54 protein-coding genes, 1 pseudogene and 1 riboswitch (1 of these 56 cut by a window edge) are annotated in these 56794 nt (G+C 70.4%); of the genes and pseudogenes, 32 read left to right on the forward strand and 23 right to left on the reverse strand.

Going from position 1 to position 56794, the window contains the following annotated elements:
- Positions 1-63 precede the first annotated feature (63 nt).
- Complete coding sequence (locus tag VH914_15970; GenBank protein ID HEX4492705.1) at positions 64-1230, forward strand: CaiB/BaiF CoA-transferase family protein; 1167 nt, start codon at positions 64-66, stop codon at positions 1228-1230.
- A 101-nt stretch (positions 1231-1331) separates the two neighbouring features.
- Here VH914_15970 and VH914_15975 read toward each other — a convergent pair whose 3' ends face one another.
- Positions 1332-2396, reverse strand: a complete 1065-nt coding sequence (locus VH914_15975; protein ID HEX4492706.1) for an adenylate cyclase regulatory domain-containing protein — start codon at positions 2394-2396, stop codon at positions 1332-1334.
- Between the two features lie 18 nt (positions 2397-2414).
- Between VH914_15975 and VH914_15980 the strand changes: the two genes are divergently transcribed.
- Both VH914_15980 and VH914_15985 read left to right on the forward strand, forming a co-directional pair.
- Positions 2415-2834, forward strand: a complete 420-nt coding sequence (locus tag VH914_15980) for a zinc ribbon domain-containing protein (GenBank protein ID HEX4492707.1) — start codon at positions 2415-2417, stop codon at positions 2832-2834.
- Positions 2835-2864: 30 nt separating this feature from the next.
- On the forward strand, positions 2865-3353 hold the full coding sequence (locus VH914_15985) for a hypothetical protein (protein HEX4492708.1): 489 nt from the start codon (positions 2865-2867) through the stop codon (positions 3351-3353).
- Here VH914_15985 and VH914_15990 read toward each other — a convergent pair.
- The 4 genes from VH914_15990 to VH914_16005 all read right to left on the reverse strand — a co-directional run bounded on the left by VH914_15990 (position 3350) and on the right by VH914_16005 (position 7423).
- Positions 3350-4054 carry an ABC transporter ATP-binding protein gene (locus VH914_15990; GenBank protein ID HEX4492709.1) on the reverse strand — a complete coding sequence of 235 codons (705 nt, stop codon included), beginning with the start codon at positions 4052-4054 and terminating at the stop codon, positions 3350-3352. The genes VH914_15985 and VH914_15990 overlap by 4 nt on opposite strands.
- Before the next feature lie 11 nt (positions 4055-4065).
- Positions 4066-5718: an iron ABC transporter permease gene (locus tag VH914_15995; protein ID HEX4492710.1), complete on the reverse strand. Its 1653-nt coding sequence runs from the start codon at positions 5716-5718 to the stop codon at positions 4066-4068.
- On the reverse strand, positions 5694-6752 hold the full coding sequence (locus tag VH914_16000) for a thiamine ABC transporter substrate-binding protein (GenBank protein ID HEX4492711.1): 1059 nt from the start codon (positions 6750-6752) through the stop codon (positions 5694-5696). The genes VH914_15995 and VH914_16000 overlap by 25 nt, the downstream gene beginning before the upstream one ends.
- 2 nt (positions 6753-6754) lie before the next feature.
- Complete coding sequence (locus VH914_16005) at positions 6755-7423, reverse strand: thiamine diphosphokinase (protein ID HEX4492712.1); 669 nt, start codon at positions 7421-7423, stop codon at positions 6755-6757.
- Positions 7412-7543, reverse strand: a riboswitch (TPP riboswitch). Its footprint overlaps the gene before it by 12 nt.
- Positions 7544-7656: 113 nt before the next feature.
- On the opposite strand from VH914_16005, the gene VH914_16010 reads away from it, so the two are divergent.
- A complete protein-coding gene (locus VH914_16010; GenBank protein HEX4492713.1) occupies positions 7657-8298 on the forward strand; it encodes a TetR family transcriptional regulator in 642 nt (213 codons plus the stop codon).
- Positions 8295-9239: an NAD(P)H-binding protein gene (locus VH914_16015; GenBank protein ID HEX4492714.1), complete on the forward strand. Its 945-nt coding sequence runs from the start codon at positions 8295-8297 to the stop codon at positions 9237-9239. Before VH914_16010 ends, VH914_16015 begins: the two co-directional genes overlap by 4 nt.
- Before the next feature lie 137 nt (positions 9240-9376).
- On the opposite strand, the gene VH914_16020 is transcribed toward VH914_16015, so the two are convergent.
- The 3 genes from VH914_16020 to VH914_16030 all read right to left on the reverse strand — a co-directional run bounded on the left by VH914_16020 (position 9377) and on the right by VH914_16030 (position 13382).
- On the reverse strand, positions 9377-10849 hold the full coding sequence (locus VH914_16020) for a glucosaminidase domain-containing protein (protein HEX4492715.1): 1473 nt from the start codon (positions 10847-10849) through the stop codon (positions 9377-9379).
- An 84-nt stretch (positions 10850-10933) separates the two neighbouring features.
- Complete coding sequence (locus VH914_16025; GenBank protein HEX4492716.1) at positions 10934-12565, reverse strand: acyl-CoA synthetase; 1632 nt, start codon at positions 12563-12565, stop codon at positions 10934-10936.
- A 190-nt stretch (positions 12566-12755) separates the two neighbouring features.
- The gene (locus tag VH914_16030; protein ID HEX4492717.1) at positions 12756-13382 is read right to left on the reverse strand and encodes a TetR family transcriptional regulator; all 627 of its coding nucleotides are present in this window, start codon (positions 13380-13382) and stop codon (positions 12756-12758) included.
- Between the two features lie 138 nt (positions 13383-13520).
- Here VH914_16030 and VH914_16035 point away from each other — a divergent pair, with 138 nt between their 5' ends.
- From VH914_16035 to VH914_16050, 4 genes are all read left to right on the forward strand, one after another.
- The gene (locus tag VH914_16035) at positions 13521-14777 is read left to right on the forward strand and encodes an alkyl sulfatase dimerization domain-containing protein (GenBank protein ID HEX4492718.1); all 1257 of its coding nucleotides are present in this window, start codon (positions 13521-13523) and stop codon (positions 14775-14777) included.
- Between the two features lie 136 nt (positions 14778-14913).
- Complete coding sequence (locus tag VH914_16040) at positions 14914-16026, forward strand: hypothetical protein (protein ID HEX4492719.1); 1113 nt, start codon at positions 14914-14916, stop codon at positions 16024-16026.
- The gene (locus VH914_16045; protein ID HEX4492720.1) at positions 16023-16823 is read left to right on the forward strand and encodes an SDR family NAD(P)-dependent oxidoreductase; all 801 of its coding nucleotides are present in this window, start codon (positions 16023-16025) and stop codon (positions 16821-16823) included. The genes VH914_16040 and VH914_16045 overlap by 4 nt, the downstream gene beginning before the upstream one ends.
- Positions 16824-16928: 105 nt before the next feature.
- The gene (locus VH914_16050; GenBank protein HEX4492721.1) at positions 16929-18347 is read left to right on the forward strand and encodes a hypothetical protein; all 1419 of its coding nucleotides are present in this window, start codon (positions 16929-16931) and stop codon (positions 18345-18347) included.
- Between the two features lie 24 nt (positions 18348-18371).
- On the opposite strand, the gene VH914_16055 is transcribed toward VH914_16050, so the two are convergent.
- Positions 18372-20606: a molybdopterin-dependent oxidoreductase gene (locus VH914_16055; GenBank protein HEX4492722.1), complete on the reverse strand. Its 2235-nt coding sequence runs from the start codon at positions 20604-20606 to the stop codon at positions 18372-18374.
- 43 nt (positions 20607-20649) lie between these two features.
- On the opposite strand from VH914_16055, the gene VH914_16060 reads away from it, so the two are divergent.
- On the forward strand, positions 20650-21189 hold the full coding sequence (locus VH914_16060; GenBank protein HEX4492723.1) for a DNA-3-methyladenine glycosylase I: 540 nt from the start codon (positions 20650-20652) through the stop codon (positions 21187-21189).
- Positions 21190-21271: 82 nt separating this feature from the next.
- Complete coding sequence (locus tag VH914_16065; protein ID HEX4492724.1) at positions 21272-21985, forward strand: MBL fold metallo-hydrolase; 714 nt, start codon at positions 21272-21274, stop codon at positions 21983-21985.
- A 454-nt stretch (positions 21986-22439) separates the two neighbouring features.
- Here VH914_16065 and VH914_16070 read toward each other — a convergent pair whose 3' ends face one another.
- Both VH914_16070 and VH914_16075 read right to left on the reverse strand, forming a co-directional pair.
- Positions 22440-23618 (reverse strand): cytochrome P450, encoded by a 1179-nt coding sequence (locus tag VH914_16070; GenBank protein ID HEX4492725.1) that lies wholly within the window; start codon positions 23616-23618, stop codon positions 22440-22442.
- Between the two features lie 168 nt (positions 23619-23786).
- On the reverse strand, positions 23787-25130 hold the full coding sequence (locus VH914_16075; GenBank protein ID HEX4492726.1) for a hypothetical protein: 1344 nt from the start codon (positions 25128-25130) through the stop codon (positions 23787-23789).
- 77 nt (positions 25131-25207) lie between these two features.
- On the opposite strand from VH914_16075, the gene VH914_16080 reads away from it, so the two are divergent.
- Both VH914_16080 and VH914_16085 read left to right on the forward strand, forming a co-directional pair.
- On the forward strand, positions 25208-26410 hold the full coding sequence (locus tag VH914_16080; protein ID HEX4492727.1) for an acyl-CoA dehydrogenase family protein: 1203 nt from the start codon (positions 25208-25210) through the stop codon (positions 26408-26410).
- Positions 26411-26472: 62 nt separating this feature from the next.
- Positions 26473-27957: an AMP-binding protein gene (locus VH914_16085; protein HEX4492728.1), complete on the forward strand. Its 1485-nt coding sequence runs from the start codon at positions 26473-26475 to the stop codon at positions 27955-27957.
- Here the strand turns inward: VH914_16085 and VH914_16090 are convergent.
- The 4 genes from VH914_16090 to VH914_16105 all read right to left on the reverse strand — a co-directional run bounded on the left by VH914_16090 (position 27939) and on the right by VH914_16105 (position 30805).
- Positions 27939-28613: an anti-sigma factor gene (locus VH914_16090; GenBank protein HEX4492729.1), complete on the reverse strand. Its 675-nt coding sequence runs from the start codon at positions 28611-28613 to the stop codon at positions 27939-27941. The two genes, VH914_16085 and VH914_16090, sit on opposite strands and share 19 nt — an antisense overlap.
- On the reverse strand, positions 28603-29145 hold the full coding sequence (locus VH914_16095) for a sigma-70 family RNA polymerase sigma factor (protein HEX4492730.1): 543 nt from the start codon (positions 29143-29145) through the stop codon (positions 28603-28605). The genes VH914_16090 and VH914_16095 overlap by 11 nt, the downstream gene beginning before the upstream one ends.
- A gap of 62 nt (positions 29146-29207) precedes the next feature.
- Positions 29208-29717, reverse strand: coding sequence for a MaoC family dehydratase N-terminal domain-containing protein (locus VH914_16100; GenBank protein ID HEX4492731.1), 510 nt, complete (start codon positions 29715-29717; stop codon positions 29208-29210).
- Positions 29717-30805, reverse strand: coding sequence for an acyl-CoA dehydrogenase family protein (locus tag VH914_16105; GenBank protein HEX4492732.1), 1089 nt, complete (start codon positions 30803-30805; stop codon positions 29717-29719). Before VH914_16105 ends, VH914_16100 begins: the two co-directional genes overlap by 1 nt.
- 134 nt (positions 30806-30939) lie before the next feature.
- Between VH914_16105 and VH914_16110 the strand changes: the two genes are divergently transcribed.
- From VH914_16110 to VH914_16140, 7 genes are all read left to right on the forward strand, one after another.
- The gene (locus tag VH914_16110; protein HEX4492733.1) at positions 30940-32235 is read left to right on the forward strand and encodes a citrate synthase; all 1296 of its coding nucleotides are present in this window, start codon (positions 30940-30942) and stop codon (positions 32233-32235) included.
- A gap of 9 nt (positions 32236-32244) precedes the next feature.
- The gene (locus tag VH914_16115) at positions 32245-33033 is read left to right on the forward strand and encodes a hypothetical protein (protein ID HEX4492734.1); all 789 of its coding nucleotides are present in this window, start codon (positions 32245-32247) and stop codon (positions 33031-33033) included.
- A 107-nt stretch (positions 33034-33140) separates the two neighbouring features.
- Complete coding sequence (locus tag VH914_16120) at positions 33141-34334, forward strand: acyl-CoA dehydrogenase family protein (GenBank protein ID HEX4492735.1); 1194 nt, start codon at positions 33141-33143, stop codon at positions 34332-34334.
- An 87-nt stretch (positions 34335-34421) separates the two neighbouring features.
- Entirely contained in the window at positions 34422-35237 is an 816-nt protein-coding gene (locus VH914_16125; GenBank protein ID HEX4492736.1) for an enoyl-CoA hydratase, read from the forward strand.
- Positions 35238-35242: 5 nt separating this feature from the next.
- A complete protein-coding gene (locus tag VH914_16130; protein HEX4492737.1) occupies positions 35243-36451 on the forward strand; it encodes a CaiB/BaiF CoA-transferase family protein in 1209 nt (402 codons plus the stop codon).
- Positions 36452-36525: 74 nt separating this feature from the next.
- The gene (locus VH914_16135; GenBank protein ID HEX4492738.1) at positions 36526-36945 is read left to right on the forward strand and encodes an OB-fold domain-containing protein; all 420 of its coding nucleotides are present in this window, start codon (positions 36526-36528) and stop codon (positions 36943-36945) included.
- A gap of 82 nt (positions 36946-37027) precedes the next feature.
- On the forward strand, positions 37028-38167 hold the full coding sequence (locus tag VH914_16140) for a thiolase family protein (GenBank protein ID HEX4492739.1): 1140 nt from the start codon (positions 37028-37030) through the stop codon (positions 38165-38167).
- Here the strand turns inward: VH914_16140 and VH914_16145 are convergent.
- Positions 38142-38792: a hypothetical protein gene (locus VH914_16145; GenBank protein ID HEX4492740.1), complete on the reverse strand. Its 651-nt coding sequence runs from the start codon at positions 38790-38792 to the stop codon at positions 38142-38144. The genes VH914_16140 and VH914_16145 overlap by 26 nt on opposite strands.
- A gap of 103 nt (positions 38793-38895) precedes the next feature.
- Between VH914_16145 and VH914_16150 the strand changes: the two genes are divergently transcribed.
- On the forward strand, positions 38896-40152 hold the full coding sequence (locus VH914_16150; GenBank protein HEX4492741.1) for an aminotransferase class III-fold pyridoxal phosphate-dependent enzyme: 1257 nt from the start codon (positions 38896-38898) through the stop codon (positions 40150-40152).
- 65 nt (positions 40153-40217) lie between these two features.
- Here VH914_16150 and VH914_16155 read toward each other — a convergent pair whose 3' ends face one another.
- The gene (locus VH914_16155) at positions 40218-41903 is read right to left on the reverse strand and encodes a CoA-transferase (protein HEX4492742.1); all 1686 of its coding nucleotides are present in this window, start codon (positions 41901-41903) and stop codon (positions 40218-40220) included.
- Between the two features lie 30 nt (positions 41904-41933).
- Here VH914_16155 and VH914_16160 point away from each other — a divergent pair, with 30 nt between their 5' ends.
- Entirely contained in the window at positions 41934-42788 is an 855-nt protein-coding gene (locus VH914_16160; protein HEX4492743.1) for a hypothetical protein, read from the forward strand.
- Between the two features lie 39 nt (positions 42789-42827).
- Here the strand turns inward: VH914_16160 and VH914_16165 are convergent, their stop codons facing one another.
- Positions 42828-43223: an excisionase gene (locus tag VH914_16165; protein ID HEX4492744.1), complete on the reverse strand. Its 396-nt coding sequence runs from the start codon at positions 43221-43223 to the stop codon at positions 42828-42830.
- Between the two features lie 59 nt (positions 43224-43282).
- Here VH914_16165 and VH914_16170 point away from each other — a divergent pair.
- Positions 43283-43657, forward strand: a pseudogene (locus VH914_16170) (Clp protease N-terminal domain-containing protein).
- Between the two features lie 36 nt (positions 43658-43693).
- A complete protein-coding gene (locus VH914_16175) occupies positions 43694-44257 on the forward strand; it encodes a Clp protease N-terminal domain-containing protein (protein HEX4492745.1) in 564 nt (187 codons plus the stop codon).
- On the opposite strand, the gene VH914_16180 is transcribed toward VH914_16175, so the two are convergent.
- Positions 44254-45339 (reverse strand): acyl-CoA dehydrogenase family protein, encoded by a 1086-nt coding sequence (locus VH914_16180; protein ID HEX4492746.1) that lies wholly within the window; start codon positions 45337-45339, stop codon positions 44254-44256. The two genes, VH914_16175 and VH914_16180, sit on opposite strands and share 4 nt — an antisense overlap.
- A gap of 57 nt (positions 45340-45396) precedes the next feature.
- On the opposite strand from VH914_16180, the gene VH914_16185 reads away from it, so the two are divergent.
- The 5 genes from VH914_16185 (at position 45397) to VH914_16205 (ending at position 49721) form a co-directional block, all read left to right on the forward strand.
- Positions 45397-45921, forward strand: a complete 525-nt coding sequence (locus VH914_16185; GenBank protein ID HEX4492747.1) for a sigma-70 family RNA polymerase sigma factor — start codon at positions 45397-45399, stop codon at positions 45919-45921.
- Positions 45918-46787 (forward strand): hypothetical protein, encoded by an 870-nt coding sequence (locus VH914_16190; protein HEX4492748.1) that lies wholly within the window; start codon positions 45918-45920, stop codon positions 46785-46787. The genes VH914_16185 and VH914_16190 overlap by 4 nt, the downstream gene beginning before the upstream one ends.
- A gap of 15 nt (positions 46788-46802) precedes the next feature.
- A complete protein-coding gene (locus tag VH914_16195; GenBank protein HEX4492749.1) occupies positions 46803-48011 on the forward strand; it encodes an acyl-CoA dehydrogenase family protein in 1209 nt (402 codons plus the stop codon).
- Entirely contained in the window at positions 48012-48887 is an 876-nt protein-coding gene (locus VH914_16200; protein ID HEX4492750.1) for an LLM class F420-dependent oxidoreductase, read from the forward strand.
- A gap of 81 nt (positions 48888-48968) precedes the next feature.
- Positions 48969-49721: a maleylpyruvate isomerase family mycothiol-dependent enzyme gene (locus VH914_16205; protein ID HEX4492751.1), complete on the forward strand. Its 753-nt coding sequence runs from the start codon at positions 48969-48971 to the stop codon at positions 49719-49721.
- Between the two features lie 46 nt (positions 49722-49767).
- Here VH914_16205 and VH914_16210 read toward each other — a convergent pair whose 3' ends face one another.
- A complete protein-coding gene (locus tag VH914_16210; protein HEX4492752.1) occupies positions 49768-50949 on the reverse strand; it encodes a thiolase family protein in 1182 nt (393 codons plus the stop codon).
- A gap of 138 nt (positions 50950-51087) precedes the next feature.
- On the opposite strand from VH914_16210, the gene VH914_16215 reads away from it, so the two are divergent.
- Positions 51088-52863 carry an FAD-binding protein gene (locus VH914_16215; protein HEX4492753.1) on the forward strand — a complete coding sequence of 592 codons (1776 nt, stop codon included), beginning with the start codon at positions 51088-51090 and terminating at the stop codon, positions 52861-52863.
- Between the two features lie 24 nt (positions 52864-52887).
- On the opposite strand, the gene VH914_16220 is transcribed toward VH914_16215, so the two are convergent.
- Entirely contained in the window at positions 52888-53409 is a 522-nt protein-coding gene (locus VH914_16220; protein ID HEX4492754.1) for a DoxX family protein, read from the reverse strand.
- A 163-nt stretch (positions 53410-53572) separates the two neighbouring features.
- Between VH914_16220 and VH914_16225 the strand changes: the two genes are divergently transcribed.
- Positions 53573-54826, forward strand: a complete 1254-nt coding sequence (locus VH914_16225) for a cytochrome P450 (GenBank protein HEX4492755.1) — start codon at positions 53573-53575, stop codon at positions 54824-54826.
- A gap of 195 nt (positions 54827-55021) precedes the next feature.
- The gene (locus VH914_16230) at positions 55022-56308 is read left to right on the forward strand and encodes an amidohydrolase family protein (protein ID HEX4492756.1); all 1287 of its coding nucleotides are present in this window, start codon (positions 55022-55024) and stop codon (positions 56306-56308) included.
- Between the two features lie 32 nt (positions 56309-56340).
- Here VH914_16230 and VH914_16235 read toward each other — a convergent pair whose 3' ends face one another.
- Both VH914_16235 and VH914_16240 read right to left on the reverse strand, forming a co-directional pair.
- On the reverse strand, positions 56341-56580 hold the full coding sequence (locus VH914_16235; protein ID HEX4492757.1) for a hypothetical protein: 240 nt from the start codon (positions 56578-56580) through the stop codon (positions 56341-56343).
- 39 nt (positions 56581-56619) lie between these two features.
- Positions 56620-56794, reverse strand: the 3' end of a protein-coding gene (locus VH914_16240) for a hypothetical protein (protein ID HEX4492758.1). The gene runs 875 nt beyond the window's last position; the window shows 175 of its 1050 coding nt (coding positions 876-1050); its start codon lies off the right edge, out of view — the gene reads right to left on this strand; it ends in the stop codon at positions 56620-56622.

The raw sequence follows: 56794 nt of genomic DNA on the forward strand, positions 1-56794 counted from the left end.
CGAAGTTCCTGCGCGAGAACGCCGAGCGGGTCTTCGGGCTCACGAGCTGAAGGAGCGCGTCGCATGGGTCCGCTCGAGGGCGTGAAGGTCATCGAGATCCCGAACATCGGGCCGATGCAGTTCGCGGGCATGTTGCTCGCCGACCTCGGCGCCGAGGTGCTGCGCCTCGACCGCGCGAGCGACGCGCCGAACGGCGCGACCGTCGGCGGGCAGAGCTTCGTGTCGCCATACTCGGTGCTCGACCGCGGCCGGCGCAGCGCGGCGATCGACCTCAAGGCACCGGGTGCCGCCGAGATCGTGCTGCGATTGTGCGAGCAGGCCGACGTGCTCATCGAAGGCTTCCGGCCCGGCGTCGCCGAACGGCTCGGCATCGGTCCCGACGCGTGTCGCGCGCGTAACCCGCGCCTCGTCTACGGCCGCATGACGGGTTGGGGTCAGGACGGCCCGTTCGCGAACGACGTCGGCCACGACATCAACTACATCGCGCTCGCCGGCGCGTTGGCGTCGTTCGGATCCGCGGGTGGACCACCGGTGTTCCCGATCAACCTCATCGCCGACTTCGGTGGTGGCGGCGCGCTGCTCGTGTCGGGCATCCTCGCCGCGCTGCTCGAACGGGCGCGTTCCGGCGAGGGTCAGGTGATCGACGCCGCGATGGTCGACGGCAGCGCGCAGCTGCTGAACGTGTTCGTCGGGCTCGACTCGATGGGCACGTGGGGCCCGCGCGGCACGAACTTCCCCGACGGCGGCGCGCACTTCTACAACGTGTACGAGACGAGCGACGGCGAGTGGATCTCGGTCGGCGCGTACGAGCCGAAGTTCTACGCGAACCTCATCTCGCTCATGGGTGTTGCGGATCTCGGGCCCGAGTCGCAGATGGACCGCGAACGCTGGCCCGAGCTCAAGGTGAAGTTCGCCGAGGTGTTCAAGACGAAGACGCGCGCCGATTGGTGCGCGGTGTTCGACGGGCACGAGGTGTGCTTCGCGCCGGTGCTCACGATGACCGAAGCGCGATCGCACCCGCACAACGTCGCGCGCAACACGTTCATCGACGTCGAAGGGGCCGCGCATCCTGCGCCCGCACCCCGCTTCGACCGCACGCCGATGGAGGTGACGCGCTCGGCCGTCGCCGCGGGCACCGACACCGACGCCGCGCTCGGCGACTGGGGCTTCACGCCCGCCGAGATCGACGACCTCGTGGTCGACGGCGTGCTCGCCCGCGGGCTGTCCTGATGGTCGCGCTCGCTGCGGGCCGGAATACCCGACCCGCGGCTGCTCGCCGCTCCTGACGCCTCGAACCGGCGCGGGATCCCGCGCGATCGCCCGAAGGGCGGTCAGCTCGTCGGCGAGATCGCGAACAGCTCCACCGGGTCGTCGAAGCCCTTGAGCGAGTGCGCGCCGAGGTCGACGACGTGCCAGTCGTGCGCCGGCAGCGCGTCACGGACTTCGCGCGTCACCACGATCGCCCCCGGTTCCGCGATCGGCACGGCGCGCGCCGCGAGGTTCACGGGCGCGCCGAAGTAGTCGCCGTCGCGCGGCAGCACGTCGCCCGCCGCGACCGCGGCGCGGGCCGCATGAAGCTGTGGGTGCGCGGCAACGCGATCCAGGATTGTCGTCGCGGCCCGGCACGCCTGCGCCGCATCGGATGCCACGAACATGACGGCGTCGCCGATGCGCTTGACGACCCGTCCACCCGAGGCGACGACAACATCGGACGCGTCGCGCTCGAAGTCGCTGAGCGCGGCCGACAGCTCGCGTTCGGGCAAGGCGAGCGTCAACCGAGTCGACTCGACGAGGTCGACGAACGCAACCGAGAGCGACATGCGCGGCGCGGGTTCCTGGCTCGAGAAACGACCGGTGCTCGCGGCTTCGAAGTGCAACCGCAACAGGACGTCGAGCACGGGCGCGACCGACAGGAGCGCGACCGTCGCCTCCGCGCCGGCGCGCGCGATGCCCGCGAGCGACTCACCCTCTTCGACGAGCGACGCCTGGCGGTTGCTCGCGAACGTCGCGAGCGCGGCCTCGGCGAGCCCCGCGGTCGCGTTGCCGAGCACGCGCGTGAACTGCAGGGTCTCGTTCTCGCCGATCGCGTCGACGCCGAGCAGGAACGACTGCATGACGACGACCTCGAGGCGGCTGCACGCGGGCGCAGCGCCCGGATCGGGCAACCCCGCAGCGAGCCGCACGCGACGCACGAGCTCGGCGTCACAGCCGGCGGCGTCGGCGACCTCGTCGACCGTCATCCGCGGCTCGTCGCCGAACAGCACGCGTCGCGAGGCGAGGCTGAGGAGCACGCCCTCGTTCGCCGCGATGTCGTCGTCGGCGATGCCCACCGACCTCAGATACTCGACGAGACCTGCATGCTCGTCGTCGGGGCCGTTCCGTTGCCCACCCGGCATCCTCGTAGGATACGGCTCATGCCGATCATCATCTTCGGGATGCGCCGCCGGGCAAAGCAACACGGCGGCTGCGTCGCGGCCAGCTGCCCGCGTTGCCACAACGAGGTCGTGCTCGTCTACCTCATCGTGACGCGTTACTTCTCGCTCTTCTTCATTCCGGTGATCCCGATCTCGAAGAAGCGCATGCTGATGTGCCCGATCTGCAACTGGCAACGCGAGGTCCCGAAGGCGTCGGAGCATCTCGCGCTCGAGATGATCGGCATCACCGAGCAGTGGAAGTCGAAGCAACTCGGCGACGCCGAGTACGGGCGCCGGGTCGACGCGTTCTGGAGCTTCCTCACGAACGAGGCGCCGGCGTCGGCCAACGACGCGTCCGACATCGCGCCGCCGCACGACCAGTCGCCGCCCCCGCCGCCCGCGCCGCCGTCGGGCAACTAGCGGCGCGACGCGCCGGCGTTCGCGCTGACGATGGGGAGTGACGACCACATCGGTCGCGCGCTCCCATCCGGGTCGGAGAGGCGTTCGGGCACGCGACTCCTCGTGCTCAGCGCGATCACCGTGCTGGCCGCGACGCCGATCGCCACGTGGTGGATCGTCGGCGACCTCTCGGAGTCCAACGGCTCGGACTACACGTGGCGCGCGCCCGACGTTCCGTCGGTCGCGGTGACGGTCGGCGGGCTGCTCGCGATCGCGGCGTTGGGAACGTGCGCATTCGCCCTCTGGTCGGCGCGGCGCGACCACCGCCTGCCGAGCACCTGGCGGCTCGCCCTGTTCCCGCTGGCCGCGCTCGGCGCGTTCGTCGGATGGGGCGGTCGAGTGTTCAGTGCGGCCGTCGACGGCGCGAACATCGGCGCGGGCTTCGTGCTCCTCGCGGCCCCGATCGTGGTGGTGACGGCGCTCCCGGCGAGCGCGGTCGGTCTGTTCGGCGCAATGCGGAGCGGGCGACGCCGGAGCTAAGCGAGTGGGCGGCCGAGGAAGCGCGCCACCCACTCGTCGACCGGGTGCTGCTCGATCTCGGCGAGCGGACCCTGCTGCACGATGCGGCCGTCGCGGAGCAGCGCGACACGATCGGCGAGCGCGCGGGCTTCGTCGTGATCGTGCGTGACGACGAGCGTCGGCAGCGCGGACGCGCGCAGCAGCGCCCGCAGATCGTCGACGAGACGGTCGTGCAGCAGCCGGTCGAGTGAGCCCAGCGGCTCGTCGAGCATGAGCAAACGCGGCTTCGGAGCGAGGGTGCGCGCGAGCGCGACCCGCTGCTGCTCACCGCCCGAGAGCTTCGCGACCCGCCGGTCCGCGAATCCATCGAGACCGACGAGCGCGAGCGCGTCGTCGACGACGGCGGTTCGCTCCGACGCAGCCATGCCCGCCATGCGCAGACCGAACTCCACGTTGCCACGCACGTCGCGGTGCGGGAACAGCGCGCCGTCCTGGAACATGAGGCCGAAGCCGCGCCGGTGCGGTGGGATGTCGGCAAGATCGTCGCCGCCGAAGGAGATGCGGCCACCGTCGAGCCGCTCGAGGCCCGCGACCGCGCGCAGCAGCGTGCTCTTGCCGCTCCCACTCGGCCCGAGCAGCGCGACCGTCTCCGCGGCGGCGAGGGTGAGGCTCACCCCGTCGAGGATGCGCTTCCCACCGAGCACCACCGAGACGTCGTCCATCTCCAGCACGGTCAGAACTCGGCCAGCGCGCCGAGGCGCAGGCGTTCGAGGCCGACGACGACGAGCGCGGTGAGCAGCATGAGCACCGTGCTCAGCGCCATCGCGCGGTCGAAGTTGAGCGAACCGGGCAGGCTCAGCAATCGGAAGATCGCGATCGGCACCGTCGGCGTGTTCGGGCGCGCGATGAACGCGGTCGCGCCGAAGTCGCCGAGCGAGACCGCCGCCGCGAAGCCCGCGGCGACGACGAACGCGCGCCCGACGATCGGGAAGTCGACCTCACGCGCGACGCGCGCGGGCGACGCGCCCATCGTCGCCGCCGCCTCGCGCAGGCGCGGGTCGATCGAGCGCAGCGCGGGCACGACCGTGCGCACGACGAACGGGATCGCCACCACCGCGTGCGCGAGCGGGATGAGGAGCGGGCTCGATCGCAGGTCGAGTGGCGGTCGATCGAGCGCGATGAGGAAGCCGAAGCCGATCGTCACGGCCGACGTGCCGAGCGGGAGCATCAACAGGATGTCGAGCGCGCGCCGGCCGCCGGTACGGCGGGGCGCGAGGGCGAACGCCGCCGCACCGCCGACGACGAGCGCGATCAAGGTCGCGAGCAACGCGAACAACAGCGAGTTGCGGATCGCGTCCGACGGCGCGACGAACAGCGCCGAGCCCGGCTGCGACAGGCTTCGGTACGCGGCGAGGCTCGGGCCGCCGGAGCCACCCGAGAACGAGCGGGCGACGAGCATGGCGAGCGGCGCGCCGAGCAACAGCGCGAGCACCGCGAGCGTGCCGCCGAGGAACGCGCGCGCACCCGCGCCGCGCGGCGGGCGCGCGGTGTCGTGTGCCGACACCTGCCGCTGCCCCACCGCCATCCGTTCCTGCACGCGCGTGAGCACGAGCAGCGCGCCCACGACGGTGACGATCTGCACGATCGCGAGCGCGGCGGCGTGCCGGAGGTCGAGGAACTCGGTCGTGCGCAGGTAGATCTCGGTCTCGAGCGTCGACCGCGCCGGACCGCCGAGCAGCAGCACGATCCCGAACGACGAGAACGTGAACAGGAACACGATCGACGCGGCGGCGACGATCGCGGGCGCGAGCAGCGGCAGGGTCACGTGCCGGAACGCGCGCAACCGGGACGCGCCGAGCATCCGTGCCGCTTCCTCGCGCGACGGATCGAGGTTCTCCCACATCGTGCCGACGATGCGCACGACGACGGCGACGTTGAAGAACACGTGCGCGATCAGGATCGCCGCGACGCCGGGCAGCAGGTGCAGGCCCGCGAGCGGTCCGCCCGGTCCGAGGAGCGCCTGGAACGCCGCCGCCGCGACGACCGTCGGCAGGACGAACGGCACGACGACGAGCGAGCGCACGAGCCGCCGACCCGGGAACGCGAAGCGGGCGAGCACGAACGCCGCGGGCAGCCCGACGATCAGCGTGAGCGCGGTCGAGATCACCGCCTCCCACAACGTGAACCACGCGACCTCGCGCAACGTCGGATCGGAAAGGACGTCGCCGATGGCGGCGAAGTCGACGTGACCGCGCGGCACCAACCCGCGCCCGAGGATCGCGACGAGCGGGTACGCAAAGAACGCGCCGAGGAACGCGAGCGGCACGACGACGAGCCCGCCACGCGCGAATCGGCCGCGGATCAGTGCAGAACGATCCGGTTCCACTGCTCGATCCACGCGTCACGGTGCGCACTGATCGTCGCCGGCGCCAACGTCAGCGGGTGCGACGGGATCACCGCGAAGTCGGTGAACACCTTCGGCAACGGCGTGCCGCGCCGAGTCGGGTACACGTACATCTGCAGCGGCATGTCGGCCTGGAACTTCTCCGACAGCAGGAAGTCGACGAGCTTCTGCGCGGCCTCGAGGTGGTGCGTGCCCTTCAAGATGCCCGCGAGCTCGACCTGCAGGAAGCATCCGTCGGTGACGACGCCGACCGACGGCTTCGACTTCTTCGGGCTCGAGTAGACGACGTCGGCCGGCGGGCTCGAGCCGTACGACACCACGATCGGACGCGTGCCGTTCCCGCCGCCCGCCGTGAAGGAACCGTCGTACGCGGCGTCCCACGACGCCTCGACGAGCACTCGGTTCGCCTTCAAGTCCTTCCAGTACTGCTGCCATCCGTCGGTGCCGAACTTCGCGACGGTCGCGAGCAGGAACACGAGCCCGGTCGACGACGTCGACGGGTTCTCGACGACGGTGAGGCCCTTGTACGCGGGCTTCGTGAGATCCGCGAGCGAAATCGGCGGCGCGACGTGGTGGTCGCCGAACCACTTCTCGTCGTAGTTCACGCACACGTCGCCGTAGTCGATCGGCGTCATCCGGTGCGTCGGGTCGAGCTGGTACTTCTGCGGCACGAGGGCGAGACCCTTCGCGGTGTACGGCTCGAGGATCCCGGCGTCGACGGCGCGCGAGAGGAACGTGTTGTCGGTGCCGTACATCACGTCGGCGATCGGATCGCCCTTCGTGAGGATCGCCTGGTTCAGCTCCGCGCCGGCGTCGCCGCCCTTCAGCAATTTCACCTTGATGCCGGTCTGCGCGGTGAACGACGCGAGCACCGGCTTCGACACCGCGAACGCGTCGTGCGTGAGGAGCGTGATCGTCTGCGGGCCCGATCCGCCGCTCGATGTCGACGACGCGCGGCTGCCGCACGCGGCGAGCACGAGGGTCACCGCGATCGCGAGAATCAGAAGGCGACGCATGATCACACGACTCCTGTATCGGGCGCGACCACGAGCACGACGCCGGTGGCCACAGAGACGGTCGCGACGGTTTCGACGAGCTCGTTGCTCACGCCGCGGCTGGAGCCCGGCGCGAGCGTCTCGCCGTGCAGCGGGTAGCGCAGGCCCGTCGTGCGGACGCCCTTCGCCGCGCCGCCGACCGCGAGCAGCGTGACGAGATCGCCGGGCGCGCCCGTGATCTCGCACGTGTCGCGCACCGCGATCACGCGGCCGCGCGCGTCGATCGCCTCGAGCGCGAGCGACGCGTAGTCGTCAGAGCCGAGCAGCAAGAGGTTGGCGAGCTCGTGGTCGACGCGACCACCCCACGCCCCAACGACGACCACGCGCGTCGCAGCGCGATCGCGCGCCGCGATCAGCGCCAGCTCGAGGTCGGTGTGCTCCTTCGCCGCAGGGTGGCGCTCGACGCGCGCGCCGGCGTCCTCCGCCGCGGCGAGGTCGTCGGGCTTCACGGAATCGAAGTCGCCGACCACGACGTCGACCGTGAGCCCCAGCGCAGCGGCCTGCGCGAGCCCACCGTCGGCGGCGATCACGAGATCGGCGTGCGGGAGCCGCGCGCGCAGCGACGCCGGCGCGCGGTCACCGCCCGCGAGCACGATCGCGGTGCACGCCGACGGCTCGTCGGCCCGACTCATGTCCCTCCCTCCGCCGGCATTACCCGGAGCAGGTTCGAGGGGTCGGTGACGATGCGCCGGCTCGGCCGGCACGCGGTCACCCTCTCAGCCCGGCTTCCCCGAGCTCCCCGTGGGTGGTGCTGCTGCGGTCGACTCTATCCACGCCTGCCCGCCACCAGGCTCGATTCGATCGGTGCGCCGATCGAGCGTATGATTTGAGCAACTGCTCAAGAAGGCGGCGGATCGGAGCCGGGATGGCGAAGGCAGGACGGGTGAGCCGGCCGATGGAGCGGACGCCGGCCACCCACGCGACCCGCCAGGCGCTCGTCGACGGAGCCATCGAGAGCCTGCGCCACGACGGCTTCGGCGGTGCCAGCGCTCGCGCGATCGCGGGACGCGCGGGCGTCAATCAGAGCCTCGTCTTCTACCACTTCGGCTCCGTCGCCGAACTGCTGCTCGCCGCGCTCGACGAGGTGAGCGCGCGCCGGCTCGCGCGCTACTCCGCGGCGGTTGACGGCGTGCACGACCCACGCGAGCTGGTCGCGGTCGCGGGCGAGATCTTCCGCGAGGACCTCGACGAGGGCTACGTCACCGTGCTCGTGGAGATGATCGCGGGCGCGGCGACATCACCCGAGCTCGGCGCGCAGGTCGCGCAACGCCTCGCACCCTGGCGCACGTTCGCGCGTGATCGCATCGTCGACGCGCTCGCCGCGTCGCCGTTCGCCGCGCTGCTGCCCGTCGAGGACGCGGCGTACGCGGTCGTCGCGCTCTACCTCGGCATGGAGATGCTGAGCCACCTCGACGACGACCGCGCGCCTGCGCGCTCACTCTTCGACCATGCGGCGCGTTTCGCGGCCGCGTTCACCGCAATGCCCGCGTCCGAGGAGGATCGATGACTCCGCACGTCGCCACCACTGCCCACCGCCGCACCGATACCGGGCTCGACGTCGTGACCGGCGCGTTCTCGTACAGCGGCAGTGCCATCGCGAACCGGCTCCTGGCGCAGGGTCGCGCGGTGCGCACGCTCACCGGCCACTCGGACCGGGCGCCACTCGGGTCACCGATCGACGTGCGGTCGCTCGACTTTGCCGACCTGCCGGGTCTCGTACGCGCGCTCGACGGCGCGACGACCCTCTACAACACGTACTGGGTGCGGTTCGCGCACGGCCGCACCGACCATGCGCTCGCGATCGAGAACTCCCGCGCGTTGTTCCACGCGGCGCGTCAGGCCGGCGTACAGCGCATCGTGCACGTGAGCATCACGAATCCGTCGATCGACTCGCCGTATCCGTACTTCCGGGGCAAGGCGTTGGTCGAGCGGGCGCTCGCCGAGACCGGCGTCGGGTACACGATTCTGCGGCCTGCGATCCTGTTCGGAGGCAACGGCGTGCTGGTGAACAACATCGCCTGGTTGCTGCGCCGGCTGCCGGTCTTCGCGGTCGGCGGCGACGGCCACTACCGCATCCGACCGATCCATGTCGACGACCTCGCCGATCTCGCGCTGGCGTCGGCACTCGACGTCGACGATCGCATCGTCGACGCGGTCGGACCCGACCGGCCGACATTCACCGAGCTCGTGCTCGCGGTGCGCGACGCGGTCGGCAGCCGCGCGCGCGTCGTGCGGATCCCGGGCGCGTTCCTGCCGCCGATCTCGTCCGTGTTGAATCGCATGCTGCGCGACGTGCTCCTCACGCGCGACGAGTACCACGCGATGGCCGACGGTCTCGCCGACACCGACGGCGCTGACACCGCGCCGACGCGCATCACCGACTGGCTCGCGGAGCACGCAGCGACCCTCGGACTCCACTACGCGAACGAGCTCCAACGCCACTATTGATGATCGCGGGCGAAGCTTGCGAGCCCGACCAGAAAACTCAGACGCTCCCACCAGAACGGACGGGTCGCGGTGCGGCCCGTCCGAACCGGCGACTGAGGCGTCGAGGAGGGCGAAGCTTGCGAGCCCGACCAGAAAACTCAGTGCGCGAGCATGAGTCCGACGGGTGCGGCGGTGATCGAGGCCGGCATGCCGAGCTTGCGGGCGTCGCCGAGCGCGATGACGCTGCCGTCGTTGGTCTCGATCCAGTAGCCCTTGCCGTCGGGGCTCACGAGCAGCGAACGGGCGCCGTGGTAGTTCGCACAGCCGACGACGCTGCCGTAGTTCTGCGCGTCGCCGAAGGCATAGATCGCGCCGTCGGCCCGCAGCATCCAGTAGCCCTTGCCGTCGGGCGTGCGCTGCATTCCGACGATCGGCGACGGGAGGTTCGCCGCGCCCGTCGATCCGTAGAAGTGCGCATCACCGAACGAGAAGATGCCGCCGTCGGAGGCCACGAGCCAGTAGCCGTGACCCGACGCGGTGCGCTCCATGCCGATGACCGGCTTGTTCAGGTGGATCGCACCGGTCGAACCGTGGAACGCGGCGTCACCGAACGAGAAGATGCCGCCGTCGTCGGCGACGAGCCAGTAGCCGTGACCGGACGTCGTGCGCTCCATGCCGTTGACGGGCTTGTTCAGGTGGATGCCACCGGTCGAGCCGTGGAACGTCGCGTCACCGAACGAGAAGATGCCGCCGTCGCGACCGAGCTGCCAGTAGCCGTTGCCGGTCGCGGTCGCCTCCGCGCCGGTGATCGGCGCGTTGAGGTGATGGCCGGCCATGCCGCCGTGATACGCGGCGTTGCCGAACGAGTAGATCGAGCCGTTCGCCGTGACGACCCAGTAGCCGCTCCCCGAGACCTGACCGGGCAGGTTCGGCGAGTACGGCAGGCACGCGGAACGCGCGCCGCTGTGGACGAGCGCCTCGGAGTAGAGCTGCAGCACGCGCAGTCCGTAGTACGGCGCCGAGGCCCAGATCGCCTCGCCGCTCTGACCGCCGAAGTCCTCCCAGATGGGCGCGACACCGATGCGGTCGCTCGGCGGGCTCGGCGAGAGGCCCATGCCGCGCGTCGTCGGGTCCGCGTAGCCGCGCAGCAGCGTGAGCTGCGCGGCGACACCGGCCGCGGGCGTCGCGAAGCATCGCGACGGAAGCGTCGGCTCGTACTTCTTCTCGTCGGCGCAGGTGGTGCCGTGCCGCCGCCCGTCGTACGCGTACAGACCCGCGAAGTTGTTGAAGCTGCCGCGGATCTGTCCGTAGCTCGGGAAGGTGAGCCAACCGGTCTCGAGCATCGACTGCGCGAACGCGATGTCGCCGCGCACACCCTGCAGTCGACCTTGGTCGATGAAGGTCTGCGCGAGCTGCTCCACTCCGCCGGGCAGCGTCGGCAGGTTCGGCGCGCCGTGACCGACGGAGTCGTACCACGCCGTCAGCTGCGCGGCGGTGAGCAGGTTCGGACCCATCACCGGCGTCTGCGACGTCGTCGACGCGGCCGCGGGTGAGACCGCGATCGCGGCGAACGGCACCGCGAGCGCGAGGCCGAGGAGGCAAACGAGGAGGGGGCGCAGCAGACGGTTCATCGACGTCATCATCGGAACGGCGGCCGCGCGGTTGAGCCGGCCGCCTCTCAGGTTGCGCGGGCTGGAGCGCAACGAGCGGCGACGCTAGCCGTCCGACGCGACGAGTTGCAGCGCGGTCGCCTTCGCCTTCGGGTAATCGGGCTTTCCGTTCGGGAGTCTCGGCACGATTTCGACCAGAAAGACCTGCCGCGGAATCTTGTAGCTCGCGACCTTGCCGCGACAGTGCGCGACCAGATCTTCGAGCGCGGGCGTGCGGCCCTCACGCGGCTGTATCACTGCGGTCACACGCTCTCCCCAACGGTCGTCGGGCACGCCGACGACGAGCACGTCGAACACGTCGGGGTGCGCCTTGAGCGCGCCCTCGACCTCTTCGGGAAAGACCTTCTCGCCGCCCGAGTTGATCGAGACCGACCCGCGCCCCATCAGCGTGATGCGACCGTCGGCCTCCACCGTCGCGAAGTCGCCGGGGATCGACCAGCGTCGACCTTCCGAGTCGGTGATGAACGTCGCCGCGGACTTCTCGGGATCCTTGTAGTAGCCGAGCGGGATGTTGCCGCCGCGCGCGAGGCGACCGACCGTGCCGGAGCCGGGGGCGACGGGTTGCAGGTCGTCGTCGAGCACGGTCGTGTCGGCCGACGCGAGCACCGTCGTGATGCCTTCCTTCGGCGCGTCGCCGTCCTGCACGACACGGATGCCGTTCATGCCGGTCTCGGTGGAGCCGATCGCGTCGGTCATCACGAGGTTCGGGCCGAGCAGCGCGCGCAACTGCTCCTTCACCGTCTGCGAGAAGATCGCCGCCGTGCTGCCGAACGACAGCAGCGACGACAAGTCGATCTGACCCTGCAACCGCTCGAGCGCGTCGGCCAGCGGGCGCGCCATCGCGTCGCCCGTCACCATCAACACGTTGATCTTCTCGCGCTCGATCGAACGCAACACGTCTTCCGCGTCGAAGCTCGGCCGGTACACGAGCGTGCCACCCTCGAACAGCATGCGGAAGGTCGCGAACTGACCCGCGCCGTGCATGAGCGGCGGGCTCGGGTGCGACACGAGCGCGAAGTCGGGATTGATGCGCTCCGACGCGGCGTAGGGCGACGTGACCTTCTCGTTCGTGAACGTGTCGATGCCGCCGGCGAGCGCGTAGTACACGTCCTCCTGGCGCCACATCACGCCCTTCGGCATGCCGGTCGTGCCGCCGGTGTAGAGGAGGTAGATGTCGTCGTTCGACCGCTCGGGCCAGTCGCGCTCGGGCGACCCGGAAGCGATCGCGTCCTCGAACTCGACGGCGTTCAGCGCGGAGTCGTCGGCGCCACTCTCGTCCTCGATGCGCCAGAAGCGCGTGAGCATCGGTTGCGCGTCGCGCGCCTTCGCGATCACCGGGCCGTACTCGCGCATGTAGACGATGCCGACGATGTCGGAGTTCTCGAAGAGGTACCGCAGCTCTTCCTCGACGTAGCGGAAGTTGACGTTCACCGGCACCGCGCGCAGCTTGTAGAGCGCGAGCGCGGCCTCGGGCCATTCGATGCAGTTCGTCGCGTCGATGCCGACGTGGTCGCCGGCTTGCACGCCCCCGTCCTGCATCGCGTGGGCGAGCCGGTTCGTCCGCTCGTCGAGCTCGCGGTACGTGACCCGTCGCTTGTGGTCGATGATCGCAACGCGGTCGGGCACCTTGTCGGCCGCGATCTCGAACAGGTCGGCGAAGTTGTAATGCGGCTCCATGACGCGAAGTAGATACGCTTTCTGGTCGGGCTCGCAAGCTTCGCCCTCCCCGGACGCCTCAGTCGGCAAGTCGGGCGGTCCGCGAAGCAACCCGCCCGTCGTGGCGGGAACTGAGCAAGCGGCCAACAAACGTTCCGGCAACAGCGCGCGAGCAGAGCGAGCGGCGCGCCCTCGACCGGGGTCTGAGGCGTCAGTCGGGCGAAGCTTGCGAGCCCGACGATAAGAGCAGCCTCGCAGCCGCGTCCAAGTCCTCGTCGACGCGCTTCGCAGGATCGACGCCGCCGACCCAGCCGACGAGCGACGACAGCCACACCTGCTGCAGCACGCGGGCGATGCGCCGGTCGCGCTCGCTCTGGGCACCGATCGCGCCGGTGATGATCTGCGTCATGATCACGCTCACGCGCTCGACGATGTCGGCGTCCTCCGACCTCGACGCGCCGAACGCGCGCACCATTGCCGCGGTGACGTCGGGATAGCGACGCAACGACGCGTTCGCGCGACTGAGCACGTTCACGACGCGCTCGACCGCGTTCGCGCCGGGCGCGGGGTGCTTCTCGAGGTACGCGCGCAGGTCTTCCTGTTGCTCCACCATCGCCTCGAGCAGCAACCGCTCCTTCGAGGAGAAGTAGCGGTACAACGTGCCGAGCGCGACGTCCGCGGCCGCGGCGACATCGCGCATCTGCACCGCGTCGAACCCACCGCCGGCCGCGAGCTCGAGCGTCGCATCGAGGACGCGGCGCCGGCGCGCGGCCTGGCTGCGCGCGAGCGCGGTCGGCGCGGGCGCGGACTCAGCCCCACTCGCAGGATTCGACGCCATCACGAAAGTAGAACACGTTTCCATTTCGCGCAGCAACCATCCGAGGCGCGGGTCGCTCTGTGGCCCGCCCGACTTGTCGCGTGAGGCGTCGAGGAGGGCGAAGCTTGCGAGCCCGACCAGACGATGCAGACTTCGGCCATGCCCGACGACCTGCTCCTCACCGCCGACCGGCTCTTCACGGGCGAGCTGCCCATCGAGGAGCACCATCCGTTCCGCGGCGCGGGCGAGCTCGCGGAGGTACAGCCGGGCGTGGCCTTCGTGCAGGCGTTCGCGAACTCCGCGGTGTTCTCGACCGCGGACGGTCTCGTCGTCGTCGACACGAGCGGCGTCTTCCACGCCGCGCTCGTGCACGCATCGGTGCGCAACTGGTCGGACGCGCGACTCGACACCGCGATCTTCACGCACGGTCACATCGACCACGTCTTCGGCGTCGAGCTCTACGAGGAGGAGGCGCGCGCACACGACTGGCGACCACCGCGCGTCATCGCGCACGAGCTCATCGGGCCGCGCTTCGAGCGCTACGTGCGCACGGCCGAGTACAACGCGATCGTCAATCGCCGGCAGTTCGGTCTGCCGGCGCTGCAGTGGCCGGTCGAGTACCGCTATCCCGATCTCACGTACCGCGACGTGCTCTCGATCGAGGTCGGCGGCGAGCACTTCGAGCTGCGTCACGACCGCGGCGAGACCGACGACGGCACGTGGGTGTGGATCCCGGAGCGACGCGTGCTGTGCACCGGCGATCTCTTCGTGTGGGCGTCGCCGAACTGCGGCAACCCGCAGAAGGTGCAGCGCTACGCGGCGGACTGGGCGGTCGCGATGCGGAAGATGGCCGCGCTCGACGCCGAGATCCTCCTGCCCGGTCACGGCCTGCCGATCGTCGGTGCCGATCGCGTGCGCCACGCGCTGCTCGACTCCGCCGCGCTCCTCGAATCGCTGCTCGAGCAGACGCTCGCGATGATGAACGAGGGCGCGCGCCTCGACGACATCGTGCACACGGTGCGCGGCCCGCAGGAGCTGCTCGAACGGCCGTATCTCCGACCGATCTACGACGAGCCCGAGTTCGTCGTGCGCGGGATCTGGCGCTTCTACGGCGGTTGGTGGGACGGCAACCCCGCACACCTGAAGCCTGCGCCCGCCGGTGACCTCGCGCGCGAGCTCGCGTCGCTCGCAGGTGGCGCGAGCGCGCTCGCACAACGCGCGTCGGAGCTCGCGTCGGCCGGAGAGCTGCGACTCGCCGGTCATCTCGCCGAGCTCGCGGCGCTTGCCGCGCCCGACGACTCCGGTGTGCACCGCGTCCGCGCCGACGTGTTCGGCGCGCGAGCGCGTGCAGAAGCGTCGACGATGTCGAAGGGCGTCTTCGGATGGGCCGAGCGCGAATCGCGCGAACGGATCTGACGGGTCGCGCTCGCTGCGGGCCGGGATACCCACCCGCCGACGCTCGCCGCTCCGCGACGCGGGATGGGAGATCGCGATGGCGCTCGCTCGGTCCGCTCGCCGCTGCGGCGCTTCACCACCGTAAAGTGCCGTGTGCATGACTGAACGGTGGCGGTTCATCGATCTCGGCGCGGTCGACGCGTTCGAGAACAACGCGCAGATGGCGGTGCTCGCGCGCTCGACCGCGGAGGCGAACAAGCCGACGCTGCAGACGAGCGTGTGGGGCCGCACGCACCTCAACGTCGGCTGGTTCGACGACGTCGACGACACGCTCGACCTCGAACGCTGCGCGGAGCTCGGCGTGCAGGTGATCCGGCGTCCGTTCGCCGGCGGCGGCACCGCGTTCTACGACTCGGGCTGCACGCTGATGTGGGGCGTCCTCTTCCCGAAGGGCGCCGGCCACGACGACCTCGACGCCGAGATCGAGCGGGTCAAGCCGATCGTGCTCGACGCGCTCGGCCGCATCGGCCTCGGCGAGGTGACGTTCCGCGGCTCCGCGGACCTGCGCTGGGAGCGTGACCGCAAGCTCGGCGGTGTGTCGTCGGGCGACTTCGGCCGCATCATCAGCGTCGGCGGGTTCCTGAACATCCGGCCGCCGAACATCGACCTCTACCTCCAGGTCGTGCGCATCCCCGACGAGAAGTTCAAGGACAAGCTCGTCTCCGACATGCGCGAGGTCGTCTGCACCGCGCAAGAGGTCGCGGGACGCGACGTGACGTACGAGGAGTTCCGCGACGCGCTCATCGCCGCGATGCGCGCCGCCGACATCGAGCTCGTCGACGAGCCACTCACCGACGTCGAGCAGGCCGCGCTCGTGAAGATCTCGAATCGCATCGCGACCGACGACAGCGTGCGGCGCATCTCGTCCGACCGCTTCCGCGCCGAGGCACCCGCCGGGACGCGCGTCGGCTTCGCGAACCACAAGGGCAAGAAGCTGTGTCGCGCGGGCCTCGCGATCGACGGCTCGGGAGCGATCGTCGCCGCGATGATGGCCGGCGACATGCACGTCGCCCCGCCCGACACGCTCGATCGCGTCGCGACCGCGCTTGTCGGCGGTTCGACCGCCGACGCCGACGATCTGCGGAAGCGCATCGGATCGGTGTGGGACGACGCGAGCGTGCACCAGGCCGACGCCACGATGGGCGTCACGACCGAAGACCTGCTGACCGCGGTCACCAAGGCCGCCGCGGTCGCGGGAGGAGCGGCATGAAGATCGCGGGCTCTCGCATCCTCGTCACGGGCGCGTCCTCGGGCATCGGCGCCGCGCTCGCGCCGCAACTCGCGGCCGCGGGCGCGACGGTCGGGATCGTGGCGCGGCGCGCGGACCGGCTCGAGGCCGTCCTCGCGGAGTGCCGGAAGCACGCGCCGGAGTCGCGCATGTGGTCCGCCGATCTCGGCGACCTCGACCGCGCCGAGGAGGTCGCGCTCGAAGCGTGGGACGCGTTCGGCGGGCTCGACGGCCTCGTGAACAACGCCGCGATGCCGAAGCGCACGCCGGTCACGAAGCTCACGCCCGCCGACGTGACGTTGCTCATGGACGTCGACTTCCACTCCCCCGTCCGCATGAGCCTCGCGTTGCTCCCCAAGATGATCGAGCGCGGCTCCGGAATGATCATGTTCGTGTCGAGCATGGGCGGTCGCATCCCGATCGCGAACGAGGCCGCGTACAACGCCGCGAAATACGCGATGTGCGGTTGGAGCGAGGCGATGTTCCTCGACCTCTACGGCACGGGTGTCGAGGTGAAGCTCGTGCTGCCCGGTCCGATCGACACCGAGATCTGGGAACAGCCCGACAACGAGGCCGCGCTGTTCGACATCGAGAAGGTGCCCGCGGCCGACTGCGCGGCGGGCATCGTCGACGCGATCGCGGGCGACGGCTTCGAGTACTACGTGCCCGCGCAGTTCCCCGGCGGCATCGACGCGAAGGACATTGCGGTCGGAAAGACCCAGAACTGCGACGACTACCTCAGAGGTATGGCCGCTTTCGCGCAGAGCGCGCGCTCCTGAGCCGCCCGGCATCAGCTTGACGGCGCGGGCGCGCGGGTAGGTTGCTCGCGAGTCGCGACCTCGATATCGGGCCTCCAGCCGGCGCCCGACGAAAGGTGGGATGGCATGCCCCCGCGCCGTGCCCCGCTCGTGGCGTGCGTCATCGCCACGGTGTTGCTCGGCGCGTCCCCGCTCGGCGCGACGACCTCGGCGCGTTCGTTCGCGATGCCGCGCTCGGCGTCCGCGGTGGTGCACGCGCTCGCGTCGACGCAGGTCACGCGCGCGGCGGATGGTCCGCACGCCGACTCGTTGTGCTGGGAACGCGACTACAGCGACGCGCCCGGCGACGCGCCCATCGACGCGACGTCGTATCGACTCACCTACGACTGCCAGTCGCTCACTTGGCGGCTCGCGGTGTCACTCACCGCGCCCGTGCAACCGGCGGCCTTCGACAGCCTCGCGATCGAGATCGACACCGACAACGATCCCGGGAACGGATGCGTCGGGTTCGACGTGCTCGCGGCCGGCGTGTTCGGCCCGAACAACGTGCCGAAGGGTGTGCTCGTTGCCACACCGACGTGCGATCCGAACACGTGGACGACGGTCGGCCCCGCGGGCTTCTCGGCGTACGGCTCGGGCAAGGAGCTCGCGCTCAGCTTCTCCGAGCACGCGCTGGCCGACGCGCCCCGCCTCATCTGGAACGCGGGCGTCGTGCCGCGCGACCCGGAGCAGCCGGTCGACTCACTCCCCGACCAGGGCGTCGTCGTGGCCGGCGAGTTCCTGCCCGCGACCTCCGCGCACGACGGGTACTGGCTCGTCGACTCCGCCGGCGGCGTGCACGCGTACGGCAACGCCGGCTTCCACGGCGACCTCGGCGGCCACACGCTCGCGCAGCCGATCGTGTCGATGGCCCGCCGCACCGATCGCGACGGCTACTGGCTGCTCGGCCGCGACGGCGGCGTCTTCACGTTCGGCGACGCGCACTTCTACGGATCGACCGGCGCGCTGCGGCTCAACCGTCCGGTCGTGTCGATGGCGGCGACGAGCAATTGCGGCGGCTACTGGTTCGTCGCGGCCGACGGCGGCATCTTCAGCTTCGGGAACGCACACTTCTACGGATCGACCGGAGCGCTGCACCTCAACCGTCCCGTCGTGTCGATGGCGGCGACCCCGACCGGCCGTGGCTACTGGTTGGTCGCGTCCGACGGCGGGATCTTCGCGTTCGGCGACGCGCACTTCTACGGGTCGACCGGCGCGCTCCATCTCAATCGACCGATCGTCGGCATGGAACCGACGCCGAGCGGTCACGGCTATTGGTTGATCGCCTCCGACGGCGGGATCTTCGCGTTCGGCGACGCGCACTTCTACGGGTCGACCGGCGGCATCCACCTCGTGAGCCCGATCGTCGGCATGCGCCGCTCGCCGACCGGCAAGGGCTATCGCTTCGTCGCGGCCGACGGCGGCATCTTCGGATTCGGCGACGCGGCGTTCCTCGGCGGCCTCGGTGGCGGTCGGCCTCCGAGCCCGATCGTCGCGATGGGCTAGCTGGGCGCCGGCGCGGCGCCGCGATTACGCCGGCGCGGGCGTCAGCGTCACCGGGATGCCGTTGAGGACGGCGTTCCCGGAGAGCGGATCGAAGCGGTCGGTGCTCGAGAGGACGTTGCTGTTCGCACCGGGCCGGCGCTGCGCGACGCGCAGCTGCGCACCCTCGGCGTCGTGACCCCAACCGTGCGGGATGCTGACGACGCCGGGCATCACCGCGTCGGTCACTTCCGCGTGCAGCTCCACTTCACCGGTCGCGGACGCGACGACCACGCACTCGCCGTCGACGACGCCACTGCGGCGGGCGTCGTCGGGGTGCACGTGCACCGTGCAACGCTCTTTGCCCTTCACGAGCACCTCGACGTTGTGCATCCACGAGTTGTTCGAGCGCAGATCGCGCCGGCCGACGAGCACGAGGGTGCCCTCACGATGTTCCGCGAGCGACGCGCGCAGTCGCTCGACGTCGGCGACGATCGGCGCGGGCGCGAGCTCGATCATCCCCGACTCGGTGCGCAGGCACTCGGGAACGCGCGGTTGCAGAGGTCCGAGGTCGACGCCGTGCGGGTTCGCGAGCAAAACGTCGAGCGAGAGCCCGGCTTCGGTTGCACCGAAGCCGTCGCCGTAGGCGCCGTTGCGCAGCATGAAGTCGAGCACGCGCTCGGGACCGCGGCGCTGCGCGAGCGTTGCGACCAGCTCGCCGGCGTCGCGGCCTTCGACGTTGCTGCCACTGCGGCCGGTCGCCTTCTCCACGAGGCCGGCGACGATCATGTCGTCGAAGGCATCGACGTCGGCGTGCGCGCCCTGGCCCGCGCAGATCGCCGCCAGCCGCAGCATGACCTGCCACTCCGGCATCTCGCCGGACTCGAGGTCGAAGACCGGCGGCGAGTAGTTCGCGACGTTGCGGATCGCGAGCGAGTACAGCGCGACGTCGTAGTGCCCGCGCGCGAGCGCGCCCTCGGCGGGCAGGATCACGTGCGCGTGGCGCGTCGTCTCGTTGCGGTAGATGTCGATGCTCACGAGGAAATCGAGCGACGCGAACGCGCGGTCGAGACGACGCGCGTCGGGATTCGACACGACCGGATTGCCCGCGACCGTGATGAGCGCACGCACCTGCCCGTCGCCGGGCGTCTCGATCTCCTCGGCGAGGCACACGACCGGCAGCTCGCCGAACGTCTCGGGCAGGTCGCGCACGCGTGAGCGCCGGCGACCGAACTTCACGCCCCGCCCCTTGCCCGGCGCGCCTGTGCTCGACGGGGTGGTCGCGGGCTTCGCGAACATCGCGCCGCCCGGACGGTCGAGGTTGCCCGTCACCACGTTGAGCACGTCGACGAGCCACGACGCGAGCGTGCCGAACTCCTGGGTGCAGGTGCCGATACGCCCGTACACCGCGGCCGTCGCCGCGGACGCGAGCTCGTGCGCGATGCGGCGCGTCGTCGACGCTTCGATGCCCGTCACGGGCGCAACGACCTCGGGCGTGAACGGCGCGACCACAGCGCGCACGTCGTCGAGGCCGACCACCCAGTCGGCGACCGTGCCGAGGTCGACGACGTTGTCCTCGAAGATCACGTTGACCAGCGCGGCGAGGAAGTGCGCGTCGGTGCCGGGCCGGATGAAGCAGTGCTCGTCGGCTTCCTCGGCCGTCTTCGACCGGCGCGGGTCGACGACGACGAGCTTGCCGCCGCGCCCGCGCAGCGCGCGCAGACGACCGGGGATGTCGGGCGCGGTCATGAGACTGCCGTTCGACGCGAACGGGTTCGCGCCGAGCACGAGCAGGTAGTCGGTGCGGTCGACGTCCGGGACCGGAATGCTCAACGCCGCGCCGAACATCATCGCCGCCGACACCTGCTTCGGCATCTGGTCGACGGTGCTCGCGGAGTACACGTTGCGCGTGCGCGCGGCCTGGAGGAGCGGACGGTTGTAGAGCAGCCCCGACAAATTGTGCGCGGTCGGGTTGCCGAGGTACACCGCGAGCGCGTCGGGCCCGTGCTCGGCGACGATGCGCGTGAGGTTCTCGTCGATCAGCTCGAACGCCGCGTCCCAGCTCGCCTCGCGCCACTCGCTGCCGGTGCGGATCTGCGGTCGCCGCAAGCGATCGGGATCGCGCTCGAGCGCGCGCAGCGCGGTGCCCTTCGGGCACAGGTAGCCGTGGCTGAAGACGTCGTCCTTGTCGCCGCGGACGAGCGTGACCTCGCGGTCCTCGACGTGCAGCTCGAGCCCACAGGTCGCCTCGCACAAGGGGCACGTGTAGTACGAGATCGCCATGGCGGAAACGGTAGACGTCCTGCCCGGTATCGTGCGTCGGCCCATGAGCACCTACTGCGAGATGGCACCGGGCGACCCCTGGCACGGCCCGTATCACGACACCGAGTACGGCTTCCCGACGCGCGACGACTCGATCCTCTTCGAACGGCTCGTGCTCGAGATCAATCAGGCCGGGTTGTCGTGGTTGACCGTGTTGAAGAAGCGCGCCGCGTTCCGTGCCGCGTTCGACGACTTCGATCCTGCGGTCGTCGCGGGCTACGGCGCTGCCGAGCGGGAGCGGCTGCTCGCCGACGCGGGCATCATCCGCAACCGCGCCAAGGTCGACGCCGCGATCGCGAACGCGGCGACGGTCGTCGCGCTCCAAGCGGAGCACGGATCGTTCGCCGCATGGATCGACGGGCAGCACCCGCGCCCGATCGACGATTGGGTGAAGCTGTTCAAGAAGACGTTCCGCTTCACCGGCGGCGAGATCGTCAAGGAGTTCCTGATGAGCACCGGCTACCTAGGCGGCGCCCACGACGAGTCGTGTCCGGTCGCCGCGCAGATCGCCGCGTTGCGCCCACCCTGGATGGAGGGTTCGTGAGCGAGCCCGGCGCAGACCGCAGGCGCGGTCAGCAGGAGACCGACGGCAACCGTCGGGCTCGAGCGCCGGAGGTGGTCGCCGCATGAGCGATCGCTTCTACTTCCGGCAGCTGCTCGCCGGCCACGACTTCGCGCAGGCCGACCAGATCGCGCAGCAGATGGTGAACTTCTGCTACCTGATCGGCGACCGCGAGCGCGGCGAGTGCGTCGCGATCGACCCCGCGTACGGCGTGAGCGAGCTCGTCGAGATCGTCGGCGCGGCAGGCATGAAGCTCACCGGCGTGCTCGTCACGCACTACCACCCCGACCATGTCGGTGGTGACCTCGGCGGTTGGAAGATCGAGGGCGTACGCGAGCTGCTCGCGCTCGACGTGTCGGCGCCCGTGCACGTGAACGACGCGGAGGCACACGGTGTGATGCGCGTCACCGGCGCGTCGGAGAGCGACCTCGTGCGTCATCGAGGCGGCGACGTCGTGAACGTCGGCGACATCGCGATCACGCTGCTGCACACACCCGGTCACACGCCCGGCAGTCAGTGCTTCCTCGTCGACGGCCGGTTGGTCTCGGGCGACACGTTGTTCCTCGACGGCTGCGGCCGCACCGACCTTCCCGGCGGCGATCCCGGCGCGCTCTACGACAGCATCGAGACGCTCGCGTCGCTCCCCGACGACACGGTCCTGTTTCCCGGCCACCGCTACTCGGCCGAGGCGTCGCTCCGCCTCGACGAGACCCGCAATCGCAACATCGTCTTCCGCCCCAAGACGCGCGAGCAGTGGCTCACGATGTTCGGCAACTGATCGACTCTCGCGACACTGACCCGCTCGCCTTCAACTTTGCGACGCTCAGCGCCCGGGAGGGACATCCAAGGTCGCAAAGTGCGGTGCTCGGCGCGCCGCGCCGGCGGATCGCAGAGATCAGGCCGCGGGTGCGCCGCCCCGACGGGGACCGGGGTGCGGCGCGCGAACGCGCCGGCGCTTCGGCATCGGGATGACGTTGCCGCGTTCGGAGCCGACGACGGTGAGCCGGGGCGACGCCGTGCGGCTCCCGTCGTCGGCGTTGGCCCCTCCGCGACCTGAGGCGGACGGGTGGGCAGCGACGGCGGCCTCGAGGCCCTCGAGGAAGCGCGCGTGCGGAGACCGCACCTGCTTCCACTCGCGCTTGGCGCGCATCGCGACACCCTCCCGGATCCGCCCGGACTACTGAGAGTCCAATCGGCGCGCCGGGCCCGAAGCTGAGAAAGCGGAGCCGCCGCTACGAAGGGTCGAACAGGACCGGCAACCGGTTCGGCCCCCGGAACGCCATGCCTTCGATGACGGGCGCAGCCGCATCCGGGTCGAGCCGCAGGTTCGGCAGCCGGTCGAGGATCGTGTCGAGGCCGACGCGCAGCTCGAGCCGCGCGAGGTGCATGCCGAGGCACTGGTGCGGACCCGTGCCGAACGCGACGTGGTGCTGCACGGGCCGGCCGAGCTTCCACTCCTCCGGCTCGTCGAAGCGCGCCGCGTCGCGATTCGCCGACCCGGTGACGACCGAGACCGGCGACCCCGCGGCGACCGGGCAACCTCCGATCTCGGTGTCGCGCGCGGCGACGCGGCTGACCATCGTCACCGACGTCTCCCAGCGCAGCGTCTCCTCGATCACCTCGGGCATGAGCGAGCGATCGTTCATCACCTGCTCGTACGCGGCCGGGTGCGTGAGCAGCGCGACGAGGCAGTTGCCCATCACGCGGAACGTCGTCTCCGCGCCCGCGGGCAGCAGCAGTCGCAGGAAGCCGTAGATCTTGCTGTCGGAGAGTCGTTCGCCGTCGATCTCGGTGTTGACGAGATCGCTCAGGAAGTCGCCCGACGGCGTGGCGCGGCGCGCCTCGACGAGCGGCGTCAGGTAGTCGACCATCGCCTGCGACGCGGCGTGACCGGCCGGCGGGTTGAGCGGACCGGTGTTGATCTGCTCGGCCCAGAGCGCGAACTGCTCGGAGTCTTCGAGCGGCACACCGACGATCCCGCAGATCACCTGCACCGGGTACTTCGCGGTGATGTCGGCGACGAGATCGCCGCGCCCGTTCGGCGCGATCTCGTCGAGCAGGCGCGCGATCGCCGGGCGCACGAGGGTGTCGTCCCACTTCTCGAGCTGCGACGCGCGGAACGCCTTGGCGACGAGGTTGCGATACTTACGGTGCTCGGGGCCGTCGAGGGCGAGGATCAGATCGCCCATGTACTCGCCGATGTGCTCGCGGTTGATCGACGACGAGAACGTCTCGACGTCGCGCAGCACGTGCTCGACGTTCTGCCAGTCGAGCACCTGATAGGTCGGCAGGCTGCCGCCCATCGAGATACCGGGGCTCTCGGCGACCGGACATCCCGCCTCGAGGGCTGCGCGCCACGCGCCGTAGGGCTGGGCCGTCGTCCACTCGACCGGAAGCGTCGTGTCGCTCATGATCTCCGCTCCTTGCGCGCCGTCGGCGCGCCGGGCCGCTCGGGCCACGCTCGCTGCTCGCCGGGATACCCGCCTCGCGCACGCTCGCTCATGATCTCCGCTCCTCGCGCGCCGTCGCAGATACCTGACACGGTAGTCAGGTTCGGTGGGAGGTGAGGCCCGACGCGGTCAGCTCGCGATGCCGACGATCCCTCCCGGCGGGAGCGCGGTGCCGCTGAGGGAACCGGCGAACGCGGCGTCGCCGAAGTCGAAGACGCTGCCGTCGTTCGCGACCAGTCGGTACCCGCGGCCACTCGCGGTCGCGCGCATGCCGACGATCGGCGCCGTGACGTGGAGCGCGCCCGTCGAGCCGAGGAAGTGCGCGTCACCGAACGAGAAGATCCCACCATCGGACGCGACCAACCAATAGCCGTTGCCCGACGGCGTCGACGTCATGCCGACGATCGGACGGCTCAAGCGGATCGCGCCCGTCGAACCGAAGAACCGCGCGTCGCCGAACGAGAAGATTCCACCGTCCGCCGCGACCAACCAATAGCCGTGACCCGACGGCGTCGACGCCATCCCCACGATCGGCTGGTTGAGTCGAATCGCGCCGGTCGACCCGAAGAAGCGCGCGTCGCCATACGAGAAGATCCCACCGTCGGATGCGACCAACCAATAGCCGTTGCCGGACGGCGTCGGCGCCATGCCGACGATCGGTTGGTTCAAGCGGATCGCGCCCGTCGACCCGAAGAAGCGCGCGTCGCCGGACGTGAAGATGCCGCCGTCGGTCGCGACCGACCACAGTCCTCGATGATCGGGCGTCGACGCGACTCCGACGATCGGACGCGCGACCGGACCGTCGGTCGCGCCACGGCACGTGCCGACGTCGCCGAAGCCGCTGACGTCGCCGTTCGCGGCCGCGAGCCAATACCCGGCGATCGACGCGCGCGCGGGCGTGAGGTAGCACGACGCGAACGTCGAGCCCGTGTCGGGGAACCGATCGGTCGTGTTCGCGCCGGTCATGAGGTTGGCCACTTCAAGACCGCCCCAGACGCGGACCGTCGCCGCGTTGCCGACCTCCGACAGCGGCCAGCTCATGTCGAAGTCCGACGCGAACGCATGGCCGCCCGCCAGCACGTTGTAGTCGTTCGTCCACGTGCTCTGGTCACAGGTCGGCGTGCGCGACACCGCGTCCAGAAACGCCGTCTCCTCGTCGCGCAGGAACACGCGGTAGTCGGCACCTTGGCAGCCGTCCGTCGGATCGCCGTCGGTGTCGAGCTGCGCGACGAGGAGCACCTGCGAGCTCGCGTACGGGATCGGCGCGGCCGTGAGCGCTTCGAGGGAGAGGAAATGGTTCGCGCAGTCGTAGCGCAGGACGAACGTGCGCACGTCGACCAAGCCGGCGTTCGGCGAGTCTCCGATGCTGTGCTGCGAGCAGATGTTCGGCGTCAGGTAGGCGGCGGCCGGCGCGGCCGACAAACCGCCGACCACGAGGCCGAGCGCGACGACGAGCCCCACGAGCTTCCCCACAGTTCCCCCGATCCTCGAACCCCGTAGATTCAAGCGCACGACGGGGTGCCCCGTCACGCTTGGGTAACCTCCGCGCCGTGCCCGCACTCGGATCCGACCCGTTCGCCGAGACCGACGACCAGGCCGCGCTGCGCGCGCTCGCCCGCGACGTCGCCGAGCGCGAGCTGCTCCCGAACGCGCGTCACTGGGACGAGACCGAGGAGTTCCCGCAGGCGTCGTGGGACGCGCTGAAGAAGTACGACCTCTTCGGCATCACCATCGGCGAGGAGTACGGCGGCATGGGCCTCGGCGACATCGAGGCTGCAATCGTCCTCGAGGAGCTCGGCCGGGTCGATGTGTCGAGCGCGATCCTCGCCCAGCTCACGTTCAACGGGCCGCCGCGCGCGATCGAGCACTTGGGCAACGACGCGCTGAAGAACCGCTGGCTGCCGACGGCGGCCGCGGGCGACGGTCTGTTCTGCATCGGCATCTCGGAATCCGAAGCGGGCTCCGCGGTGAACCACATGCGCGCGCGGCTCACGCCCGACGGCGACGGCTTCCGTCTCAACGCGTACAAGAACTACGTGACCGGCGGGCACAAGGCGTGTTCGTGCCTGGTGTGGTGCCGCTTCCCCGGCAGCGAAGGCACGAAGGGCATCGGCGCGGTCGTCGTCGACCTCGCGGCCGACGGTGTCACCTGCGCGGGCACGCACGTGAAGATGGGATTGCGCGGCACGAGCGAGGCGGAGCTCGCGTTCGACGACGTGCGCATCGAACCCGACGACGTGCTGGTGTGGGGCGACGCGGAGTCGAGCGAGTCGTTCAAGACGCTCATCGCGCACATCAACCACGAGCGCTGCGGCAACGCCGCGATGTGCGTCGGCGCCGCGCAAGGAGCGCTCGAATACGCGATCGGCTACATGAACGAGCGCACCGTCGGGAAGCGCACGCTCGCCGACTTCCAGGGTCTGCAGTGGAAGATCGCCGACGTGACCGTCGAGCTCGAAGGCGCGCGGCTGCTGCTCAAGCGCGCGCTGCACCTCGCGGGACCGCACGGCACTCCCCCGCCGCTCGAGACCGCGATGGCGAAGACCGCCGCGAACCTGGCGGCGAAGCACGTGTGCGACGAGGCGATCCAGCTGCTCGGCGGCTACGGCTTCTCGCGCGAGTACCCGGTCGAGCGCGCGTACCGCGACATCCGCGGCCTCTGCATCGGCGCCGGAACCGTCGAGATCCAGCGCAACTTCATCGGCAAGAACCTGCTCGACGGCATGAAGCCGTCCGGTGCCAGCTGGCGGTGATCTCTGGTCGCGCTCGCTTCGCTCGCCGCTCCTGACGCCTCAGTCCACCACGCGGCGGGAACGTGATTTCAGCCACCTACGAGCACCCGCGTGCGGCGGAGTACGCACGGCTCGACGGTCCGTGGGACATCGCGTCGCTCGACCGTCTGCTGAGCGATCACGACGAAGCGCTCGCCGCGACCGCGATCGCGACGCTCGCCGGCGGATTGCGCGACAACGGCGTCGAGCCCGGTTCCGTCGTCACCTGGCAGGCACCGAACACACCGCAAGCGGTCACGATGTACCGCGCGTGCTGGCGACTCGGCGCGATCGCGGCTCCGATCCATCACGCGATGGGTCTCGAAGAGACGGCCGCGCTCGTGCGACTCCTGCGTCCGCGCGCGCAGGTCGCGTGGAGCGACGTCCCGCTGCGCGAGTCGCGCGACGTGCTCGACTACGACACGCTCTTCGCGAGTCGGTCGCCCATCGCCGATCGCTGGGACGATCCCGCTGCGCTCGCGGCCGTGCTGTTCACCTCGGGTTCGAGCGGCACGCCGAAGGGCGTGCTCCACACCCAACGGTCGCTCGCCTACAAGGCCCGGCTCATGGCCGAGGTGCACGGCCTGCGCCCCGACGACGCGGTGCTGATGCCCGCGCCGCTCGCGCACATCTCGGGTCTGCTCAACGGGGTGACGCTGCCCGGCGTCGTTCCCTTCAAGACGGTGCTCATGGCGCGCTGGGATCCCGAGCACGCGCTCGATCTCATCGAGCGTGAGCAGGTGACGTTCATGATCGGCCCGCCGACGTTCTTCGTCTCGTTGATGGCGGCACCGAGCTTCTCCGCGGCGCGCGTCGCGAGCCTGCGGCTCGTGTCGAGCGGGGGCGCCGGGGTCACCGAGGAGTTCGTCGAGGAAGCGAGCGCGCGCCTCGGCTGCGTCGTGAAGCGCACCTACGGCTCCACGGAGGCGCCGACGGTGGCGACGTCGCTCGGGGAGGACGCGGTCGGCGACGCACGTCGTCACGACGGACGCGCCATCGGCGCGATCGCGTTGCGGGTCAGCGATCCCGACACGGGCGAGGCGCGCGCACCGGGCGAGGCCGGCGAGCTGTGGGTGCAGGGTCCCGAGTTGTTCTCCGGCTACCTCGACCAGTCCGACACCGACGCGGCGGTGCGCGACGGCTGGTTCCGCACCGGCGACCTCGCGACCGTCGACGCGCAGGGATGGCTCACGATCGTCGGCCGCATCAAAGACGTCATCATCCGGGGTGGCGAGAACATCGCCGCCGCGGAGGTCGAGTCGGTGCTCGAACGCCACGCCGCGATCTCGCACGCGGTCGCGGTCGGCTATCCCGATCGCGTGATGGGCGAGCGCGTCTGCGCGTTCGTCGTCAGCCGCGACGCGGCGTTCGATGTCGACGCCTGCCGTTCATGGTTCGAGGAACAGCGCATCGCGCGCTTCAAGACGCCCGAGCGCGTCGTCGTCGTGGACGCGCTGCCGTTGCTCGCGTCGGGCAAGCCCGATCGAACCACGCTACGAGAGCGGGCGGCTCAGCTCGACGTGACGTAACCGTCGAGGACGACGTTGTTCCCCTCGTCGGTCACCCATACCCGCTTCGTCGCGCCACGGGAGAGCGCCGCGCTCATCGTCAGGTTCTCGTTCGCCTTCGACGGCGAGAAGCTGCCCGCCGCGATGCGCTTGCCGTTCGAGCCCGTGACCCACAGCCAGTAGAACTCGTGGTCGTCGAGGCCGTGGACGCGGAGGCTGACGCGCGTCCCCGTGTCCTGCGAGTAGAGGACCGCCTGCGCGCGCACGCCCTGCTCGGACGAGCGCAGCGCGACGACCGTGCCGCCGGCGCCACCACCGCCGCCGCTGCCGAGCGCGAGCACGAGCGCGACGATCACCGCGGCCGCGGTTCCGATCGCCGACGCGATGTAACCCCAACGCCGGCGCCGCTTCTTCTGCGCAGCACGCTCCCACTGGAGCCGGCCGAGGATGCGGTCACCCAGCTCGCCCGGCGGCGCGAGATCGGCGCCGTCGCCGATGCGGCTCAGGTCGGCGAGGTCGAGCGCGTTCGCGACCGAACGGAGCTCGTCGAGCGCGCGGCGGCAATCGACGCAGCCGTCGAGGTGCGCGAGCAGCGCGGTGCGCGCGGGCTCGTCGAGCGCGTCGAGCGCCTCCAGACCGAGATCACCGCGCCAGTCGCGGCAGGCTTCAGTCGCCATCGGCCCACCCCATCTCCTCGAGCGCGAGCCGCATCGCGCGCAGCCCGTAGAACACACGGCTCTTCACGGTGCCGGGCGGCACGCCGAGATCGCACGCGACGTCGGCGTACGGGCGCCCCTTGTAGTGGACCTCGATGAGCGCGACGCGGTGCTCGTCACCGATCTTGCGCAGCGCCTCTTCGACTTCCCACGACCGCACGAGCCGGTCGAGCGCCTCGTCGACGCTGCGCTCGTGCGTGAGATCGATCTCGTTGTCACGCGCGCCGGCGAGCTTCGGCCGCACGGCGCGGGCCCGGCTCAGGTCGATCACGACGTTGCGGACGATCGCGAAGAGCCACGTCCGCAGCGAGCCGAGCCGCTCGTCGAACCGGTCGGCGGCCTGCCAGGCGCGCAGGAACGTCTCCTGCACCGCCTCTTCCGCGAGCCCGGAGTCGCCGAGTGACCGGAGCGCGAAGCGGTAGAGCTCCGAGCCGTGGGCGCGATAAACCGCGCGCACGCCCTCGTCGCTGCCGAGCGAGGCGAGCTCGGTCACGATCGCGGGTTCCCGCCCGAATCGGTCATACGCGGAGGTTACGGCCGGTCCGGCCGCCGGGTTCACGCCTCGGGAAAGAAGAGCGACACGATCTGCTCGGTCACGACAGGACCGCCGTCGGGCTGCCGCCACTCGGTCTGGAAGAAGGTGACTTCCATCGGACCCCGCCGGGCCCGACGCTCGACCGGAATCGACGTGCGCATGCGGCCCTCGAGCACATCGCCCACGAGCGGTTGCCGGTGGTACGTGAAGTGCTGCTCGCCGTGGAGGTAGAGGCCCTTGCGCGTGAAGCCGCCGCCACCACGCGAGCCGTACAGACTCCCGGTACCGCCGTCGGGTTGGAGGTCGGGGACGGTGCCGGAGTGCGCCATCACGAACGTGAACGTGGGCGGCGTGGGCACGCGTTCGAAACCGGCGGCGGTCGCGGCGCGCTCGGACGCGTAGACGGGGCTCGCGTCGTCGAGCGTCCGGGCGAGGATCATCACGCCCGAACCGTCGACGCGTACGCGCACCGGCGGACCCCATTCGTTCCAGACCGTCTCCGGTCCGGGCTCGGTGACCTCCATCGCCATCAGACGACGCTCGTCCCCGCTTCGACACGCGGTCGCACGAGCTCCGTGAGCCGCGCCCGGTGGTACACCGCGTCGCCGAACGCGAGCTGGTCGAGCTGCGCGCGCTTGAGGAAGAAGTGCAGGTCGTGCTCCCACGTGAAGCCGATTCCGCCGTGCACCTGCAGGCCCGACGCCATCACGCGCTTCGACGCGTCGGAGCACCACGTCTTCGCAGTCGACGCCGCGATCGACGCGTCGGCATCGGCGGCACCGATGCACCACGCGGCCCAGTACACGGTCGAGCGCATGCCTTCGACGTCGACGAGCATGTCGGCGCAGCGGTGCTTCACCGCCTGGAAGCTTCCGATCGGACGACCGAACTGCACGCGTTCCTTCGCATAGTCGGTCGCGAGCTCGAGCACGCGCGCCGCGCTGCCGAGCATCTCCGCGGCCGTGAAGGTTGCACCGCGGTCGAGCAGCGCGTCGACGGCGTCGGCGTCGCCGAGGTGCTGCGCGGGCGTGCGGTCGAGGTGCAGCCAGCCGACCGGACGCGTGAGGTCCATCGCGGACTCGCGCGTGGGACGGCCGTGATCGGCGAGGCTCACCGCGAACAGCTTCGGCCCGTCGGCTGCGAGCGCGGGCACGATCGCGACGTCGGCCGCGGGGCCGTCGACGACCGGATCGGCGCGCCCCGTCAGCGTCCAGTCATCTCCGTGTGATTCGGCGCGCACCGCGTCCGCGGCGCGCGACCACGCGATGCACGCGGTCTGCTCACCCGCGAGCAGCGCGTCGACCGCGCCGTCGCGACCGGCGCGTGCACACGCCCCGATCGCGAGCGCCGTCGAACGAAAGGGCACCGGCGCGACGTGACGACCGATCTCCTCGAGCAGCACCGCGAGCTCGACGGTGCCGAGCCCCAGCCCACCCTGCGCCTCGGGCAGTTCCACACCGAGCCAACCCTGCTCGACCATCGCACTCCACAACGCGCGGTCGAAGGGCTCGGACCCCGCGGTGTGCGCGCGCACCTGCTCCGCCGACGCCATGCCGTCGAGCAGATCGCGGGCCGCGTCGCGCAACGCGAGCTGGTCGTCGGAGAGGTCGAAATCCACGGCCGGAGTCTCGCAGAAAGCCCTCCCGCCCGGGCAATCTCAACGGCATCTTTGCGGTGGAGCGCGTGCGCGTGGGGTAGACCAGGGACTCGGTAGATTCTGAGTCGAGTGATCGACAACCGAGGAGCCGGCCGATGAGCGAACCCCCCGCAGTCCTGAAGTACGGCGGCGGCGAGATCGAGCTCCCGGTGGTCGTCGGCAGCGAGAACGAGCGCGCGATCGACATCGCGAAGCTGCGCAGCTCGACCGGATTGATCACGCTCGACTACGGCTTCATGAACACCGGCTCGACCGAGTCCGCGATCACGTTCATCGACGGCGACGAAGGCATCCTGCGCTACCGCGGCTACCCCATCGAGCAGCTCGCCGATCACGAGGAGCCGTCGTTCCTCGAGACGTCGTACCTCCTGATCTACGGCGAGCTCCCGACGATCACCGAGCGCGACGAGTTCAGCCGCTCGATCCGCATGCACACGCTCCTGCACGAGGACGTGAAGCGGTTCTTCGACGGGTTCCCGAAGGACGCGCAACCGATGTCGGTCATGTCGGCCGTCGTCGCCGCGCTCTCGTCCTTCTACCAGGACAGCGACGACCCGAAGGATCCCGAGCAGGTTCAGCTGTCGATCGTGCGCCTGATGGCGAAGCTCCCGACGATCGCGGCCTACAGCCACAAGAAGTCGATCGGGCAGCCGTTCCTCTACCCCGACAACTCGCTCGACCTGATCGAGAACTTCCTCACGATGATGTTCGCGGTGCCGTCGGAGCACTACGAAGTCAGCCCGACGATCGTGCACGCGCTCAAGCAGCTGCTGATCCTGCACGCCGACCATGAGCAGAACTGCTCGGCGTCGACGGTGCGGATCGTCGGCTCCGGTGAGGCGAACCTCTTCGCGTCGATCGCCGCCGGCTGTCTCGCGCTGTGGGGTCCGTTGCACGGCGGCGCGAACCAAGAAGCGATCGAGATGCTCAAGGCCATCCAGGCCGACGGCGGCGACGTCGACAAGTACGTCAAGCGCGCGAAGGATCCGAACGACCACTTCCGCCTGTCCGGATTCGGGCACCGCGTGTACAAGAACTACGACCCGCGGGCGCGCATCATCAAGCAGACCGCGGATCGCGTGCTTTCGGAGCTCGGCAAGAAAGACGAGCTGCTCGAGATCGCGTTGAAGCTCGAAGAGGTCGCGCTCACCGACGACTACTTCATCGAGCGCCGCCTGTACCCGAACGTCGACTTCTACTCGGGACTCATCTACCGCGCGATGGGCTTCCCGGTCGCGATGTTCCCGGTGCTGTTCGCGATGGGCCGGCTGCCCGGTTGGATCGCGCACTGGAAGGAAGCGAACGAGAGCCCGAAGACGAAGCTCGGCCGGCCCCGCCAGATCTACACCGGCGCGACCGAGCGGAAGTACGTCCCGATCGACCAGCGCTAGTCGTTCATCGTGCCCGGGTTCGTCGACGGCGATCGGTACCCGATCGGCGACCTCTCCTCCGACGGCGCGCGTTCGCTGGCGGCGCGGTGTCGCGCCGAGCTCGACGAGTCGGGCGTGTCGATCCTGCCCGGTTTCCTGACTTCTGACGCGATCGCGCGCGCGGTCGCAGAATCGGAGGCGCTCGGGCCGCGCGGGCATCACAGCGATGTCGAGGGCACGCCGTATCTGGAGCTGCCGGAAGCCGGCTGGACCGAGGATCATCCGCGCGTCACGTGGGCGCACACGCGGTTGACCGCGACCGCGTACGACCTCTTCCCGCCGGAGGCGGTGCTGCGCACGCTGTACGAGTCGGACGCGCTGCTCGCGTTCCTCTCGTGCGCGCTCGGCTTCGAGGTGTTCCGCTACGACGATCCACTCGGTGGTCTCAACCTCGCGTCGATGTACGACGGCGACACACTCGCCTGGCACTACGACCAGACCGACTTCGTCGTGTCGGTCGCGGTGCAGGAATCGGAGACCGGCGGCGACTTCGAGTGCGTGCCGAACACGCGAACGTTCGACGACGAGCGCTACGACGACGTCGCCGAGATCCTTGCGGGCGGTGCCGACGCGCGCGTCGCGACGATCCCGATGACGCCGGGCACGCTCATGCTCTTCGAGGGCCGGCACACGCTCCACCGCGTCAGCCCGATCGGCGGCGCTCGCCCGCGCTACGTCGGTCTCTTCGGCTACGACCGCAAACCCGGCACCTGCTCGAGCGAGCTGCTCAGGCTCATCCGCTACGGAAGAGCTGAGTAACGCCGAATCGTCGAGCCGCGAGCGGAGCGAGCAGGCGACCTCGCCCACTCCCATCCCGCATCATGGAGCGGCGAGCGCAGCGAGTGCGACCATAAGCTCACCCGCGCATGGACCTGACGCCGACGGCTGAAGAGGCGCAGCTGCGCGACGAGGTGCGCTCGTGGCTGCGCGCGAACCTCCCGTGGGAGTACGGGAAGGGCTTGCCGCCGCGTTTCGACGACCTCGCCGACGAGGTCGCGTTCGGACGTGAGTGGCAGGCGAAGCTCGCGAGCGGCCGATGGGTCGGCGTCGCGTGGCCCGCGGAGTACGGCGGGCGCGGCGCGGGCGTCGTCGAGCACTACCTCGTCACGGAGGAGCTCGCGCGCGCACGCGCGCCGGAGCTCGTCGGCCGCATCGGCGTGAACCTCGTGGGCCCGACGCTCCTCGCGCACGGCACCGACGCGCAGAAGGCGCGCTGGCTCCCGCACATCCTCGACGCGTCCGAGATCTGGTGTCAGCTGTTCAGCGAGCCGGAAGCCGGCAGCGACCTCGCGAGCCTGCGCACGCGCGCCGAGAAGGTCGACGGCGGCTGGAAGCTCAACGGTCAGAAGGTCTGGACGAGCTACGCGCAGTTCGCCGACTGGGGTTGGTGCCTCGCGCGCACCGATCAAGACGCGCCGAAGCAGCAGGGCATCTCCGCGCTCGTCGTCGACATGCACGCGCGCGGCGTCGAGGTGCGGCCGCTGCGGCAGATCACCGACGAGTCCGAGTTCAACGAGGTGTTCTTCGACGACGTCTTCGTGCCCGACGACCGGATCGTCGGTCCCGAGCACGAGGGCTGGCGCATCGCGAACTCGACGCTCACGCACGAACGCGGCGTGAACCCGCGCCAGCTCGTCGTCCACTCGCAGCTCGTCGACGAGCTGTGGCGCATGGGCCTCGAACGCGGCGCGCTCGACGACCACCGGCTCTCGCAGCGACTCGCCGAGGCGTTCGTCGAGGTGAAGCTGTTCCAGCTCCACAACTGGCGCTCGATCTCGCGCACCGCGAAGGGCCTCGAGCCGGGACCGCAGGGCAGCATCAACAAGCTGTGGTGGTCGGAGATGAGCAAGCGTCTGCACGACACCGCGATGGCCGTGCTCGGCGAGACCGCGCCGCTGTGGCGCGGCGCGTCGGAGAACCCGGGCGACGGCGCGTGGCAACGATCGTGGCTCTACTACCAAGCGAGCTCGATCTGGGCGGGCACGAACGAGATCCAGCGCAACATCGTCGGCGAGCGCACCCTCGGACTCCCCCGCGAGCCGAAAGCCACCAAACGCTGATCATGGTCGCATGCTTGCTCCGCTCGGCACGGGGCCAGGCTCGTCTTCGCCGCTGACCGCGCACCTGCTCCAGTAGATTCGGCGCCGATGCCGTTCGAGACGATCCGTTCCGAGGTCGACGGCGCGGTCGCGACCATCACGTTGAACCGCCCGCAGGCTGCGAACGCGCAGAACGCGCAGATGATCGAGGAGCTCGACGCCGCGTTCGACGCGGCCGACGCGAACGACGGCGTCCGCGTCGTCGTGCTCGCGGCGGAGGGCAAGCATTTCTCAGCGGGCCACGACCTCAAGGAGATCCTCGCGGGCGAGGAGCACTGGGCTGCGATGCGCGCGACGCCCGAGGGCAAGCTGCGGCACGAGCAGGTCATGTACTGGGACAAGCTCGTGAAGATCCGCGACTTCCGCAAGCCGACGATCGCCGCGGTGCAGGGCACCTGCTCGGCGGCGGGCCTGATGCTCGCGTGCGTGTGCGACCTCATCATCGCGGCCGACGACGCGCGCTTCTCGAACCCGGTCGCGCGCATGTCGGGTGTCGGCGTCGAGCTGCTCGTCGAGCCGTGGGAGCTCGGCGCGCGTAAGGCCAAGGAGTTCATGCTCTGCGCGTCGACGCTCAGCGCCGAAGAGGCCGAGCGCTACGGGCTCGTCAACCGTGTCGTGGCGCGCGACGCGCTCGCGTCCGAAGCGCACGCGCTCGCGGAGCAGGTCGCGCTCGTGCCCGCGGCGACGGCGGAGGCGATCAAGGCGTCGGTCAACCACATGCTCGACGCGCAGGGTCAGCGCGACTCGTGGCGCTTCCACTTCGTGATCCACCAGTTCGTGAGCAACACGCCCACCGCGCTCGAACGGGTCGAGGCCCGCAAAGAGGGCGGTATGGACGCGGTGAAGCGCGAACAGCGCGGCTGATCGCGATGCCCGGACCCCTCGAAGGACTGCGCGTCCTCGACCTCGGCACGCGCATCGCCGCGCCCTTCTGCGCGGGACTCCTCGGCGAGATGGGCGCCGACGTCGTGAAGATCGAGCAGCCCGGCACCGGCGACTTCATGCGCGAGATCGGCCCGTTCGCACCTCCGAAGGCGGAAGGCGGCGATCCGTACTCGCTGTTCTGGGCGGTCGAGGGACGCGGCCGGCGCAGCGTGACGCTCGACCTGCGCGTGACCGACGGCCAGGAGCTGTTCCGCAAGCTCGCGGCACGCGCCGACGTCGTGGTCGAGAACTTCCGGCCCGGCACGCTCGAGAGATGGAACATCGCGCCCGGCAACCTCGACCCTCGTCTCGTCGTCGTGCGCATCAGCAGCTTCGGCCAGGACGGTCCCGAGGCGCGCCGACCCGGCCTCGACCGCGTCGGCATCGGCTACGGCGGCCTGCTCAACCTCACCGGCTACCCCGACCGCCCGCCGGTGCGCGTCGGCGTCACCATCTCCGACTACCTCACGGGCGTGTTCGCGGCGCAGGCCGCGCTCGGTGCGCTGTACGCGCGCGACGCCCGCCGTTCGGGGAAGGGCGCGGTGATCGACGCCGCGCTCTACGGCGCGGTGCTGCGCATCCTCGAGTGGACCCTGCCCGCGTACGACCTGCTCGGGACCATCCGCATGCGCGAGGGCAACCGGCTCGCGAACTCCGCGCCGCTCGACAACTACCCGACAGCCGACGGCAAGTACGTGTGCATCGTCGCGGGCTCCGACGCGAACTTCTCGCGACTCTGCCGCGCGATGGAGCGCACCGACCTCATCACGGACGCGCGCTACGCGAAGCTCAAAGACCGCGCCGCGCGAAGCGACGAGATCAACGGCCTCGTCGCCGAGTGGACGTCGACGTTGGTAGCCGAAGAGATCGAGCGCCGGTGCGTCGAGCACGACGTACCGGTCGCGACCGCGTACACCGCGGCCGACATCTTCTCCGACGCGCACGTCGACGCGCGCGGCGACCTCGTGGTCATCGAGGATCCGGTCGTCGGTCCGGTGCGGCAGCAGGCTCCGTTCCCCCGTTTCGTCGGTGAGCCGCCCGTCGTGCCCACGGGCGCGCCGCGTCTCGGCGAGCACACGCGCGAGGTGCTGGGCGAGCTCGACGGCGTCGACGACGCGCGCCTCGACGCGCTCGCCGCGCAAGGCGTGATCTAGGTGACGGAGTGGCCGAGCGGTCAGACCGGAGCGAGACGGTGGCGCCCCGTGCCGGGCCGAGCGAGGACACGACCATGAATGGGGCGCAGCGGTCGATCGCGCCGGATCTGTTCGATCCCGATGGCAACGACGGCCCGGTGCTGCACGGCGGCTACTCGCCGACCAGCGGTCTGCATCATTTCCCGCGCTTCGCACGTTGCCCGTACACCGGCGCCGACGACGTCGAGCCGGCGGAGCTGCCGACGACGGGCACGCTGTTCCTCTGGACCGCGGTGACCGCGCCGCCGCCGGGCTACGCCGGTCCCGTGCCGTTCGGATTCGGCGTCGTCGAGCTACCGAACGGTCTGCGCGTGATCACGCGCATCACCGAACCCGATCCGACCGCATTGCAGGCGGGCGCGTCGATGCGGCTCGTCGCCGACGTGGTCGCCGTCGACGACGACGGCACCGAAGTGGTCGCGTGGGCGTTCGCACCGGAGAGCAGCGCGCCATGACGAGCCCGGCGCAGACCGCAGGCGCGACCAACTGCACGACCGACGGTTGCCGTGCGGGTCGAGCGCCGAGGGTCGTAGCCGCATGAGTGCAGTCGACGTCGCCGGGGTCGGCATCCATCCCTTCGGTCGGTTCGAGGATCGCACGGTCACCGACATGGGCGTGCACGCGGTGCAGGCCGCGCTCGCCGAGGCCGGCGACCCGCAGTTCCAGGCCGCGTTCTGCGGCACCGCCTACTCGGGTGTCGCCGCCGGTCACAAGGTGCTCGGCGCGATCGCGCGCACGGGCATGCCGATCGTCGACATCGAAGCGGGCTGCGCGAGCGGCGGCGCCGCCCTGCAGCTCGCGGCGGGCGCGATCCGCGCCGGTCAGTACGACTGCGTGCTCGTGTTCGGCATCGAGAAGATGCCGCGCGGCATCATCCGCTCGTCGTTCTTCGAACCGTGGCGCGAGGAAGCGGGCCTCGCGGCGACACCCGCCTACTTCGCGCTCCGCGCCCAGCGACTCATGCGCGAGTCGGGCATCACGAAGAACGATCTCGCGAACGTCGTCGTGAAGAACCGCCGGCACGGCGCGCAGAACTCGGACGCGATGTTCCGGAGCGAGGTCACGGCCGAGCAGGTGCTCGGCTCACGCATGGTGTGCGAACCGCTGCACCTCTGGATGTTGTGCTCGCCGAACGAGGGCGCGGCCGCGATCGTGTTGCGCGCCGCGAACGGTGACCGCCCGGCGAGCCGCGTCACGCTCGAGTCCGCAGTGCTGCGTTCGCACCTGCCGGGCAGCGTGCTCGGCGAGGCCACTCCCCTCGCGGGGATCGACGACGACGCGATCACGCCCCCGACCACGCTCGCCGCGCAGGCCGCGTACGAAGAAGCCGGCATCGGCCCCGACGAGGTCGACGTCGTCGAGTGCCAGGACACCGACGCCGCGCGCGAGCTGCTCGGGTGGGAGGAGCTCGGGCTCTGCGCGCGCGGCGAGCAGGCCGCGATCCTCGCCGCGGGTGATGCGGCGCTCGGCGGCCGCCGGCCCGTCAACGTCTCGGGTGGGCTGCTCTCGAAGGGCGAGCCCCTCGGCGCGTCGGCGCTCGGCCAGGTCGTCGAGCTCGTCCGTCAGCTTCGGGGCGAATGCGGACCCCGCCAGGTCGAGGGCGCCCGGGTCGGCCTCGCGCACACGGTCGGCCGGGGTGCCAACGCCTCGGTCACGATCGTGAAGCGGTCGTCGTAGCGCGCGTCGTCGTTGTGGGACCGACGACGTCCGACCCGAGCTCAGAATCAGCGCCGAGACCGTGCCCACACTGCGCCCCGACGAGGTCGCTCGCGTAGCCGAACGCCTGCTGGCCCTTGCTCAACAACGCGCTCGTACTGGTCGCGAGCGCCATCGGGTCGGACGCTCGCACGAGCCGCGCCCGGCCCTCGTGCGCGGCGTCCTGCGTGATCGCGAGCTGCGTGCGCACCGCGGCCGGGAAGTGCACCTTGCCGATCGCGATCGCGAACTCGAAGCGCGCCAGTGGCGGCTCGATGATCGTCCGCTCCTTGGCGATCGGCAAGACGCGACCGTTGGCGTCGAACATGAGGCCGAGCAGCGGCTCGTGCGCTTGGAAGTCGTTCGCCGCGGCATGCATGAGCGCGACGTACGGGCACGCGCGCGTCGAGATCGGAATCGCCTTCAAGTGGCGGCGTTGGCCGGTGTGCGAGAGGCCGTTGCCGATTGCGCCGATCACCATCGCGATCACGACCAGCATCGCGATGCCCCCGGCCACGAGCACGAGCACGACCGCGTAGCCGGCGAACACCAGCCGCTTCCACGGTCGAGGCCGAGGTCCTTCGTCGGGGACCGGCGTCATCGACATGCCCACGAACGCTCAGACTACGGACGGCTCGGATCGGTTTCCCGGCACCCGCCGGGCCGGCTGCTCCCGGGCCGTTTGGGTGGCGGGATCTAGCCTCGGCGGCATGAGCAGCCACCTGTCGAACGTCTGGTTCAAGGTCACCGAGCTCGAGGTCGTGTCGGGCTCGGGATGCACGGTCACGACCGCGGGCGGCGACGAGTACCTCGACTTCTCGAGCGGCATCGCGGTCACGAGCACCGGTCACTGCCATCCGAAGGTCGTCGCCGCGATCCGCGAGCAGGCGGGCAAGTTCATCCACGCGCAGGTGAACGTCTACCGCCACCCGTTGCTCGAGCAGCTCGCGACGAGACTCGCGGGCATCACACCGCAAGGCATCGACACGTTCTTCTTCGCGAACTCGGGAGCGGAGGCGACCGAGGCCGCGGTGAAGCTCGCGCGGCAGGCGACGAAGCGGCAGAACGTCATCGTGATGGACGGCGCGTTCCACGGTCGCACGATGATGGCGATGGCCATGACGACATCGAAGATCGGCTACCGCGCGGGCTACCAGCCGTTGCCCGCGGGTGTGTTCGTCGCTCCGTTCCCGCGTCCGTTCGAGTGGCACTGCGACGAGACCGCGGCCGTCGAGCTGTCGTTGCGCGCGCTCGAGCGACTGCTGCTCGCGCAGACCGCGCCGCAGGAGACCGCGGCCATCGTCATCGAGCCCGTGCTCGGCGAGGGTGGCTATCTCGCCGCGCCGGCTGCGTACCTCCAGGGAGTGCGCGAGATCTGCGACGCGAGCGGCGTGTTGCTCGTCGCCGACGAGGTGCAGTCGGGCTTCGCGCGCACCGGCAAGATGTTCGCGGTCGAGCACTCCCAGGTCGTGCCCGACATCATGGTGATGGCGAAGGGCATCGCGTCGGGCTTCCCGATCGCCGGGATCGGCGCGTCCGCCGACCTGATGAGCCGGTGGCCGCAGGGGGCGCACGGCGGCACGTACGGCGGCAACCCGATCGGCTGCGCGGCCGCGCTGGCGACGATCGACGTCATCGAGGAGGAGCACCTCGTCGACAACGCGCGCGACCGCGGCGCGCAGCTCACACAGGCGTTGCGCGATCTGCAGAAGGCCGATGCGGGCGTCGGCGACGTGCGCGGGCTCGGTCTCATGGTCGGCGTCGAGCTCGTCGACCGCGCGGGCGCGCCCGCGGCGGCGCGGACGAACGCGATCCTCCGCCACTGCCTCGACGAGAGCAACGTGATCTTCATGAACTGCGGCACGAACAACAACGTGCTGCGTTGGATGCCGCCGCTCGTCGTCAGCGAGGCCGAGATCGACCGCGGCGTCGCCGCCTTCGCCGCCGCGCTGAAGGCGACCGCCTGACCCCCACCGCGGTTGGTGGTACTGCGTTGTTCGGCCATATGCCGACAACGCAGTACCACTAACGGTTATCGGGCGCGGAGGAACCAGCCGCGGGGGTCCCAGCGCCGCAGCGTGTTCACCTCGTCGGCCGTCACCGCGTCGAGCTCACCGACGGTCGCCGCGACTTCGAGCTCCCACCCGCACTCGGCGCGCGCCCGCTCGACGCGCTCGGCGATCGGCTCGGGGCCTTCGGGAACCGCAGTCAGCACGAGCTCGCCGCGTTCCGACTTCTCGAGCAGACCGAGATCGGTGACGAGCGCGCGCACCGAGCGTCCCGGCGAAGTGACGTACCCACACTCGAGCGGCGTGCGGATCGGGCTCAAAGTCGCGACGACGATGCACTCCTCGGCAACGCTCGCGACATCGTTGCCACCACCGCTACCGACGAGGAACGCGCCGCCCGGAACGAGCGTCGAGTTGATGTTGCCGGCCCGGTCGATCTGCGCGCCGCCGAGGCAGCCGATTGTGCGCGTGCCGTAACCGCCGACGAGCGATCCGAGCACGGTCGGCGCGTCCGAGAGCATCGTCGCGCTCGGGAAGTTGCGGTGGTTCAGCACGAACGGGTCAGCGGGCACGGGGTCGTAGCCCCAGAGGCCGATCTCCGCGGTCAACGTCACGTCGGAGCCGCGCGCCTTGGCGAGCGCGACGCCGAGCCACGCCGACAGGTTCGCGACGCCCGCGCCCGCGAGCACCGCGTGCGCGTCGGTTGCGATGATGCGGTCCGCGAGGTAACGCGCGCCGAGCACCGCGGCGCGCTCCCAGTTGTTCGGCGGCGTCTCCAGATCGGGCGGGTACGCGACCTCGTCCTGTTGCCACGAGTCGGCCGCGGCGCGCGAGCGCAGCATCGCGACGCGCTCCGCGCCGAGCCGGTCGAGCCACTCGGCTTGGCTGTCGACCTCGAGGATCCAGTGCCGGATCCAGTCGTCGTAGTCGTCGCTGCGGGTCGCGTTCCGGATGGAGACCCAGAAGTCGTAGTCCTCGCCGTAGCCGTCGACGGGAAGGTCGCCCGCGTACAGCCCGCCGGGATGCGCGCCCATGGGCGTCTCGACGACCGCGAGCACGCGATGGGCCGGGATGCGCACGAGATGCGACCACGGTCGCAGGTCGTCGACGATCTTCTCGACGGTGACGATCGCGCCCCGCTTCGCCGCGAGCGCGCCCCACACGCCTTCGAGCAGCGGCGGCTGGAGCGCGACGTTGCCGGCGCGGTCCGCGACCGGCGCGTGCAACAGCGCGACGTCGGGTTGCAGCGGCGCGAGCAGTCCGACCTCGCCGAACGGTGAGTCGAGGCGTGCGTAGCCGTCGTTCTGCTCCATCGACGACTCCGCGATCGAGCGGGTCACGATCGCGGGCAACCCGCGCGCGGCAGCTTCGAGACGCTGCGAGAACGCGAGGAACGACCAGTGCTCGACCTCGACTTCGCCGCGCTTGTACGCGTTCGCGAACCACGGGTTCGGTGTGAAGTTCGGGAACGTGTCGCCCGAGTAACCGGTGATCACCTTGCGCACGAGCCCGCCGCGGAAGAACAGCGCACCGAGGCTCGAGAGGCTCAGCATCACGAGCGTGAACTGTGGGTCGCGCTCCCACCACTGACGCACGACCTCGCGCGCCGCGGCCGTCCAGCGGTGGTGCCCGACGACGAGGTGCAACGTGTCGCCCGCCTGCACGTGACGCGCGACCGCGTCGGACAACGTCGTCTGCCGGCCACTCATGTGAGCCGGAGACTACGCGAGGATGACGCGATGGCTTCCGACGCCCGCCGGTTGTGGCAGCTCATCGAGCCGTACCACGCGATCACGTACTTCGCTCCCGAGTGCGCGGACGCGTTCACGCAGATCGGGCTGCGCGGCTTCTGGCGCGGCTACTTCGCGGGCCGCGCCGCGCCCTTCGGCGCCGTCGGACCCGGTCCGATCACGGCGGCCTTCTTCGGCTTCGAGCCCGCGTTCGTCGAGCGCGCGCTGCCGGCGATCTGGCAGACGGTCACGCCCGCCACCGCGATCGGCGCGCGCCGGCGCGGTGCCGATCGCGCGCTCGGGCGACTCCTGCCCGACGCGCTCGATTCGCAGGACCTCGCCGCCGCCGCCGATCTCGCGCGCCGCGCGATCACCGGCGTTGCGGCCGCGGGTCGATCGGTGTTCGGCGCGAATACGCAACTCGACTGGCCCGACGCGCCCCACCTCGTGCTCTGGCACGCGGCAACGCTGATCCGCGAGCACCGGGGCGACGGCCACGTCGCCGCGCTCGTCGCCGCGGGTATCGATCCCTGCGAGGCGCACATGCTGCAGGTCACCGCGAGCGGCGCGGGGCTCGAGACGATCGCGCCGTACCGCGGCTGGAGCGACGACGACTGGGCCGCGGCCGCGCAACGGCTGCGCGAGCGCGGCTGGCTCGACGCGACCGGCGCGCTCACCGACACGGGGATGCGCGCGCACGACGACATCGAGGCAACCACCGACGCGCTCGCGCGCGAACCGCTCGACCGTCTCGGGACGCGTGCCGCCGCGCGGTTGCTCGAACTGCTCCTGCCGATCGCGCGCGAGCTCTCGCGTCAGGACGCGATCCGCTGGCCCAACCCGATCGGCGTCCCCCGTCCGTGACCTCCGGTCGCACTCGCTCCGCTCGCCGCTCCTGACGCATCAGCCTCCGGACGAGGCCGCGCCGCTCGCTCCGTTCGCGCGCTCAGGCGCGTTCGTCTCCAGCGCGGCGATGCGCGCTTCGAGTTGCTCGATGCGGTGGTGTAGGAACGCGACCTGCGCGCCCTCGGCGAGCCGGCGTTCGGCGGTCTTTCGCAGCCGCGGCGACGACTCGGCGCGCGCCGCGATCGACGCGAGCGGCACGAGCCGTTGCGGTCCGTGCGGACCGTCGACGAGTCGCGACGGCAGGTCGCCGTTGCGGTACCAACTTCGCAGCGCGGCCCGCGAGACACCGGTTTCGCTCGCCGCCTTGGCGAGGGTCACCCACTCCGACCCTTCGAGCTGCGCGTTCAGCTCGAGCTCCACGTCCCAGGCGTCGAGGCGGTCGTCCCAGTCCATCGAACCCTATTAGTAACACAGTATTGACAGGGTGAGCGTCGAGGCGCACCCTCGGCGACATGTTCGAACGCTTCTCCGACCGAGCCCGCCACGTCGTCGTCCTCGCCCAGGAGGAAGCCCGCCTCCTCGACCACAACTTCATCGGCACCGAGCACGTCCTGCTCGGCATGCTCCACGAAGGCCAGGACATCGCGTTCCAGGTCCTCGACGGCTTCGGGCTCGACCTCCAGACGACACGCGACGAGGTGCTGCAACACGTCGCGCGCGGCAAGGGCACGCCGCAGGGCCACATCCCGTTCACCCCCCGATCGAAGAAGGTGCTCGAGCTCGCGCTGCGGGAGGCGATGGCGCTCGGGCACAACTACATCGGCACCGAGCACCTGCTGCTCGGCCTCGTGCGGGAAGGCACCGGCGTCGGCGCGCAGATCGTCGTCGCGCACGCGCCCGAGCCGGCCGCGATCTCCGTACGCATGGCCGTGCTGGATCGGGTTCCGGCGGAGGCCGGCACGCGTGCGCGCGGGCTGTTTCGCCGGCGCGCTCCGCAATCCGTTCCCTTCCAGCCCGTCCTGCCCGACACGACGCCCGCGGCCGACCAGACCCTCGAGCAGGCGACGCGTCTCGCGGGCGCGCAGCCGGTGGGGTCGCAGCACCTCCTGCTCGCGGCGCTCGGAGATCCGGAGAGCGCGGCGGCGCGCGCGCTCACGGAGCTCGGAATCGATCTGGATCGAGCGAAGGAAGCCCTCGGCGCGGTCGACGTCACCGGCACGACCGACGAGCCGCCCGAAGACGCGGGGCGGCGTCAGATGCGCGTGTCCGTGAACGACGACATCGTGACCGTCGAAGCGCGCGATGCCTCGTTGCTGCACCTCGCGCGCGCCGCCGTCGACGCGCTCGACGACGACGTCATCGCCGGCGACGCGCCGACCGCGGTGCGGCTCGGTGACGTGTGGCTCGCGCTGCGCGACGCGTTCGTCGACATCCGCCGGCGCGCGGAGCAGCCCCCGGCGGAGACCGGCGAGGACGAGTCGGCTTAACCCAGCACGAGATCGGCGAGCCGGCCGCGGTGGAAGCCACCGCCGCCGAGCATCACATCACTCGCCTTGGCGCGCTTGAAGTGGAAGTGCGCGTCGCAGTCCCACGTGAAGCCGACGCCGCCGTGGATCTGGATGTCCTCGCCCGACACGTACACCGCGGCCTCACCGACGAAACCCTTGCACATTGCCGCGGCGCGCTCGCGCGCGGGATCGTCGACATCGGAAGTCCACGCCGCGTAGTGCGTCCCGACGCGCGCGAGCTCGACCTGCTGGAGCATGTCGACGGCCTTGTGCCGAATCGCCTGGAACGACGATAGCGGCCGGTCGAACTGCACGCGCACCTTCGCGTACTCGACCGCGAGCCGGTGCGCCGACTCGCACGAGCCGACGAGCTCCGCCGCGAGCATCACGGCCGCGTCGTCGACGACGCGCTTCCAGATCGCGGTGTGATCACCGTCGGGCCCGATGCGGCGCACCGCGCGCTCGCCGAGGTCGAGGCGGCTGATCTTGCGGGTCGGATCGAGTCCGGGCACGAGCTGCGCCGCGGGTGCCTCGAGCAGGAACGAGCCGATGCCATCCTCGGTGCGCGCGACGACGATCGCCCAGTCGGCGGTGTGCCCGTCGAGCACGGTCGGCTTGAGCCCCGACACCACCCAGTCCGCGCCCTTGCGGCGCGAACGCGCGCGCACGCGATCAACGACGTCGCCGTGACCCATCTCCTCGATCGCGACGGTGCCGCGCAGATCACCGCTCGCGAGCGGACCGAGCAGATCGTCGGCGCCGAGCCGCTTCGCGGCGAGCGTCGCGAACACCGACGACGAGAAGTACGGGCCCGGGAACGGGAAGCGACCCATCTCTTCCATCACGACGACCATGTCGACGAGATCGAGCCCGAGACCGCCGTGTGCCTCGGGGATCAGAAGGCCCGCCCATCCGAGCTCGGTCATCGCGCGCCACACGTCGTCGGTGAAACCGCGTTCGTCGTCGACCATCGCGCGGACGTAGCTCATGCCGCGATCGTCGAGGAACGACCGCACGCTGTCGCGCAGCGCTTCCTGGTCGTCGGAGAACGTGAAGTCCATGGCCGCGCACGTTAGCGGGCAACTAAACCGTCGAGCATCGTGGGGCGACGGAGTGACATGAGGTTCGGTGAGCCGGTCGTCGAGGCCGAGGCCGGCGTTCGCGAGAGGAGCGCCGACGGTGAGTTCGACGCGTTCTGGAGCGCGGACCACTCGGCGGTGCTCGCGCTCGCGGCCGCGCTCACGGGAGACTGGAACACCGCCGAGGACCTCACGCAGGACGCCTTCGCCGCCTTGCACGGGCGCTGGGACGAGGTCGAGAACCCCGCGGCCTGGGTGCGCCGGGTCGTGACCAACCGCGCCGCCTCGCACTGGCGCCGGCGCGTGCGGGAGGCCGCGGCACTCGCGCGCCTCGCCGCGCGCCCGGCCGCCGTCGCGCTCGCACCCGAGCACGACGAGTTCTGGGCGACGGTGCGAGCACTGCCGCGTCGCGAGGCGCAGGTCGTCGCGTTGTACTACGTCGACGACCGGTCGATCGCCCAGATCGCGACGCTGCTCGGCATCGCCGAAGGAACGGTGAAGGCGACGTTGTCGCACGCGCGTGCATCGCTCGCGCGCGCACTCGCAGTCGAGGAGGAGTCATGAGCGCGACGTTGGACGATCGGGCGCGCGCCGCGAGCGACGCGGTGCGCGTCGCGGCCGAGCTCCGCCCGGCGATCGCGCCGTCGTCGCGTCGGCGCGCTCCCGCGCGCGTCCTCGTGACCGCCGTGGTACTCGTCGTCGCGCTCACCGTCGGCGTGTTCTTCGCGCTGCGCTCCGCGTCACCGCGTAAGGGCGGCGCGGCGTCGCAACCATCGGACCGATACGAGGCGAGCGCAACCGTGCTCGCGACTTCCACAGCACACGGCAGGTCGGTCGTCAGCCAGGACGAGTCGCTGGTGCGAAACGGTGTCGTTCCGTCTCGTGTCGCGACGCAACTGCACTATCACGGCGGGCCGCAGCAGCTCGTCCAGCAGGTGCACGTCTCGGTCGACTCGAAGACGGGCCGGATCACGATCACCTCGACCCAGCACACTGCGGCGCGCGCGATCGCCGTCGTCGACGCCTTCGCCGAGCAGCTCGTCCGATACCTCGCGCAGGTCGCCCAGACGGAGTACGACGCGCAGGTCACCAAGGCCCTCGACCTGACGCAGCAGCTCTCCCACGAGCGGATCGACGTGCAGACGCAGCTGCTGACCAATCCGAACGACGCCGCGCTCGAGACACGGGCGCAAGCCCTCCGATCGGCCCTCGCGAACGCGCAGACGGCGTACGCGAAGTTCGTCAGCGCCGGCCTTCCCGAGGCGCCGGTGCGGCTCGTCGAAGAGGACTCCGCGAGACGGCTCGGGTCGACGCCGCACTCGACGAGTCATCGCTCGCTCGATGTCGCGCTCGCGGTGATCGTCCTGCTGCTGCTCGGTGGCGCGCTCGGATTCGGGCTCGCTCGGCACCGGACCGTGCCGCAGGGCTGACGCTATTGTCAGGTCGTGGACTTCGCGTATACCGCCGAAGACGAAGCGTTCCGCACCGAGCTCGTTGATTGGCTCGACGAGAACCTTCCGAAGTTCCTCGCCGAGACGGAGAGCGACGAGGATCCCGGCGGCGGGCAGGCCGCGGGCATCAAGCGCACGCAGGAGCGGCGCAAGGAATGGCAGCGGCGCCTGAACGACGGTCGTTGGGCATGCATCAACTGGCCGAAGGAGTGGGGCGGTCGCGAAGCGACGCCGGTGCAGAACGTCATCTACTCGGAGACGATGGCATCGCGCCGCGCGCCCGGCATCTACAACGCGAACGGGCTGTGGCAGATCGGCCCGATGATCATCAAATGGGGCACCGACGAGCAGAAGCAACGTTGGTTGCCGGGCATCCTCTCCGCAGACGAGCACTGGTGCCAGGGATTCTCCGAACCGCAGGCCGGCTCCGACCTCGCGAACCTGCGCACGATGGCGATCCGCGACGGTGACGAATACGTCGTCAACGGCACGAAGATCTGGATCTCCACCGCGCACCTCGCGAAGTGGGGCTTGTTCCTGCTGCGCACGGATCCGAAGTCGATCGAAGAGAAACGCAAGCACGACGGCATCACCGCGTTCATCATCGACATGGACACGCCGGGCATCGAGTGCCGCCCGATCCGCGACCTCACCGGCGACGAGATGTTCAACGAGGTGTTCTTCACCGACGCGCGCATCCCCGCCGACTACCGGCTCGGCGAAGAGGGTCAGGGCTGGCAGGTCGCGATGGGCACGCTCGGTCACGAGCGCGTCGGCACGTCGGGTCTCGCGATCACGATGGCGCAGGATTTGCGGGCGATGATCTCGACCGCGCGCGCGGTGAACCCCGATGCGCTCGACGATCCCGAGATTCGCGAGCGCATCGCGCGCGCGTACACGCAGATCGAGTACACGAAGCTGCTCAACTACCGCGCGCTCACGAAGATCATCAAGGGTCAGAAGAACTGGCCCGAGGTCCCGCTGGCGAAGTTGCAGTGGAGCCACCTCGCGCAGTACCTCGCGGAGCTCGCGATCGATCTGCTCGGCCCGGCCGGGTTGCTCGCACGCAACGGTCCGGACGCGGTCGACGGCGGTTCGTGGACGCGCCTCTACAGCTTCCAGCGCTACACGTCGATCGGCGCGGGCGCGACCGAGGTACAGAAGAACATCCTCGCCGACCGCGCCATCATCACGAAGAAGTAGTTGAAGCTCGGCATCGTCACGCCGGTGCTCACGATGCTCCCCCGCGCGCACGCGCGTTGGGAGGAGACGGGCACGCTCGCCGACGTCGTCGAGATCGCGCGCGCCGCAGACCGGCTCGGCTACCACCACCTCACCTGCAGCGAGCACGTCGGCATCCCGGTCGACGTCGCGGAGACGCGCGGTGCGCGCTACTGGGATCCGCTGCCCACCTTCGGCTACCTCGCGGCGGTGACGGAATCGATTCGATTCGCGACGCACGTGCTCGTGCTCGGCTACCACCATCCGCTCGCGATCGCGAAGCGCTATGGCACGCTCGACCGCGTCTGCGACGGCCGGCTCGTGCTCGGCGTCGGGGTCGGCTCGCTCGCCGCAGAGTTCGCGCTGCTCGACGCGCCGTTCGAGGATCGCGGCGCGCGCGCCGACGACGCCATGCGCGCGCTGCGGGCCGCGCTCTCGCAGGTGCGGCCCGAGTACCACGGCGAGTTCTACGACTTCTCGGAGTTCGTGGTGGATCCGTGCGCGCAGCAGGCGCGCGTGCCGCTGTGGGTCGGTGGTCGCACCGCGCGCTCGTTGCGACGCGCGGTCGAGCTTGGCGACGGCTGGGCGCCGTTCGGTCTGCGGAGCGCGCAGATCGCGGAGATGATGGGCCGCGCGCGTGCGACCGATGCGTGGTCGTCTCGCGATGCGCCGATCGATGTCGTGCTCCAGAACGAGCATCCCCTCGATCCCCTCGGCGAGCCCGAGCGGGTCGCCGAGCAGGTCGGGCGGCTGGCCGCCGCCGGGGCGACCGCGCTCAACGTGCGCTTCGTGCACCACTCCGTCGCGCACGTCTGCGAGCAGCTCGAGGCGCTCGTCGCTATCGTGCCGACCCGATGACGGGCCAGGTGGAGACCGAAGGCGCGGTCAACGACTGCGATCAGCGCCACCTGCGGATCGAGCGCCGGAGGTCGGAACCGCATGAGATCTGACGAGTACCTCGACGCCATCGAGATCGCTTCGAACCGGATGGCCGACGCGCTCGACGCGGACCGCAACGCACCGATTCCGTGGTGCGGCGACTGGACGGTCGAGGACTGCGTGCAGCACGTCGGCGGGCTCCAGCACGTCATCGTGGGCGTGATCGACGGGCGCCCGGCCGCGAACTTCGGACTGTTCAAGACCCTGAACCCGCCGAAGGCCGACGACCCCGCGCTCGGCTCGTGGTTCCGCGAGGGCAGCGCGGCGTTGCTGGATCGCCTCCGCAACACCGCGTTCGACGAACTCTGCTGGACGTTCTCGTCGGACACGCCGACCGTCGAGTTCTGGGCCCGGCGCTGCGCGCACGAGACGTTCGTCCACGGTTGGGATGTCGCGCGCGCCGCGGGCATCGAGCCTCCGACCGTCAGCGCGGAGATGGTTTCCGACGGTCTCGACGAATACCTCGACATGTTCACCGCCATGATGCGCGGCGCGCATCAGTCGCCCGGCGCGGGCGAGACCGCGCACGTGCACTGCACCGACGCTGCGGGCGAGTGGCTGATCACGTTCCCCGAAGCTGGTGCGCGCACGCTGACGCGCGAGCACGCCAAGGGCGACGTCGCGTTCCGCGGTCCGGCCGAGGGTCTGCTGCTCTACTTCTGGGGCCGGCTCTTCGCCGAGGAGGCCGGCATCGAGATCATCGGCGACCCCGCGCTCGCGTCGCGTTGGTCGGAGCTCGTCCCGTCCGTATAAGGCGCACCGAGCCTCATCCGGGGATCGATCGTCGCGCCCGGCCCGTTCAACCCAGGCGCTCGATGACCGTCGCGTTCGCCTGCCCGCCACCCTCGCACATCGTCTGGAAGCCGTAGCGGCCGCCGGTCTGCTCGAGATCGTTGAGCATCGTCGTCATGATGCGCACACCGCTCGCGCCGAGCGGGTGGCCGATCGCGATCGCGCCGCCGCGGGGGTTGAACTTCGTCATGTCGGGGTCGAACTCGCGCGCCCACATCAGCGCGATCGCGGCGAACGCCTCGTTGCACTCGATCGCGTCGAAGTCTTCGACCTTCATGCCGGTGCGCTCGAACAGCTTGTGCGTGACGGGCACCGGTGCGGAGAGCACGAGCACCGGATCCTCCGCGGCCACGGCGAAGTGCACGAACCGCGCGCGGATCGGAAGACCCAGCCGCTCCGCGGTCTCGCGCGACGCGATGATCATCGCCGACGCCGCATCGTTCATCTGCGACGAGTTGCCGGCGGTGATGTTCGGTGCCTGATCGGGATCCCACGACATCGCGGGCGCGAGCCCTGCCAGCGTCTCCATCGTCGTCCCGGGCCGGATGCCTTCGTCGCGAGCGAGCACCTCACCCGTGAGCTCGCCGTTCTCGTCCTTGATCGGGACGGGGATGATCTCCTTGGCGAAGAAGCCGTTCTCGCTGTTCTCCTGCGCGCGGCGGTGACTCTCGACCGCGTACGCGTCCATGTCGTCGCGCGTGATGCCGTACTTGTCGGCGAGCACCTGCGCGACCCAGAACTGGATGCCGAGCACACCGTTGCACTCGCGCATGAACGACGGGCTGAACGGACCCGTACCGCCCTTCGAGTTCGACGCCATGGGCGCCCGCGTCATCGACTCGACACCACACGCGATCGCGAGGTCGTAGGCGCCGGCCATCACGCCCTGGGCGACGAAGTGCACGGCTTGCTGCGACGACCCGCACTGCCGGTCGACCGACGTCGCGGGCACGTGCCACGGCAGACCCGCCGCGACCCACGCGTTGCGCGTGACGTTCGTGCCCTGCTCACCGGACTGCGTGACGCAGCCGCCGACGACGTCGTCGACGATGCCCGCGTCGAGGTCGTTGCGCTCGATGATCGTGCGGAGCGCGAAGCCGAGCAGATCCGTCGGGTGCCAGTTGCTCAGCGCACCCTTGCGCTTCCCGATCGCAGTGCGCGCGGTGTCGACGATGACGGCTTCCCTCATGTGCATGCGGGCGATGGTATCGAGGAGGTCATCGAGGCAACACCAGCAGGAACGGGCGGTCGCTCTGCGGGCCGCCCGAGCCCGGGACGAGGCATCAGGAGCGGCGAGCGCAGCGAGTGCGACCAATAGAGTCGGCGCGTGCGCATCGCGGCGTTGGTGAAGCAGATCCCGAGCTTCGAGAAGATGCAGCTCGGACCCGACGGCCGGCTCGTGCGCGACGGCATCGAGCTCGAGCTGAACGCGTACTGCCGGCGCGCCGTGAGCAAGGCGTGCGAGCTCGCGACCGAGCGCGGGGGTTCCTCGGTCACCGTGATCACGCTCGGTCCGCCGAGCGCGGAGGACGCGCTGCGCGAGTCGATCGCGTGGGGACTGCAGCGCGACGTCGAGATCGACGGCGTCCTCGTGAGCGATCCCGCGTTCGCGGGCAGCGACACGCTCGCGACCGCGCGGGCGCTCGCCGCGACGCTCGACCACCTCGGTCGCTTCGACCTCGTCCTCGCCGGCCGCAACTCGCTCGACGCCGACACCGGCCAGGTCGGCCCCGAGCTCGCGCAGCTGCTCGACATGCCGTTCATGACCGGCGTGCGCTTTCTCGCGCTCGAGGGCGAGACGCTCAACGTCCGGTGCGAGCACGACGACGGCTGGCTCCAGACCGAGCTCGCGCTCCCCGCGGTGCTGTCGTGCGCGGAACGGTTGTGCGAGCCCGCGAAGGTCGATCCCGACGGCCGCGCCGCCGTGCCGGCCGAGCTCATCCGCGTGCTCGACGCGTCGGCACTCGGCGCGGGGCCGTGGGGCCAGGACGCGAGCCCGACGCGCGTCGGACCGGTGCGCGTCATCGCCGAGGAACGCGTGCTCGCCTGGTGGCCGGACGCGTCCGTCGAGGAGCAGGTGCGCAATGCCGTCGCCGAGCTGCACCGACGGGGCGCGCTTGACCCCGGCGTCGTCGACGACGATCACGCGCCGGTACCCGCGCCGCGCGAAGCAAACAACGGCCCGGTCGTCGCGGTGGTCGTCGAACCGGCGCGCGAGCGACTGACCGCGGAGCTGCTCGCGAGCGCCGCGCTCGTCGCGGAGCAGATCGACGGTCGCGTCGTCGCGATCACCGTCGAGGAATCCGACACCGACGCGATCGGCGGACACGGCGCCGACGCGGTCGTGCAGCTGCAGGGATCGCACGTCGAAGAGGACGTCGCGCGCGGGCTCGCCGACTGGGCCCGCGACAACGGGCCGTGGGCGATCGTCGCGGGCAGCACCGCGTGGGGACGCGAGGTCGCGTCGCGCGCGGCGGCGGCGCTCGGCGCGGGACTCACGGGCGACGCGATCGGCCTCGAGGTCGAGGACGGACGACTCGTCGCGTGGAAGCCCGCGTTCGGCGGCCAGCTCGTCGCCGCGATCACCGCGACCTCACCCGTGCAGATGGCGACGGTACGCGCCGGCATGCTCCCCCGGCTCACGCCGCGCACCTTCCGCGCGCCGGTCACGACGCGCGCCGTCGAGCCTCGTGGTCGCGTCCGCGTGCTCGCGCGCACGCGCGACGACGACCTCGACGTGCTCGCCGAAGCCGACGCGGTCGTCGGCGTCGGTGTCGGCGTCGACCCGACCGACTACCCGATGCTCGATCCGCTGCTGCACGCGCTCGGAGCCGAGCTCGCCGCGACCCGCAAGGTGACCGACCAAGGCTGGCTGCCGCGCGCGCGGCAGATCGGTATCACCGGTCGCAGCGTCGCGCCGCGTCTGTTCGTGAGCATCGGCGCGAGCGGCAAGTTCAACCACTCCGTCGGCGTGCGCGCCGCGCGCACGGTGCTGTGCATCAACTCGGCGTCGTCCGCGAAGATGTTCGGCGCGGCCGACGTCGGCATCGTCGGCGACTACCGCGCGGTCGTGCCGCTCCTCGTCGCCGCACTCTCCGGCTGAGCGGCCCGACGGCGGCCTTCGGCGCTACGAAGCTTTCGGCTCACGCGCCGGCGGGCGCCAGAACGTGACGAGCAGCGCGGCCGAGGCCAAGGGGCCGAAGATCAGCGCGACCACGAAGCCCTTCCAGCCGTGCAGCACGAAGTCGATGCCGTGGTCGACGGACCACTTCCCCGCGCCGAGCGCGCCGAGCGCGAGCGACGCGAAGCAGAGATTGGCGACGTACTCCCAGCCTTCGCCGGGACGGAAGATGAAGAAGCCGTTGCGCAAATGGTTCGTGATCCAGGCGACGAGCATCACGCCCGCGCACGCGCCCGCTGCGAACGGCGTGAGGAATCCGATGATCAGGCACGTGCCGGCGGCGAGCTCCGTCGCGCTCGCCAGCCACGCGTGCAGCACGCCCGGCTTCATGCCGAGGCTCTCGAACCAGCGCCCGGTGCCGGCGATCTTGCCGCCGCGGAACACGTGGTTGTAGCCGTGGGCGAACATCGTCGCCCCGACCGCGACCCGGAGGAGCAACAACCCGAGGTTGATCTGGTCGGCTGCCATGCGCGGATGCCCCTCCCGTTGCGCCCGTCGTGTGACCCGGAGTTCTAGCAGCGAGGCGGGCGCGGCCGATCGAGGGTGCGGCCCGCTCATCGATCAAAGCACATGACTTATAGTTCGCCGGGCGCTCGCGCGGGTGCGCCCAGCAGCGGAAGAGAGCACAGCCATGGCCAGCGACGACGTTCTTGCTCCCGCCGAGGAGTACGACCCCTTCGAGGACTTCAACCGCAGCGCCGGCATCGGGGTCGTCGAGAACCCGTACCCGTTGTTCGCGATGGCGCGCGCTCACGGCTCGCTGCTGAAGGAAGATCTCGGCGACCTCTCCGAGCTGGCCGAGATGACCGAGCAGGGCATGACCGCCCTCGACATCCCCGACGTCTACACCGCGTTCGGGTTCGATGCCGTTCAGACGGTGCTGCGCGACGGCGACACGTTCTCGTCCGCCGGATACGCCGAGGTGATCGGCGCGGTCATGGGCCACACCATCCTCGAGATGGACGAGCCCGAGCACCACACGTACCGCGCCCTCGTACAGCAGGCGTTCAGCCGCAAGGCGATGGATGTCTGGGAGTCCGACCTCGTGCGCGACGTCGTCGACGAGCACATCGACCACTTCATCGATCGCGGCCACGCCGACCTCGTGCGCGAGCTCACGTTCCCGTTCCCGGTCGTCGTCATCGCGCGTCTGCTCGGTCTGCCGCGCGAGGACCTGCCGCGTTTCCACCGGCTCGCCGTCGAGCTCATCAGCGTCGCGTTCGACATGGACCGCGGCCTCGCGGCGTCGGCCGAGCTCAACGAGTACTTCTGCGGGATCATCGCCGAACGGCGCGCGCACCCGCAGAACGACGTCATCAGCGTGCTCGAGAAGGCCGAGCTCGACGGCCAGCGCCTCACCGACGACGAGATCGTCGCCTTCCTGCGCCTGCTGCTCCCCGCCGGGGCGGAGACGACGTACCGCTCGTCGAGCAACCTCCTCTACGGACTGCTCACGAATCCCGCACAGCTCGACGCGCTGCGCGCCGACCGCGCGCTCATGCCGCAGGCGATCGAAGAGGGGCTGCGGTGGGAGCCGCCGCTGCTCACGATCATGCGCACCGCGACGCGCGACACGGTCGTCGACGGCTTCGACGTGAAGGCCGGCGCCACGATCGTCGTGAACATGGGCTCGGCGAACCACGACGAGAAGTACTGGGAGAACGCGGACCAGTTCGACATGTTCCGCGCCCCGCGCCAGCACCTCGCGTTCGCGTTCGGCCCGCACATGTGCCTGGGCCTGCACCTCGCGCGCATGGAGACCCGGGTCGTGCTCTCCCGCCTCCTCGACCGCCTGCCGAACCTGCGACTCGACGCCGACGCGGAAGCGCCGTTCATCACCGGCATGACGTTCCGCGCGCCCAACCACCTCCCCGTCGTCTTCTGAGCTCGGGCCCAGTTCGCGGACGCGCCCGCTTTGCGACATCCAGTAGCCCGAGAGGGCACTGAGGGTCGCAAAGTCACAGCACGGCAGACTCCGTCGCGCTCGCGACCACGCTCGGGCGCGCGCCCGGGGACCCGGCGCTAGGCTGACGTTGGCGTCAGGTTGCAGCGACCCCGCCGGTCGAAGGGGGAAGAGAACATGCGCGTGGAAGATCTCGTTCTCGTCAGCGTCGATGACCACGTGGTGGAGCCGCCCGACGTGTTCGAACGGCACCTCCCGGCGAAGTTCAAGGACGCGGCGCCGAAGCTCGTGCGCAAGGACTCCGGCATCGACGTCTGGCAGTTCCAAGGGTCGGAGATGCCCAACATCGGCTTGAACGCCGTCGCGGGGCGCCCGCCCGAGGAATACGCGATGGACCCGACGAGCTTCGAGCAGATGCGCAGCGGCTGCTACGACGTGCACGACCGCATCAAGGACATGAACGCCAACGGCGTGCTGGGCTCGATGTGCTTTCCGTCGTTCCCGCAGTTCACCGGGCAGTTGTTCTCGCGCACCGCGCAGAAGGACCCCGAGCTCGGCCTCGCGCTCCTCCAGGCGTACAACGACTGGCACATCGAAGAGTGGTGCGGCGCGTATCCGGGCCGGTTCATCCCGCTCGCGTTGCCCGCGCTGTGGGACCCCGAGATCTGCGCCGCCGAGGCGAAGCGCGTCGCCGCCAAGGGCGTGCACGCGATGACGTTCTCCGAGAACGTCACCAAGCTCGGATACCCGAGCATCCACAGCGACCACTGGGACCCGGTGTGGGAGGTCGCCCAGGACCTCGAGATCGTGATGTGCATGCACATCGGGTCGTCGTCGCAGATGGTGATCACCGCCGACGATGCGCCGATGGACGTGCTGATCACGCTGTCGCCGATCAACATCGTGCAGGCCGCGGCGGACCTCGTGTGGTCGCGCACGCTCAAGAAGTACCGGAACCTGACGTTCGCGCTCTCCGAGGGCGGCATCGGCTGGATTCCGTACTTCCGCGAGCGCATCGACTACACGTACGACCGTCACCGTTTCTGGACGGGTCAGGACATGGGCGGTCGCATGCCGAGCCAGGTGCTCGACCAGCAGGTCGTGGTGTGCTTCATCGACGACCCGGTCGGCGTCGAGATGCGGCACAAGATGAACATCGACATGATCACGTGGGAGTGCGACTACCCGCACTCCGACTCGACCTGGCCGCAGTCGCCGGAGTTCGTCGCGAAGCAGATGGCCGACGTGTCCGACGAGGACACGAACAAGATGACGCACACGAACGCGATGCGGCTGTTCAACTACGACCCGTTCACCACGCTCGGCGGGCGCGAGAACTGCACGGCGTCGGCGTTGCGCGCGCAGGCCGAGGGCTGGGACGTTTCGATCAAGGCGCAGGGCATCAAGGCGACCGGCACGGGCGCGATGGACCTGCTGCGGATGGCGACGAAGGAACGCGACTAGCACGAGCGGACTCCCGCGTCGGGTGATGCGAGTCACCCGACGCGCGCCCGATGTCGGAGCCGAGGCACCAGCCCTCGCTCCCCCAGTGCGCGCAGCGCACGCGCTTCCTCGACGTCGACGACGATCGCGTCGCCGGGCTCACGCTTGACGATGAAGCTGACGACGCAGTCGTCGCACGCGCTCGTGGCGCGCATCACGCACTCGTCGCAGTCGATTCGCAGGTCGTCCATCGCCTCGTGTCTCCCGGTGTCGGCGTCGGTGGTCTCCGCCACCGCCATCCAACAACACGGGTGCGACACTCAAGCGGGCCGTCAGCCGCGGTAGGCGTCGGTGATCCCCTTTCCGGTGATCGCGTCGAGGACCAGATACGCATTCGTGAACTCGCACGCGGGTCGCGGCGTGGTCGTGACCCCGGGCGGCGGCGGGCCCGGGCCCTGAAAGCCGTCGAACGCGAGGTGTTGCTCCTCGAGCACCCACGCGAGAACG

It is taken from the genome of Acidimicrobiia bacterium (assembly GCA_036271555.1).
Lineage (GTDB): Bacteria > Actinomycetota > Acidimicrobiia > IMCC26256 > PALSA-610 > DATBAK01.

Coding starts and splice junctions, on each gene's coding strand:
- VH914_15970 (HEX4492705.1), top strand. CDS start 64: ATGGGTCCGCTCGAGGGCGTGAAGGTCATCGAGATCCCGAACATCGGG.
- VH914_15975 (HEX4492706.1), bottom strand. CDS start 2,396: ATGCCGGGTGGGCAACGGAACGGCCCCGACGACGAGCATGCAGGTCTC.
- VH914_15980 (HEX4492707.1), top strand. CDS start 2,415: ATGCCGATCATCATCTTCGGGATGCGCCGCCGGGCAAAGCAACACGGC.
- VH914_15985 (HEX4492708.1), top strand. CDS start 2,865: ATGGGGAGTGACGACCACATCGGTCGCGCGCTCCCATCCGGGTCGGAG.
- VH914_15990 (HEX4492709.1), bottom strand. CDS start 4,054: ATGGACGACGTCTCGGTGGTGCTCGGTGGGAAGCGCATCCTCGACGGG.
- VH914_16000 (HEX4492711.1), bottom strand. CDS start 6,752: ATGCGTCGCCTTCTGATTCTCGCGATCGCGGTGACCCTCGTGCTCGCC.
- VH914_16005 (HEX4492712.1), bottom strand. CDS start 7,423: ATGAGTCGGGCCGACGAGCCGTCGGCGTGCACCGCGATCGTGCTCGCG.
- VH914_16010 (HEX4492713.1), top strand. CDS start 7,657: ATGGCGAAGGCAGGACGGGTGAGCCGGCCGATGGAGCGGACGCCGGCC.
- VH914_16015 (HEX4492714.1), top strand. CDS start 8,295: ATGACTCCGCACGTCGCCACCACTGCCCACCGCCGCACCGATACCGGG.
- VH914_16020 (HEX4492715.1), bottom strand. CDS start 10,849: ATGAACCGTCTGCTGCGCCCCCTCCTCGTTTGCCTCCTCGGCCTCGCG.
- VH914_16025 (HEX4492716.1), bottom strand. CDS start 12,565: ATGGAGCCGCATTACAACTTCGCCGACCTGTTCGAGATCGCGGCCGAC.
- VH914_16030 (HEX4492717.1), bottom strand. CDS start 13,382: ATGGCGTCGAATCCTGCGAGTGGGGCTGAGTCCGCGCCCGCGCCGACC.
- VH914_16035 (HEX4492718.1), top strand. CDS start 13,521: ATGCCCGACGACCTGCTCCTCACCGCCGACCGGCTCTTCACGGGCGAG.
- VH914_16040 (HEX4492719.1), top strand. CDS start 14,914: ATGACTGAACGGTGGCGGTTCATCGATCTCGGCGCGGTCGACGCGTTC.
- VH914_16045 (HEX4492720.1), top strand. CDS start 16,023: ATGAAGATCGCGGGCTCTCGCATCCTCGTCACGGGCGCGTCCTCGGGC.
- VH914_16050 (HEX4492721.1), top strand. CDS start 16,929: ATGCCCCCGCGCCGTGCCCCGCTCGTGGCGTGCGTCATCGCCACGGTG.
- VH914_16055 (HEX4492722.1), bottom strand. CDS start 20,606: ATGGCGATCTCGTACTACACGTGCCCCTTGTGCGAGGCGACCTGTGGG.
- VH914_16060 (HEX4492723.1), top strand. CDS start 20,650: ATGAGCACCTACTGCGAGATGGCACCGGGCGACCCCTGGCACGGCCCG.
- VH914_16065 (HEX4492724.1), top strand. CDS start 21,272: ATGAGCGATCGCTTCTACTTCCGGCAGCTGCTCGCCGGCCACGACTTC.
- VH914_16070 (HEX4492725.1), bottom strand. CDS start 23,618: ATGAGCGACACGACGCTTCCGGTCGAGTGGACGACGGCCCAGCCCTAC.
- VH914_16090 (HEX4492729.1), bottom strand. CDS start 28,613: ATGGCGACTGAAGCCTGCCGCGACTGGCGCGGTGATCTCGGTCTGGAG.
- VH914_16100 (HEX4492731.1), bottom strand. CDS start 29,717: ATGGCGATGGAGGTCACCGAGCCCGGACCGGAGACGGTCTGGAACGAA.
- VH914_16110 (HEX4492733.1), top strand. CDS start 30,940: ATGAGCGAACCCCCCGCAGTCCTGAAGTACGGCGGCGGCGAGATCGAG.
- VH914_16120 (HEX4492735.1), top strand. CDS start 33,141: ATGGACCTGACGCCGACGGCTGAAGAGGCGCAGCTGCGCGACGAGGTG.
- VH914_16125 (HEX4492736.1), top strand. CDS start 34,422: ATGCCGTTCGAGACGATCCGTTCCGAGGTCGACGGCGCGGTCGCGACC.
- VH914_16130 (HEX4492737.1), top strand. CDS start 35,243: ATGCCCGGACCCCTCGAAGGACTGCGCGTCCTCGACCTCGGCACGCGC.
- VH914_16135 (HEX4492738.1), top strand. CDS start 36,526: ATGAATGGGGCGCAGCGGTCGATCGCGCCGGATCTGTTCGATCCCGAT.
- VH914_16140 (HEX4492739.1), top strand. CDS start 37,028: ATGAGTGCAGTCGACGTCGCCGGGGTCGGCATCCATCCCTTCGGTCGG.
- VH914_16145 (HEX4492740.1), bottom strand. CDS start 38,792: ATGTCGATGACGCCGGTCCCCGACGAAGGACCTCGGCCTCGACCGTGG.
- VH914_16150 (HEX4492741.1), top strand. CDS start 38,896: ATGAGCAGCCACCTGTCGAACGTCTGGTTCAAGGTCACCGAGCTCGAG.
- VH914_16155 (HEX4492742.1), bottom strand. CDS start 41,903: ATGAGTGGCCGGCAGACGACGTTGTCCGACGCGGTCGCGCGTCACGTG.
- VH914_16160 (HEX4492743.1), top strand. CDS start 41,934: ATGGCTTCCGACGCCCGCCGGTTGTGGCAGCTCATCGAGCCGTACCAC.
- VH914_16165 (HEX4492744.1), bottom strand. CDS start 43,223: ATGGACTGGGACGACCGCCTCGACGCCTGGGACGTGGAGCTCGAGCTG.
- VH914_16175 (HEX4492745.1), top strand. CDS start 43,694: ATGGCCGTGCTGGATCGGGTTCCGGCGGAGGCCGGCACGCGTGCGCGC.
- VH914_16180 (HEX4492746.1), bottom strand. CDS start 45,339: ATGGACTTCACGTTCTCCGACGACCAGGAAGCGCTGCGCGACAGCGTG.
- VH914_16185 (HEX4492747.1), top strand. CDS start 45,397: ATGAGGTTCGGTGAGCCGGTCGTCGAGGCCGAGGCCGGCGTTCGCGAG.
- VH914_16190 (HEX4492748.1), top strand. CDS start 45,918: ATGAGCGCGACGTTGGACGATCGGGCGCGCGCCGCGAGCGACGCGGTG.
- VH914_16205 (HEX4492751.1), top strand. CDS start 48,969: ATGAGATCTGACGAGTACCTCGACGCCATCGAGATCGCTTCGAACCGG.
- VH914_16210 (HEX4492752.1), bottom strand. CDS start 50,949: ATGAGGGAAGCCGTCATCGTCGACACCGCGCGCACTGCGATCGGGAAG.
- VH914_16220 (HEX4492754.1), bottom strand. CDS start 53,409: ATGGCAGCCGACCAGATCAACCTCGGGTTGTTGCTCCTCCGGGTCGCG.
- VH914_16225 (HEX4492755.1), top strand. CDS start 53,573: ATGGCCAGCGACGACGTTCTTGCTCCCGCCGAGGAGTACGACCCCTTC.
- VH914_16230 (HEX4492756.1), top strand. CDS start 55,022: ATGCGCGTGGAAGATCTCGTTCTCGTCAGCGTCGATGACCACGTGGTG.